Annotated in this window: 56 protein-coding genes, 1 tRNA gene and 1 pseudogene (2 of these 58 only partly in view); 23 read left to right on the forward strand and 35 right to left on the reverse strand. The window is 37.3% G+C overall.

The genetic code is table 11. The annotated features are described in order from the left end of the window. Positions 1-297, reverse strand: the beginning of a protein-coding gene (locus J0M15_06190) for an LON peptidase substrate-binding domain-containing protein (GenBank protein MBN8536624.1). The gene continues 321 nt to the left of window position 1, outside the view; 297 of the gene's 618 nt are visible here — the first part of the coding sequence; the start codon lies at positions 295-297; its stop codon lies beyond the left edge, outside the window. A gap of 121 nt (positions 298-418) precedes the next feature. Here J0M15_06190 and J0M15_06195 point away from each other — a divergent pair, with 121 nt between their 5' ends. Both J0M15_06195 and J0M15_06200 read left to right on the forward strand, forming a co-directional pair. Next, the gene (locus tag J0M15_06195; protein ID MBN8536625.1) at positions 419-1,159 is read left to right on the forward strand and encodes a DUF1275 domain-containing protein; all 741 of its coding nucleotides are present in this window, start codon (positions 419-421) and stop codon (positions 1,157-1,159) included. A gap of 9 nt (positions 1,160-1,168) precedes the next feature. Beyond that, a pseudogene (locus J0M15_06200) lies at positions 1,169-1,313 on the forward strand (DMT family protein). A 5-nt stretch (positions 1,314-1,318) separates the two neighbouring features. On the opposite strand, the gene J0M15_06205 reads toward J0M15_06200, so the two are convergent. From J0M15_06205 to J0M15_06245, 9 genes are all read right to left on the reverse strand, one after another. After that, positions 1,319-1,885 carry a DUF366 family protein gene (locus tag J0M15_06205; protein ID MBN8536626.1) on the reverse strand — a complete coding sequence of 189 codons (567 nt, stop codon included), beginning with the start codon at positions 1,883-1,885 and terminating at the stop codon, positions 1,319-1,321. 18 nt (positions 1,886-1,903) lie between these two features. Further along, positions 1,904-2,593 (reverse strand): 7-cyano-7-deazaguanine synthase QueC, encoded by a 690-nt coding sequence (gene queC / locus J0M15_06210; protein ID MBN8536627.1) that lies wholly within the window; start codon positions 2,591-2,593, stop codon positions 1,904-1,906. Between the two features lie 10 nt (positions 2,594-2,603). Continuing rightward, positions 2,604-4,373 (reverse strand): single-stranded-DNA-specific exonuclease RecJ, encoded by a 1,770-nt coding sequence (recJ, locus tag J0M15_06215; GenBank protein MBN8536628.1) that lies wholly within the window; start codon positions 4,371-4,373, stop codon positions 2,604-2,606. After that, positions 4,373-5,320, reverse strand: coding sequence for a protein translocase subunit SecF (gene secF, locus J0M15_06220; protein MBN8536629.1), 948 nt, complete (start codon positions 5,318-5,320; stop codon positions 4,373-4,375). The genes recJ and secF overlap by 1 nt, the downstream gene beginning before the upstream one ends. A gap of 15 nt (positions 5,321-5,335) precedes the next feature. Then, positions 5,336-7,057 carry a protein translocase subunit SecD gene (secD, locus tag J0M15_06225; protein ID MBN8536630.1) on the reverse strand — a complete coding sequence of 574 codons (1,722 nt, stop codon included), beginning with the start codon at positions 7,055-7,057 and terminating at the stop codon, positions 5,336-5,338. 120 nt (positions 7,058-7,177) lie between these two features. Beyond that, positions 7,178-7,552, reverse strand: coding sequence for a preprotein translocase subunit YajC (yajC, locus tag J0M15_06230; GenBank protein ID MBN8536631.1), 375 nt, complete (start codon positions 7,550-7,552; stop codon positions 7,178-7,180). A 136-nt stretch (positions 7,553-7,688) separates the two neighbouring features. Next, positions 7,689-8,801, reverse strand: coding sequence for a tRNA guanosine(34) transglycosylase Tgt (gene tgt / locus J0M15_06235; protein ID MBN8536632.1), 1,113 nt, complete (start codon positions 8,799-8,801; stop codon positions 7,689-7,691). After that, positions 8,785-9,909, reverse strand: coding sequence for a tRNA preQ1(34) S-adenosylmethionine ribosyltransferase-isomerase QueA (gene queA, locus J0M15_06240; protein ID MBN8536633.1), 1,125 nt, complete (start codon positions 9,907-9,909; stop codon positions 8,785-8,787). Before queA ends, tgt begins: the two co-directional genes overlap by 17 nt. Then, positions 9,906-10,970, reverse strand: coding sequence for a mechanosensitive ion channel (locus J0M15_06245; GenBank protein MBN8536634.1), 1,065 nt, complete (start codon positions 10,968-10,970; stop codon positions 9,906-9,908). Before J0M15_06245 ends, queA begins: the two co-directional genes overlap by 4 nt. Positions 10,971-11,465: 495 nt before the next feature. Here J0M15_06245 and J0M15_06250 point away from each other — a divergent pair, with 495 nt between their 5' ends. After that, positions 11,466-11,957: a hypothetical protein gene (locus tag J0M15_06250; protein MBN8536635.1), complete on the forward strand. Its 492-nt coding sequence runs from the start codon at positions 11,466-11,468 to the stop codon at positions 11,955-11,957. 61 nt (positions 11,958-12,018) lie between these two features. On the opposite strand, the gene J0M15_06255 is transcribed toward J0M15_06250, so the two are convergent. From J0M15_06255 to J0M15_06275, 5 genes are all read right to left on the reverse strand, one after another. Next, complete coding sequence (locus tag J0M15_06255; GenBank protein MBN8536636.1) at positions 12,019-12,696, reverse strand: hemolysin III family protein; 678 nt, start codon at positions 12,694-12,696, stop codon at positions 12,019-12,021. A 40-nt stretch (positions 12,697-12,736) separates the two neighbouring features. After that, positions 12,737-12,952 carry a hypothetical protein gene (locus J0M15_06260; protein MBN8536637.1) on the reverse strand — a complete coding sequence of 72 codons (216 nt, stop codon included), beginning with the start codon at positions 12,950-12,952 and terminating at the stop codon, positions 12,737-12,739. 73 nt (positions 12,953-13,025) lie between these two features. Further along, positions 13,026-13,652 (reverse strand): isochorismatase family protein, encoded by a 627-nt coding sequence (locus J0M15_06265; protein MBN8536638.1) that lies wholly within the window; start codon positions 13,650-13,652, stop codon positions 13,026-13,028. A gap of 50 nt (positions 13,653-13,702) precedes the next feature. Next, a complete protein-coding gene (gene nadE, locus J0M15_06270) occupies positions 13,703-15,706 on the reverse strand; it encodes an NAD(+) synthase (GenBank protein MBN8536639.1) in 2,004 nt (667 codons plus the stop codon). A 60-nt stretch (positions 15,707-15,766) separates the two neighbouring features. Further along, positions 15,767-16,348: a hypothetical protein gene (locus J0M15_06275; protein MBN8536640.1), complete on the reverse strand. Its 582-nt coding sequence runs from the start codon at positions 16,346-16,348 to the stop codon at positions 15,767-15,769. Between the two features lie 92 nt (positions 16,349-16,440). Here J0M15_06275 and J0M15_06280 point away from each other — a divergent pair, with 92 nt between their 5' ends. The 4 genes from J0M15_06280 (at position 16,441) to J0M15_06295 (ending at position 20,059) form a co-directional block, all read left to right on the forward strand. Then, positions 16,441-16,992 (forward strand): hypothetical protein, encoded by a 552-nt coding sequence (locus J0M15_06280; GenBank protein MBN8536641.1) that lies wholly within the window; start codon positions 16,441-16,443, stop codon positions 16,990-16,992. Next, a complete protein-coding gene (locus J0M15_06285; protein ID MBN8536642.1) occupies positions 16,989-17,990 on the forward strand; it encodes a formimidoylglutamase in 1,002 nt (333 codons plus the stop codon). The genes J0M15_06280 and J0M15_06285 overlap by 4 nt, the downstream gene beginning before the upstream one ends. Further along, on the forward strand, positions 17,977-19,032 hold the full coding sequence (locus J0M15_06290; GenBank protein ID MBN8536643.1) for a low specificity L-threonine aldolase: 1,056 nt from the start codon (positions 17,977-17,979) through the stop codon (positions 19,030-19,032). The genes J0M15_06285 and J0M15_06290 overlap by 14 nt, the downstream gene beginning before the upstream one ends. A 715-nt stretch (positions 19,033-19,747) precedes the next feature. Beyond that, complete coding sequence (locus tag J0M15_06295; GenBank protein ID MBN8536644.1) at positions 19,748-20,059, forward strand: helix-turn-helix domain-containing protein; 312 nt, start codon at positions 19,748-19,750, stop codon at positions 20,057-20,059. A 121-nt stretch (positions 20,060-20,180) separates the two neighbouring features. On the opposite strand, the gene J0M15_06300 is transcribed toward J0M15_06295, so the two are convergent. From J0M15_06300 to J0M15_06355, 12 genes are read right to left on the reverse strand one after another with little or no spacing between them, the layout of a single operon-like run. Beyond that, a complete protein-coding gene (locus J0M15_06300; protein MBN8536645.1) occupies positions 20,181-21,275 on the reverse strand; it encodes a DUF3419 family protein in 1,095 nt (364 codons plus the stop codon). 39 nt (positions 21,276-21,314) lie between these two features. Then, the gene (locus tag J0M15_06305) at positions 21,315-22,397 is read right to left on the reverse strand and encodes a hypothetical protein (GenBank protein ID MBN8536646.1); all 1,083 of its coding nucleotides are present in this window, start codon (positions 22,395-22,397) and stop codon (positions 21,315-21,317) included. A gap of 1 nt (position 22,398) precedes the next feature. Further along, positions 22,399-23,112, reverse strand: a complete 714-nt coding sequence (locus J0M15_06310) for an outer membrane lipoprotein-sorting protein (GenBank protein ID MBN8536647.1) — start codon at positions 23,110-23,112, stop codon at positions 22,399-22,401. Positions 23,113-23,157: 45 nt separating this feature from the next. Then, positions 23,158-24,366 carry an ABC transporter permease gene (locus J0M15_06315; GenBank protein ID MBN8536648.1) on the reverse strand — a complete coding sequence of 403 codons (1,209 nt, stop codon included), beginning with the start codon at positions 24,364-24,366 and terminating at the stop codon, positions 23,158-23,160. Beyond that, a complete protein-coding gene (locus J0M15_06320) occupies positions 24,363-25,052 on the reverse strand; it encodes an ABC transporter ATP-binding protein (GenBank protein MBN8536649.1) in 690 nt (229 codons plus the stop codon). The genes J0M15_06315 and J0M15_06320 overlap by 4 nt, the downstream gene beginning before the upstream one ends. A 37-nt stretch (positions 25,053-25,089) precedes the next feature. Continuing rightward, positions 25,090-27,225, reverse strand: coding sequence for a dehydrogenase (locus J0M15_06325; GenBank protein MBN8536650.1), 2,136 nt, complete (start codon positions 27,223-27,225; stop codon positions 25,090-25,092). Continuing rightward, on the reverse strand, positions 27,200-28,261 hold the full coding sequence (locus J0M15_06330; protein MBN8536651.1) for an SDR family oxidoreductase: 1,062 nt from the start codon (positions 28,259-28,261) through the stop codon (positions 27,200-27,202). Before J0M15_06330 ends, J0M15_06325 begins: the two co-directional genes overlap by 26 nt. Before the next feature lie 4 nt (positions 28,262-28,265). Further along, positions 28,266-29,258: a kinase gene (locus tag J0M15_06335; protein MBN8536652.1), complete on the reverse strand. Its 993-nt coding sequence runs from the start codon at positions 29,256-29,258 to the stop codon at positions 28,266-28,268. Beyond that, positions 29,243-31,954: a phosphoenolpyruvate synthase gene (locus J0M15_06340; GenBank protein MBN8536653.1), complete on the reverse strand. Its 2,712-nt coding sequence runs from the start codon at positions 31,952-31,954 to the stop codon at positions 29,243-29,245. The genes J0M15_06335 and J0M15_06340 overlap by 16 nt, the downstream gene beginning before the upstream one ends. Positions 31,955-31,957: 3 nt before the next feature. Further along, a complete protein-coding gene (locus tag J0M15_06345; GenBank protein MBN8536654.1) occupies positions 31,958-32,830 on the reverse strand; it encodes a manganese transporter permease in 873 nt (290 codons plus the stop codon). Beyond that, the gene (locus J0M15_06350) at positions 32,823-35,240 is read right to left on the reverse strand and encodes an AMP-binding protein (protein ID MBN8536655.1); all 2,418 of its coding nucleotides are present in this window, start codon (positions 35,238-35,240) and stop codon (positions 32,823-32,825) included. Before J0M15_06350 ends, J0M15_06345 begins: the two co-directional genes overlap by 8 nt. Beyond that, positions 35,237-35,977, reverse strand: a complete 741-nt coding sequence (locus J0M15_06355) for a hypothetical protein (protein ID MBN8536656.1) — start codon at positions 35,975-35,977, stop codon at positions 35,237-35,239. The genes J0M15_06350 and J0M15_06355 overlap by 4 nt, the downstream gene beginning before the upstream one ends. Before the next feature lie 125 nt (positions 35,978-36,102). Here J0M15_06355 and J0M15_06360 point away from each other — a divergent pair, with 125 nt between their 5' ends. Next, a complete protein-coding gene (locus J0M15_06360; protein ID MBN8536657.1) occupies positions 36,103-39,024 on the forward strand; it encodes a hypothetical protein in 2,922 nt (973 codons plus the stop codon). Positions 39,025-39,026: 2 nt separating this feature from the next. Here J0M15_06360 and J0M15_06365 read toward each other — a convergent pair whose 3' ends face one another. Then, positions 39,027-40,664: a class I SAM-dependent methyltransferase gene (locus tag J0M15_06365; protein ID MBN8536658.1), complete on the reverse strand. Its 1,638-nt coding sequence runs from the start codon at positions 40,662-40,664 to the stop codon at positions 39,027-39,029. 165 nt (positions 40,665-40,829) lie between these two features. Here J0M15_06365 and J0M15_06370 point away from each other — a divergent pair. Next, positions 40,830-40,906 (forward strand) — tRNA-Arg (locus tag J0M15_06370). 273 nt (positions 40,907-41,179) lie between these two features. Next, on the forward strand, positions 41,180-41,470 hold the full coding sequence (locus tag J0M15_06375; GenBank protein ID MBN8536659.1) for a helix-turn-helix transcriptional regulator: 291 nt from the start codon (positions 41,180-41,182) through the stop codon (positions 41,468-41,470). A gap of 511 nt (positions 41,471-41,981) precedes the next feature. Here J0M15_06375 and J0M15_06380 read toward each other — a convergent pair. Next, on the reverse strand, positions 41,982-42,332 hold the full coding sequence (locus J0M15_06380; protein ID MBN8536660.1) for a hypothetical protein: 351 nt from the start codon (positions 42,330-42,332) through the stop codon (positions 41,982-41,984). Between the two features lie 127 nt (positions 42,333-42,459). Here J0M15_06380 and J0M15_06385 point away from each other — a divergent pair, with 127 nt between their 5' ends. Then, complete coding sequence (locus J0M15_06385; GenBank protein MBN8536661.1) at positions 42,460-43,047, forward strand: TetR/AcrR family transcriptional regulator; 588 nt, start codon at positions 42,460-42,462, stop codon at positions 43,045-43,047. Here the strand turns inward: J0M15_06385 and J0M15_06390 are convergent, their stop codons facing one another. The 3 genes from J0M15_06390 to J0M15_06400 form a co-directional block, all read right to left on the reverse strand. Further along, positions 43,048-43,968, reverse strand: a complete 921-nt coding sequence (locus J0M15_06390; protein MBN8536662.1) for a hypothetical protein — start codon at positions 43,966-43,968, stop codon at positions 43,048-43,050. Between the two features lie 124 nt (positions 43,969-44,092). Next, a complete protein-coding gene (locus J0M15_06395) occupies positions 44,093-44,263 on the reverse strand; it encodes a hypothetical protein (GenBank protein MBN8536663.1) in 171 nt (56 codons plus the stop codon). Positions 44,264-44,277: 14 nt separating this feature from the next. Beyond that, positions 44,278-44,859 carry a recombinase family protein gene (locus J0M15_06400; GenBank protein ID MBN8536664.1) on the reverse strand — a complete coding sequence of 194 codons (582 nt, stop codon included), beginning with the start codon at positions 44,857-44,859 and terminating at the stop codon, positions 44,278-44,280. Between J0M15_06400 and J0M15_06405 the strand changes: the two genes are divergently transcribed. Then, positions 44,845-45,297, forward strand: a complete 453-nt coding sequence (locus tag J0M15_06405; GenBank protein ID MBN8536665.1) for a hypothetical protein — start codon at positions 44,845-44,847, stop codon at positions 45,295-45,297. The two genes, J0M15_06400 and J0M15_06405, sit on opposite strands and share 15 nt — an antisense overlap. A gap of 318 nt (positions 45,298-45,615) precedes the next feature. Further along, positions 45,616-45,837, forward strand: a complete 222-nt coding sequence (locus J0M15_06410; GenBank protein MBN8536666.1) for a hypothetical protein — start codon at positions 45,616-45,618, stop codon at positions 45,835-45,837. A gap of 2 nt (positions 45,838-45,839) precedes the next feature. Here the strand turns inward: J0M15_06410 and J0M15_06415 are convergent, their stop codons facing one another. After that, positions 45,840-47,171: an OmpA family protein gene (locus J0M15_06415; protein MBN8536667.1), complete on the reverse strand. Its 1,332-nt coding sequence runs from the start codon at positions 47,169-47,171 to the stop codon at positions 45,840-45,842. Positions 47,172-47,338: 167 nt separating this feature from the next. On the opposite strand from J0M15_06415, the gene J0M15_06420 reads away from it, so the two are divergent. Then, positions 47,339-48,541: a hypothetical protein gene (locus J0M15_06420; protein ID MBN8536668.1), complete on the forward strand. Its 1,203-nt coding sequence runs from the start codon at positions 47,339-47,341 to the stop codon at positions 48,539-48,541. A 25-nt stretch (positions 48,542-48,566) separates the two neighbouring features. Here the strand turns inward: J0M15_06420 and J0M15_06425 are convergent, their stop codons facing one another. Then, entirely contained in the window at positions 48,567-49,877 is a 1,311-nt protein-coding gene (locus J0M15_06425) for a hypothetical protein (GenBank protein ID MBN8536669.1), read from the reverse strand. A gap of 172 nt (positions 49,878-50,049) precedes the next feature. Next, positions 50,050-50,865 (reverse strand): helix-turn-helix transcriptional regulator, encoded by an 816-nt coding sequence (locus J0M15_06430; GenBank protein MBN8536670.1) that lies wholly within the window; start codon positions 50,863-50,865, stop codon positions 50,050-50,052. Positions 50,866-51,261: 396 nt separating this feature from the next. On the opposite strand from J0M15_06430, the gene J0M15_06435 reads away from it, so the two are divergent. The 9 genes from J0M15_06435 to J0M15_06475 all read left to right on the forward strand — a co-directional run. After that, a complete protein-coding gene (locus tag J0M15_06435) occupies positions 51,262-52,512 on the forward strand; it encodes a hypothetical protein (protein ID MBN8536671.1) in 1,251 nt (416 codons plus the stop codon). A 200-nt stretch (positions 52,513-52,712) separates the two neighbouring features. Beyond that, positions 52,713-52,928, forward strand: a complete 216-nt coding sequence (locus J0M15_06440) for a hypothetical protein (GenBank protein ID MBN8536672.1) — start codon at positions 52,713-52,715, stop codon at positions 52,926-52,928. Then, a complete protein-coding gene (locus tag J0M15_06445) occupies positions 52,925-53,068 on the forward strand; it encodes a hypothetical protein (GenBank protein MBN8536673.1) in 144 nt (47 codons plus the stop codon). The genes J0M15_06440 and J0M15_06445 overlap by 4 nt, the downstream gene beginning before the upstream one ends. Next, on the forward strand, positions 53,061-53,411 hold the full coding sequence (locus J0M15_06450) for a DUF192 domain-containing protein (GenBank protein MBN8536674.1): 351 nt from the start codon (positions 53,061-53,063) through the stop codon (positions 53,409-53,411). The genes J0M15_06445 and J0M15_06450 overlap by 8 nt, the downstream gene beginning before the upstream one ends. Before the next feature lie 171 nt (positions 53,412-53,582). Continuing rightward, on the forward strand, positions 53,583-53,948 hold the full coding sequence (locus J0M15_06455; GenBank protein MBN8536675.1) for a hypothetical protein: 366 nt from the start codon (positions 53,583-53,585) through the stop codon (positions 53,946-53,948). Between the two features lie 85 nt (positions 53,949-54,033). After that, positions 54,034-55,149, forward strand: coding sequence for a hypothetical protein (locus tag J0M15_06460; GenBank protein MBN8536676.1), 1,116 nt, complete (start codon positions 54,034-54,036; stop codon positions 55,147-55,149). 8 nt (positions 55,150-55,157) lie between these two features. Next, positions 55,158-56,048 (forward strand): zinc ABC transporter substrate-binding protein, encoded by an 891-nt coding sequence (locus J0M15_06465; GenBank protein ID MBN8536677.1) that lies wholly within the window; start codon positions 55,158-55,160, stop codon positions 56,046-56,048. Continuing rightward, positions 56,048-56,866: a metal ABC transporter permease gene (locus J0M15_06470; GenBank protein MBN8536678.1), complete on the forward strand. Its 819-nt coding sequence runs from the start codon at positions 56,048-56,050 to the stop codon at positions 56,864-56,866. Before J0M15_06465 ends, J0M15_06470 begins: the two co-directional genes overlap by 1 nt. A gap of 185 nt (positions 56,867-57,051) precedes the next feature. Continuing rightward, positions 57,052-57,671, forward strand: the 5' portion of a protein-coding gene (locus tag J0M15_06475; GenBank protein MBN8536679.1) for a hypothetical protein. It continues 568 nt past the right edge of the window; only the first 620 of its 1,188 coding nucleotides appear in the window; its start codon is at positions 57,052-57,054; its stop codon lies off the right edge, out of view.

Consider the following 57,671-nt stretch of genomic DNA (forward strand, 5'->3'; position numbering starts at 1 on the left):
TTTGCCAATCTTCGCTTTCCCAACTCCATTTAAAAAAACCAACAAAAATCCATTTGCTCTCTCTTCAACTATTTGCACTTTTCCATATCCAACTACAGGGCTAATAAAATGGAGGTACTCACCTGGTGATGTGGGAACAATCAAGGATGGATCTTGAATATGACCTACAGCAATCATTTGGTTGTTCTTAATAGCATCTTTCACCATTTGAACATAACGTGGTTCGAAAATATTTAAGGGTTTCGTCGTTTTTGGAAAGAGGGTCACATTGACCAAAGGGAAAACAAGTAACTCCATTGTCTAAGTCTACCTTTCTTAAATATTTAGGCAAGAAGGAATATTTCTGGATGATGGTCGAGTGAATCTGGAAGTTGATTAAAAGATATATTTTTAAATGAAATCTTTATAAAATCAAAACATGTTCACGACCCTTATTCATGAAGATAGTTATTCTGGCAAAAAATTTTTAATTTGGACTGCTTTTTCCTTCCAAGCTGGTTGCATCAATGTGGGAGGCTTTTTAGCCTGCCATCGATTCGTCACACATACGACCGGTTTTGCCACTCTATTTGGAGCAGAAATGGCAGAAGGAAACGTTAAAAATGCCCTTGGCTACTTAGCCGTGCCATTTTTATTTTTATTAGGAGCCATGTTTTCAGCTTTTTTTACCGATAGAAGAAGCCTTCACCAACACAAACCAAATTATATCATTGTCTTCGCTGGAATGTGGATATGTTTTTTACTAGTATCCATTCTGGGGATTTCAAATTACTTTGGCGATTTCGGCAATGAATTAAATCTTTCAAGGGATTTTTTACTATTGGCTTTATTAAGCCTCGCCTCTGGAATTCAAAATGCGATGATTACTTCCGTATCAAAGGCGGTGGTGCGAACAACCCATTTGACTGGGCTAACGACAGATCTGGGCATTGGCTTAATCCGTATTTTTTCTTCTCCCCTTAACCAGCATCAACAGATGGAATTTTTAGCGACATTGATGCGATTGGGAATTATCGTCTCTTTTATTTTGGGAAGCTGGCTTGCCGCCAGTATTTTTAATAAACATCACTATCTTGGTTTTTTTATTCCCTTAATGATGACGAGCATTTTTCTCGGGATGAGTATTAATAATCGTTTTCAAAAAAATAGAGAAAATTAGGATGAACACATGTTTTTAACCATTTTTTTATTAACGCTATCTAATATTTTCATGACCTTTGCATGGTACGGTCATCTTAAAACCCTTAAAAATGGATTTTTTATACGCAGGTCTATGCCTTTGTGAGGCGGTGTATTTTATTTTTAGATCTTAGGGCCCTTAGAGGCTTCGAACCTTCATTGTTGCTTCCATAATGGTGTCAAACTCAGTTTGGAATTTCTTCAAAACCTTTTTAGCCAAAACTTCAGGCTCAATTTTAAGATCTTCGAGACAAAGAGTTTTAACTGGTGTTCCCTCATTGGTCACATTCACTGCAAAATGAATTTGTGTTGATAAGACGCTTTGTGAAGCAATGCTTATGGATAACTTTCTATCCAGGCTATAAATATCATCTCCATCTCGAAATAATTTATATTTGCTTTTCTTAACAGCTAACATTTCCATTATTTCATCTTTAACAATGGACGCGAATAGTCTTTGTAAAATGACGCCAGAAAAAAGATTCTGATGAAAAATTTCAACAATGAAGTGCAACATAAAACCACCACGAATAGGACTAACCGCAAGTACATCCTCAAGATCTTTCATGTTTGAAAAAGGAATTTCACATGGCCCAAGCCAGGCAAGCACGGAGTTACCTAAAATATTAAAATTTTCATACGCAAACAATGGCCTCAACTGAGACCCATCATATTTAATAATTTTATTTATCCATTTTGTTTTCATTTAGAAAATTCTTTCAGCTTAAATTCTAAAATAAGAATGTAGATCTAATTTATTTGCAATTAATGCCCGTTTGAATCGCTTACAAGACTCACACTCCCCACACCATTTCTCCGCAGTTAAGTAACAGGGCCATAATTCTTTAAATGGCAGTTGTAACTGCATCCCCATGCTTACAATTTCAGTTTTGTTTAAATTCACAGTAAAACAAAATGTTTCTACTTTGTTTTGGGTCGAAAAACTAAAACTATGATCTAAAGCCTTCATAAACTCTAGGGAATTATCAGGAAAAGTGGTGGCTTCTTCCAAATTAAAACCGGGTATTAAATATTTAACTCCCAGGGATTCAGCAAAACCTGCACCGATATTTAAGAAAATTCCATTTCTGTTTGGAACCCACACGGACTTAGCAGTTTGCAAGGAAGTATTGTGATCATCGATACTAACTTCAGACTTTGGAATAGCCAAAGAATTATCAATCAATGAAGACTTTCCAAAGAGCTTCATCCATTGAAGGTCAATAACTTGATGTTTAATTCCCAAATTTTGTGTCAACTTCTGCGAAGCTTGAATCTCTTTCTCAAAAGCCCTCTGCCCGTAATTAAAGGTCAATGCCAGTTCCACCTTCGTTTGTTGAGCAGCTAAATATAAATTAACCGAAGAATCTAATCCCCCGGAAAGGATCACCACTGTTTTATCTGATTTTTTAATATCAGGTTTGTTAATTTTTAAAAGACTCATGTCTGCAAACATCCTCAATAAGTAATTGTATTTTGTTCTGGTTTCTAAACTTATCTCTTTTAATTTTAACAACCACGTCCAAATTATCAAGGCCTTCCGTGATCAGTCTTCTTTGAAAGGAATTAGGATTAAACAGAAGAAAATCATTTTTTTCATTATGACTGGAATCAATGGCCACGAGCTTAAAATGTTTATTTTTTAAAAGAGTGAGTTGAATAAAGGAGACATTTTTAATTAAAAACCGAGGTTCTTCAAAGCCCACTCCAAATGGCTCCATAAACTCAAGCCAAAGATAATTTTTAAAATGCAAGTCCTTCCAGTTGATCTCGGCATCAAATTTTAGTTGATGCTCTGGATGCGGCTTTTCAATAACAATGTCTAACTGATTGTCTAACTGATTCTTCAAGAAATAATGAGTTGCGAGTTTATGAATCCGACTCGCTTCGTCCAAATGAAACTCAAATCCTATGGCACAAGAATGACCTCCGCCATCACAGGTTTCAGATTTAATACTAGAAATAAATTCCACCAGACTCCCAGGGGAATCCTCTGGTTTTCGTCCCGAAGAAATCACCGTTCCTGTTTCTGGATTCACGCTTCCAATAAGGCAAGCGACACCCAATTCCGTCATGAAGTGATTAGCAATAAGTCCTGTGACTCCTGGATGAATTTTATCAGAAAAAAAATAAAGAAAATGATCTCTCTTGATACTCTCTTCTAAATTATTTTCCAAAATATGCTGTTCTACGATATTCACACCCTTATCCTGAAAGGCTCTTCGCTTGGTATTCAAGTCAAGCAACTCTTCGACATAGGCATTTGCCTGTATTTCATTTTCAAGAAAAAGTAATTCCATGGGTTGCTTGTCTTTTTCAAGTCTGCCGAGGGCGTTTATTTTGGGGGCTAACTTTATCCCAATATCCTCAACATCCAATTTCTTGCCCTTTAAATCCAATTTGGATAAAAGAGCCGTGAGTCCCTTATTTTCTACTTTTTTAAAAGATTCAAAGGCAAACTTTAATAACAATCTATTGTCCTTTATCAACGGGACCATATCAGTGATGGTAGCGATGGCGTAATAAGGCAGAAGTTCTTTGATATCAAAGGATGTAGAATACCCTAGATCTAGCATTTTTTTTCTTAAGGCACGAATAAGATATAACGCCACTCCCGCACCACAAAGATAATTCAATCCAGATTTGTCGCCTTCTTGATTGGGATTCACAATACAAAATGCCGATGGCAACCGATCCTGTGGCAAATGATGATCGGTCACAATCACATCCACGCCTAAGTCCTTAGCCTTATCGCAAGCCTCATTAGCTGTGATTCCGACATCCACAGTAAGAATCAAATGACAGCCTCTTGATTTTATTTCCTCCACATAATGGGAGTGAAGGCCATAGCCATCACGATGACGTAAGGGCTGAAAGGGAATAATGAATTTAAATCCTAATTTTTCTAACCCTTCTTTGAGTAAAATAAGCCCAAAGGTACCGTCTAAATCATAGTCCCCATAAATCGCAATTTTTTCTTGACTGTCCAAAGCGAGAAGCAATCTCTGAACTGCCTTATCCATATTTAAGACTAAAAAAGGATCACTTAATGTCGAAATTTTAGGATAAAGAAACTCCTTTATTTCTTGAGAGGATTTGAAACCTCTGGCGATCAGGAATTTTAATAAAAAATCAGGAATCTTTAAAGATTCCTGACTTAAAAGAGGATTTACTTCCATTGTTGTTATGGCCACTAAGCCTTTGCCAGATACTTTAATTTTTCAAAAACAATAATAAATGGAGCCGCCACATAAATTGAAGAATAGGTTCCAAAGAAAATACCAATACAAAGCGCAAAAGCGATATCACCCACCGTGCCGCCAGCAAAAGCGTACAAACTTAAAGCTGAAATGAAAACAGTGCCTGAGGTGATTATGGTTCTGCTCAACATATCATTTATGGCCTTGTTAATAAGAAATGAAATGGGTTTATTTTTATAAGCTTCTTCTGTTTCACGAATTCTATCAAATACCACAATGGTATCATTTAAAGAAAATCCGATTAGAGTCAGAATAGCTGCCAGAATGGGCACATTGACTTCCTTACCAACTAAAACAAATATTCCCAGAGTAATGACGGCATCATGAAACAAACAAATGACCGCACCCGGAGCGTACTTATAATCAAAGCGTAGAGAAATATAAATTAATATCACTAGTAAACAATAAAACACAGAAAGAAAACCGTTCTTTTTTAGCTCCGCTCCCACCTGTGGCCCAACGGAATCAACTCTTCGGATATCTGGCTTTTGCGCACCAAACTCGACCTCGATCATGGTCTTTACTTTAGCAATCGACTGGTTCAGAATATCATTTGTTTCTTTATCCGTAGCTCCAATTTTTCCCTGAAAGCGAATGACAAACTCATTGGTATCACCAAAACTCTGAATTCCAATATCACCAATACCTAATTTTTCTGAGCTGTTTCTTAAACTATCAATGGATACTGGATTTACAAACTTCACTTGAATTTCTGTTCCGCCTCGGAAATCAATTCCATAATTTATTCCACGAATGGCTAAATAAATTAATGAAACAATAACCAAGACCAATGAAATTCCTCCGAAGAGACCAATATTTTTAACAAAATCAAAGCGACCAAAATCATCTTCTTTAACTTTTACATTATTTGTTGTTTTCATTTTTTTCCTACGTCCTTAATTGGGTTTAACAGGCAAACCGATGGATATTTGTTTATAGTTCCACTTAAAAATCAAAGTATCTACAATGAGTTTTGAGACAAACACATTTGCAAAAAGTGTTGTTACAATTCCAATAAGTAAAGTCACTGCAAATCCTTTTACGGGTCCCGTTCCAAAATAAAGCAGGATTCCTCCGGTAGCAGCAACTGTCACATTCGAATCTAGAATGGCTGACATGGCTCGATGATACCCTTCTTTAATGGCCAACTTCCAACTTGCCCCCTTCAAAAGCTCTTCTTTAATCCGTTCTTGAATAAGAACATTCGCATCGACGGCAAATCCCACAGTTAACGCAATCCCTGCTATACCAGGTAAGGTGAGGGTAGCTCCCAAGGCAGTTAGTAATCCAAATACAGAGAGAATATTCACGGCCATGGACACTGTCGCCACAACACCCATTCCACGATAATAAAAAAGCATGAAGAGAATGACCAGAAGACTTCCTACAAAGGCTCCCAATTCGGCCTTCCTAATAGAATCTCCTCCCAGACTGGGCCCAACTCTTCTTTCTTCTAGCTGTTCTAAACTTGCTGGTAAGGACCCAGCTCGTAATGCGGTGGAAATCATTTTTGCTTCAGCTAAGGATTCATCTCGATTCCTTACGGAACCCAAAGTGATCCTCGCATGCCCATCTCCAATCTTGGTTTGTATATTTGGTGCCGATTTAACGACTTTATCTAAAACAATGGCCATTTGTTGACCTACGTTAGCCCCAGTAATATCCGCAAACTTAGCCGCACCCACCGGGTTAAACACCAAGGTCACTTCAGGCTCACCAAATTGTCCAAAGGCAATGGAAGCATCTTCCAAACTAGAACCACCTAAGTCCGTGTCAGATTTCAACAGGTAAGGTCGAGCTCCAGCATTTATATTTGTAGCATTTTCGGTTTTACCAAAATAGACCACTGTTTTTTCTGGGATCTTTCCCTTAAGGTCTAAATTAATTTTATTTGTATATTCGGAATACTTCATTGTCTGAATCGAATAATTTCCTGCTTTTTCAGCTTCCTGAATCCACTTTTGTAAATCAGCAGGACTGACATCTCGATTGACAATCATAAAATCCAATTTAGCCGTTGTGTTGATAAGTTTTTTGGCATTTTCCGCATCGGTCATGCCTGGCAATTGCACCAGGATTCTATCCAAACCCTGCTGAGAAATACTGGGTTCGGCAACTCCAAATTCATCAATCCTATTACGGATAGTTTCGATGGACTGAGCTATCACTTTGGACTTTGTTTCTGCCAATTGATTTTCAAGATATCTTAAAACCAAAATTCTATCTGTTTTTGCAAATTCTTGAAGTAAAACCCCGTGTTTTTCCATAATTTGCTTTGATGCTTTGTCTACATCCAAAGCCGTTGGCAATTCAAATGTGATTTCACCTTTTTCACCATTGGTTATTTTAAAATCAGTGATCGCAACAGGCTCTTTACTCGTGCTTAATTCTTTTTTGATTGAATTTGCTAGACGGGTTGCCGTTTCCGTCATCACCCCATTAACATCCACACCCATAACCAAGTGCAGACCACCTTGAATATCTAATCCGTAATTTAATTTTTTTTGAGCTGGCCACCAAGAAATTTTACCCGTATTAAATACATTGGGTGTTAACAAAATAACGGCTGTGAAAACTCCTAAAAGAGTGGCCGTTAAACGCCATCGATAATTTTCCATACAACTTCCTTATGAATAACTTTTAATGAAATAAAACCCAAATCCTTTCATCAGAACAAGAAAGGATTTAGCTTCGAAATGTAATTTGAATATCCAAGTACTTAAAAGTCAAAAAGAAAATTAGTTTTTGCTGCTTTCTTTTTGCGCAGACTGAATTGCTAGTTGGGCACTTCCTGCTATTTGAGATCTTAACATTTTAATTCTGACACTGTCAGCTATTTCTAAGGTCACAAATTGATCGGTTAATCCTTCAATTTTTCCTAATATTCCAGAATGAGTGATCACCTCATCGCCTCTTTTTAATGAAGAGACAAAGGTCTGTTGTTGTTTTTGTTTTTTCATTTGGGGACGCAATAGCATGAAGTACAAAATCACAAACATGACAATAAACGGAAACACAGCTTCGAGCATTGAAGGCTGTTGTCCAGCCGCAGGAGCTGGCGTCGTCGCCGTCTGAGCCAACACAAAGTTTGAAAACAAAATAAATTTCAACATAAAAACTCCTTATAACAAAAGTGATAATCTACAACTTATAACTAGATAAAAACCAGATTTTAAAAAAACTGAATATCAGGTTATTAAGGGCCCGTCTAGAACTTAGTCAAAGCTCCTTAATGACTTGGAGCAAGAATTATTTAATAAAACGCTGCCGGCAATTAAAATAAAATTCTTCCCAAGTTCCCTCTTCAATGGCGGCTCGAGCTCGCTCCATGAGTTTCATATAAAAATAAATATTGTGAATGGTGTTCAAGCGAGACCCCAAGATTTCCCCACTCATAAATAAATGCCTCAAATAGGATTTCGTATAGTTTTTACAAGTATAGCAATCACATTCAGGATCCAAAGGAGAAGGGTCCTCTTTGTATTCATTTCTTTTGATAGAAACCTTTCCTTGCCAGGTATACAAAGTTCCATTCCTAGCCACTCGGGTTGGCATCACGCAATCAAACATATCGATACCGGAATCAATGGCAATAAGTAAATCCAAAGGTGTGCCGACGCCCATTAAATAGCGAGGTTTATCTGCAGGCATTTGTGGAGCCACATGGGGAAGCAACTCATGCATTAGGTGTATCGGCTCACCCACGCTAAAGCCACCCAAAGCATAACCGGGAAGATCTACAGAGGTGATTTGTTCTAGTGATTTCAGACGGTGTTTTAGATCAAGCCCTCCTTGAACAATACCAAAAAGCTGAGATTCTTTTCGTGTCATTGCGGCTTTCGATCTTAATAACCAGCGATAGGTTAAATCCATGGATTTTTGAATTTGGTCTTCCGTTGCGGGATACTGTAAGCATTCATCGAAGGCCATAATAATATCTGAACCTAAATCCATTTGAATTTCCATGCTCTTTTCTGGAGAAATAAAGCACTTTGCCCCATCCAAATGGGATCTGAACTCGACCCCTTCTTCTGTCAAGGTACGAAGTCCACTCAGAGAAAAAACCTGAAAACCTCCAGAATCAGTCAAAATCGGTTTTTTCCAATTCATAAAGGAATGCAAGCCTCCCATTTTTTTTATAAGCTTCTCTCCTGGTCGCAAGTGCAAGTGATAGGTATTTCCCAAAATAATTTGAGTCCCACACTCTAGCAATTCCTCATTGGTCATGGCCTTCACCGTCGCCTTTGTCCCTACCGCCATAAATACGGGAGTTTCTATGGATCCATGGGGCGTTTGCAAACGTCCACGGCGCGCTTGATGATGAGTTTTCAAAACTTTAAACTGATTATTTTGTCCAGACACTTAAATCTCCATAACTAAAAAGTCTCATTTTTTTTTCAATAGCCAGAGCATAGACCCTTTTCACATTCTCCAAACCCGCAAAGGCCGCTACCAAGGATAACAGCGTGCTTTCAGGCTGATGAAAGTTCGTTAATAACCTATCTACAACTTTAAAATCAAAACCTGGCTGAATTAATAAGTCTGTTAAACCCACAAAAGCCGGTCCTGTTTTATTTGAAGATCCTCGTTCCAGATCGACTTTTTTAAAATAACCTAGGGCCTGACTCTCCAAAGATCTCGTCACCGTTGTCCCCAGCGACCAGATGGTATGCCCCTGCCTCTTTGCTAATTGAATTTTAGACCACACTTCTAAAGGAATTTCTACATATTCTGAATGCATCGGGTGCTGATCTAAATCATCAACCGTCACCGGCATAAAGGTACCGAGCCCTACATGTAAGGTCATCTTCAGAATTTGCACCCCCTTGGATTCTAATTTTTCAAGATCCGAGGTCTTAAAATGAAGGCTTGCTGTCGGCGCGGCCAAACTCCCTGGTTTTTCAGCCCAAGAAGTCTGATAGTCCTTATTGTCGGCAAGAAAATTATGCCGTTGAAGCCTTGCCTTCTGAATATATGGAGGTAAAGGCAACTCTCCATACTGATTGAAATAACTCTCATCAATCCCTTGACTGAGCTTCAAAAGCTGAGGCCGTCCTTTTCTTACAAGCTCTGCCTGTATACCCCGAGGAAGAGCTAAGCGCGCCCCTAAGGATTGTTTTTTCGAAGGAAACAAGACCTCCCAATGAATAGCTTCCTTATCCGTCGGATTAAGAAATAAAATTTCATCCTCTTCTTCAGAAAAAAGTCTTCTGCGAAGAACCTGAGTGTCGTTGATAACTAGAACATCGCCTTGTTGAAATTGATCTAGCAAGCCTTGCCAAGAAAGCTCTTCTATTTTTTGTAAAGTGGCCTGTGAGGCAGTTTGAGATAAGGCGTGTGGGGCGGCAGGTGAAGCAGTCTGTTGGTTAGCTTGTTTGTTAGATTGAAATGACAGCACTCGCGGAGGGTACTCTGGCTCTTTACCGATAAGCTCTTCGGGATATGAAAAAACCAAATCACTCCGTTTCATTCAGGAATCCGTGCAAAAGAAATTTTATTCATAGCCAGGGGCACTCCAGAGTTCTGCAAGGTGCTCATGATGTCTTGAATGACCTCATCACCGATAGAGTATTTACGAGAAAAGTCTTCTATCGAATAAAAAACTTTAACTGTCAGCCAGGACTCCGTTGTCTCAATAATCAGTACCCTTGGAGCTGGGTCTTTCACCACATCTGGATTTTTTAACATTGATTCCAAAAGCAAAGCTTTAATCTTGCGAATGTCTGCGGAAAAATCAATTCGAAAAGTATGAGAATGTCTAACTTGTTTCACATTATTTGAATAAATTAAAATCTGACTCTGAGCCATGATTTTGTTTGGAATCATGATCCACTCATTTGAAAAAGTATTGATAAAGGTGGCTCGCCAAGTAATTTCTTGAACTTGCCCTGTCCATTTATTACCTGCATTTTGAATTTCAACCCAATCCCCAATGGTAAAGGGATTCCCAATTTGCAAGGCCACTCCTGAAAATAAATTTCCTAAGGTATCCTGCAAGGCCAAGCCCAGAACAATCGAGAAAACGGCTGATGTTGCGAGCATGGCTGTTAAATTTATAGAAAAAACTTCAGACATTAAATAAATAAAAACAATGAGTGAAAATATAAATGTAAATAAATTTGCCAACAACCTAGGGATACCAACACTTTTATTTTTAAAAAATAAATACAGATAGGCCAAGATCTGGGCCACTTTAACAAAGGTCACCGCCGACAAGCTGATGGTTAGATATAAAAAAACCGTGTAAATCCTTTGTATCCATCCACTTTGACCCATCTCTAGGCTGAGATAAAATCTATTGGCCAAAGAAAATAGGAAACTCACAAGCAAGAGATAAAAAGTAGACCGGAATCGAGCTTGAAGATTCTTGTGTCTCTTTTCAGTAATTTGAGTTAAATGAAACTTGTAAAACCCTAATCCAAAAAATAAAACTATAGTTAAAATAATGTAGTACTCTAAATGAATAAAGGCTTGAATTTTATCGCTAGCTGAAGGAAAGGACGTCATCACTTTTTCCTTGATGAAAAACATTTAGATTCATTCGGTTGGCAAATTCCTTAATCGCCAGGCTGACTCGGTAGCCAGCATTTAATATGAATCTTTGTTAATGTAAATAGGAGAGTTTGATTTGTCGAGAGGCGCACTGAATAAAAAAAAGCGGAAGGCTTTAAACCTTCCGCAGGAGATTATACCCACCAGGGGAACCACCAAACCCTGATGGAGTAAATTCTCCAAAACAAATTTAAATTTCCACTTTCCACCTTCCACCTTAGGAAGACTAAACCATCCTAGTTTAGAAGTCTCTTCCTTAGGGTGGAATAAGAACCCAGGCACCTCATCCTTGATATGCCTTTCATAAGCTAAGACTGACGAACCGAGTTCCACGGTTAAAAAAAACTCATCTTTTAAATTTTTGAGAGTGTTGACAGTCTAGGAACTCCTCTATATTAATTATATTAATGTAATCGATAACAATAAACTCATTAAGAATTCCAAAAATTCATTAATTAACTAAAGGAGATCCCTATGAAAGCATTATTTTTAAACACCCTACTTGGAATGATAGCTCTCAGTTTTATGAGCGCTTGTTCCTCCACTCCAAAAACAACAGCCGCAGCTGAAACGAAGGCAACAACCCCTGCTCCCGAAGTAACTGCAAAAACAGAAACTAAAGCTCCAGAAAAGATGGCGGCCCCCACAGCCAGCGCTCCTTCCAAAAAATCAAGCAAATCTAAAGCAAAAGTAGCCAAGGCTTCAGCTGCACCAACCGCTCCAGCCACTCCTTCTGAAAAAACAACAGCAGGTAGCGAAGGCCAAGGAAAAGTAACATGCAAATCAGGTTCTGAAGTGCGAACTCTTGAAGTGAAAGCTGGAGGACAAAAGGCTTGTGAAGTTTTGTACACTAAGTCTGGAGAATCAAAGTCCATCGCAAGTGCCATCTCTGATACTGCTTTTTGCAATAACGTGACTCAAAAAGTTTCTAAAAATTTGCAAGCTGCCGGCTATAAATGTGAGTAACTAAATTGCAATTAATTAAAATTAGCTAAAGGGTGCCATTTTCAAGAATCCCGAATTGAATTTAGTAAATTAATCTTGCAATCACAATAAAATGTAAAATAGCTGCCACGATGGTTAAAATATGAAAGATCTCGTGGTAGCCAAAAATCAAAGGCCAAGGATTTGGCCTTTTTAGAGCATAGACAAGAGCTCCTATCGAGTAAATTACCCCGCCAATAACTATCAGGGAAACACTTAAATTTCCAAGCGCCACTTTCAATTCTGAAATATAAGGAGCTGCCAACCATCCCATTGCCAAATACAAAATGGCCGACAAGTATTTTGGGGCTTTGATCCAAAAAAGTGTTTGCATGACACCTAGAAAAGCCGCCCCCCAAATCAAGACTAAAAGAGTCTTACCCCCAGTTTCTGAAATGGCCAATAAACAAAGGGGAGTCCCCGTACCTGCAATCATTATAAAAATAGCCGCATGGTCCAAACGCCTCATCCATTGACGGTTCTGTGGGCTCCATTGCCGCCGATGATATAGAGAACTGACTCCAAAAAGAGTCACCACTCCGAAAGAATAAATAAATACAGAAATAAGAGAATTAAAATTTTTTGCCAGGGATAGCAACATACCACAAGCACCCAGGCTGAAAAAAAAAGCCGCTTGGTGAAAAAAACCCCTCAACTTAGGCTTAACCAAAGAGAAATCATTTTTTTCCGTAGAAGAAAAAGATAGCTGAATTGAGGACATTTATAACTTACCTTGCTTTTTAGATCCTACTTTTCAAATCCTAAGGTTTTTTATCTTCTACTTTTTTGTCTTCGGTTTTCTTCACTTCTGGAGCTTGATTCATTTTGCAACCGTCTTTATCTGCATCCATCATTTTACATCCACCCTCTTTACATTTACTTGCGCAACAGCCTCTTTTATGAGCACATGATGACAAACCTAAACTTAAAGCCACAAAACCTACTAAAGCCAAATTTTTTAAAAATAATGTTTTCAAATAAACTCCTCTTTTTTAATTTTAAAAAAGCACCAGACTTCTTTTGTGTATTTTATATCCTGAGGTTTTTAAATCAAGGATTAGTTTCATATTCTTTTTGGCTTAAAAGAATAACGCCTTCTGTTTTTAAAATGAACAATCGTTCTTTTATCTTATCCTTTGGAATCTTGTAAGCTGGACTTAAGTCTTCAATGATCTGGACTCTGTACCCTAACTCTCTGGCATCCAAAGCTGTTTGCGTGATTCCCAAATCCAAAGCTAGTCCGGCAAGGACAATTTCATTTACTTGTTTATACTGCAAGTAATCATGAAGTTGGGTTTTTTCAAGCCTGCTCTTATCAAAAAAGGCCGAAGAGGAATCAAACATCGGGTTCATACCTTTTCTGACCACAAAATGAATACATTGAATCTCTAAGGCGGGATGAAAGCTCGCTCCCGGAGTGTTCTGCACGCAGTGGTCAGGCCACAACACTTGCCTTTGACTGTGCAATTCTATTTTTTCTTCTAACTTTTTACCCGGATTATTCGAAGCAAAAGAATGGTGATGAGGTAAATGATAGTCTTGGCTTAAAACATTAAGATCATTTTTTTTTCCACTATAACTAAGAAGTTGATTTATCCTATCCATATAGTTAGCGGGCTTTGGAACATTCATCGTTCCATTTTGAAAAAAATCATTTTGCAAATCATGAAGCAACAAACATCTCACCAAATCATTATGAGTTAACTCTTTTCACTGAGCAAAAATTTTTAATTAGGATATGTTTTTTCTAGACCTCTGATCTCTTCCTCAAACTGAGATGTCAAAATGGGATAGCGACACCAAGTCTTAGGATCCAAAGACTCGTCGTCCAGATGAAAAGCAGGAGCATATCTTTCTCTCTTCCATTGATTCCTAGACCATAACTTCAAAAATTTAATTACAAAGAGCGACAATTCTCTTGGCTGAAAATGGGGGAACTCCGAATGCAAACATTCGACAATATCTTGAGGGCTTTTTCTGTCTCGAATAAACTCCTTTTCAATTCTATCAAGAATAGGATAGGGCATCAGATCTTTTTCATCTTCTTGCGCATAACTAGATGGCCTAAGCTCTGCTGTCGGCGGCATCTTGAAAACGTCTTTAAGACTAGAAATAGGCCCCACACCACGAGGACCACTTACGGCACACCATCTTACCCATTGATTTAAGAAATCTTTGGAAACTCCTGCGATGGGGCTCAGCCCTCCAGAAGTGTCTCCATCCATGGTCGCATACCCAACAGCGGCTTCTGATCGATTGCTAGTTGATAGCAATAAGGAATTTTTAAGATTTGCAAGTAACCATATCCCTGGCGAACGACTTCTGGCTTGAATGTTTTGCAAAGAAAGGTCATCGGTCTCCCAAGTTAATTTTCTCTGCAAAACATCTTCGACTGTCTGAATATAAGCTTTTAAAATGGGATCAATATCCCATTCATAAAATGAAATATTTAACTCTTGAGCTAACCCTTTCGCCGCCAGGTTAGTGCCTTGCGATGACTGGGCGGTAGCTTGGTAAGCCACATGGATAAAACTTTTAATCCAATCCTTATTTTTTAGTAAGTTTGGAGTTTCTTTAATATAAGCCAATTTTATTGCTAATTTTTCATCGCCTAAATTTTTCTGAGCTTCTAACAACGAGTAAGTCGCTAGAAGAGTGACAACGGATGAATCCACCCCACCACTCAGTGAAATAACGAACCCATGGGATCTACTTTTCCTTAAATAATCAAATAAACCCAAAGTGACTGCATGGAAAAATTCTTCATATTTTAAATCCTTGTTTTGAGGATAAGTAGATTCCAAAAACGACGCCTGGGGTTTTAAAAAATTCCATTGAAAATCAACTTCAATCTGATCAATTTCTGATTGACCAAATTCTGGTTTATGGTGAGCACTTTGTTGCCTTTTTATTTTATTTCCATCGATATCTACGACACAGTCATTGATTTCAAAGTCTGCGAAAGAAAATCTTTGATTTTCTAAAAGAATTTTCCCATCTGTGGCGACTAAACAAGCCCCATCAAAAATAATTCTTCCCGATTCGTTTCCCAAAAGATTTGACAAAATATAGGCCACACCAAAGGCCCTTGACCCTTCAGCAACGAAACGTTTTCTGATTTCTTGCTTTCCGAAGGAAAAATGAGAGGCGCTTGGATTCAAAATAACGTCCACTCCTTTTTGCGAAAGTGTCGCACCTACTCTTTTGGCAACCCAGGCTTCCTCACAAATTTCTAATCCAAATTTAATTCCTCCGATATTAAAGTAAAAATCACCAATTGGAATTTCTAATTTTTTTTTATTTACAGGATTCTGAATTTCTATCGTTTCGCGAACGCCTGAATCCCAGGCCTTAAACCATCTGTTTTCATAATAAACACCGTCCCCCGCTAATATTTTCTTAGGAACAAAAGCGATGAGCTCCTTGTCAACTATCAGCGCTATCACGTTAAAAAGTGATCCTTTAAATAAAAGTGGCAGACCAAGGGCGACAACTTGATTCGCAGTAAAAGGCAATAAATTAAACAACAGACGTAACGAATTTTCAACGACAAAGGGCGAATAAAAAGCATCTTCGCAGCCATAACCTGAAAGGCATAACTCTGGGAAACAAAGGACCTGAACTTTTTTTTCTTCAGATTCCTTTAATGCTGAAAAAATTCTCTCTTCATTCCCCTTCCAATCCAATGGGGTTTGATTGATGGCCACAGCAGCTATTTTAATATTTCTCATGAATATTTCCTCATCTTACAGGAGTTACGCTTAGGACTCAACTTAAGACCATTTCGGATTTTAAAAAGCATAACCTATTTTAACCTGAGGAAAAGTCTCACTTACTTTTCTTTTATTCTCAATAAAGTCTTGCCCATCAAAGTATTTCTTATAATCGACAGCTCTGTATACCCACTGAAATCCCCAAAACACTCCCAAATTTCCTAAACTTAAAAAACATAAACTAACTTGATATCCAGAACCTTCTTTCCATTTTTGGGAAGCGCTGGAATTAGGACTGTATTCCATTTGACTTAATGCGGTTCCTTCTAAGACCCAAGATCCAAATAAATATCCCAATGAGGGCCCGTAACCAGTTACTTTTTCAATTTGAGTCCCACTATCTGTTGAATCACTAATCGAATTCACACCTAAAATAAATCTCGAACTAGTGAGATAACTTATATTAAGACTTAAAAATGACTGCGTCGAATCTGTTACCGTGTCATCACTATGAATGATATTTTTATTGTAATAAAATCCATTTAAGCTGGTGAGAATGGCACCAGCTTGAGAAGACAAACTAGAGTTCACTAAAAAAGCGATCAAAATAAGAGAAATTGATTTTCTAGATCTCAAATTAAGTTCTTTATTTTTTTTCATTAGCTCTCATTACATCAAAATATATCAAAGGCGTCATTATTTTTTTTTTGACTTCAGACAGTTGTTTGTGATTCATCATAATGAGAGGACCTATGAAGCATCTATTCTTTTTCTCTTGCTTAATCTATTTCTTGGACACACTGGCCTTTGAATCTTTTTCTGGTTATATTATAAATCAAAACCAACAAAAATTTATTAAAACAACTTCTGGAGAGTTTAGTCTTTTAGCAGAAGACAGCATCCTTAAAGCTCAAATTTTAAAATTAAATACTAACGATTTTATTTCAGCGGTTGGAACTAAAAAATCACCTAATTGCTTTGTTATTGAAAGTATAGATTATATAGGCCTAAATAGATTCCTTGGGTTGTGGATGTCCTCATTGGGTCTTTTACAGGTTAATGATTTTAGCCATTTGCATATTTACAATTCTCAAGGAAACCCTCCCAGCAAATCCTCTGCCTCAAATCTCAACTACTCTATCACTCCTGGCCAAGGTGATAGTTGGGTTTTATTTTTATCTGATGACAGTCAAATTTATTATTCAGATCTCTACATGGCAGAAAACAAAGCCCTCATTCGATTCTACAGCACAACCACTGGCGCTTTTATCAACGAAGTGACCATGAACAAATTGGTTCCATGAATTCTGGAAAAAATCTTGCTAACTTTAAAGAAAAAATTCAACCCACATCTACTGATTTGTTTTTTTCTAAAAAAGACCCCTTAGATCCAAGGCTGGGTGATTTGTTTAAACCCTTCATCGTTTCTGACAACTATCCTAACCATTCTTTGGTCGTACTTGGATATCAAGATGATCGAGGAATTAAAAACAATGGAGGAAGAGCTGGAGCTCATCTGGGCCCTTCTGGCATTCGTAATTTATTTTATCGATTAACTTCTAATTCTTGCGAAAAAAATGTTTTTATAGATTTAGGAAATTGGGAAACCTCATTTCTACCTTCATTAGAAGAAACCCAAAATGGTCTAAAAAAAGAAATCGAGCACCTTCACGATCAAAAGAATTTTATTATCAGCCTTGGTGGAGGACACGACTATGGATATCCAGATGCCCATGGATTTATCTCTTCTTGTTTAAAAAAAAATCCATCGGTAAAACCATTAATTCTAAATTTTGATGCTCATTTGGATGTCAGATCTGACAACTCTGGAATTAACTCAGGAACTCCCTTCTATAAAATCTTAAAAGAATTTTCTCAAAAAATTGATTTTTATGAAGTGGGGATTCAAGAGCATTGCAATTCAAGTTATCATGCCCATTTTGTTAAAAATCATCTAGGAAAAGTGATCAGCATTGAAGACATTCATACTCACTCTCTTTCTTATTTTTTAAATCTGATATTTAAATCCCATGGGGATCAACCTCTTTTTGTGAGCTTAGATATTGACGTCTTAAGCTCTCAAGAAGCACCTGGCTGTTCGCAATCTTGGCCTATCGGATTACAAGTCCGAGATTTATTGTCAGGTCTTTCTATTTTGAGCCACTTTAAAAATTGGCAACATCTGGGCATTTACGAAGTATCTCCCCCCTTAGACCTTAATTCTAACACCCAAAGAGCCGCTGCCCTTTTTATGAATCAATATTTTAAATATTTTAAGGAGAACCATTATGAGTCTTGTTAGAGGTTTTGGAAGCGACAATCATGCCGAAGTTCATCCTGATATCTTCAATTCAATGCTCCAGGCAAATCAGGGCCATGCGCACAGTTATGGATTCGATGAAAATACCGAAGCTGTTGAAAAGAAAATAAAAGACTTATTTGGTCTATCCCATTCAAATAATCTGGCCTCTACATCTTCTTATTTTGTTTATAATGGAACTGCCGCTAATATTTTGGCACTCAAGGCTTGCCTTGAGTCCTTCAACTCTGTCATTTGTAGTGATATTGCCCATATCAATGTCGACGAATGCGGGGGACCTGAGGTCTATGGAGGATTTAAATTAATTCCGGTGAAATCAAAAAATGGAAAAATTTCTTTAGAAGATATCAAAGCTCAGTTTGTTCGTAAAGGTGACCAACATTTCTCACAAGTCAAAGTGATCAGCTTAACCCAACCAACAGAACTTGGTACCTGTTACAGCTTAAAAGAAATAAAAGAAATTTGTGATTGGGCCCACCAGAATAAGCTCTACGTTCATGTTGATGGAGCTCGATTTGCAAATGCCTGTGTTTACCTAAAGAGTAGTTTTTCTGAAATGACCACTCATTTAGGAGTTGATGTTATTTCCTTTGGGGGAACAAAAAATGGGCTCTTGGCTGGTGAAATTGTGATTTTTATAAATCCCCATTTAGGAAATAACTTTAAATACTTTCGAAAACAATTTGGACAACTTCCTTCTAAATCCAGATTTATTGCAGCTCAATTTCAAGCTTATTTTGATAATAACCTATGGCATCAGATTGCAAGCCACTCTTTAAAAATGGCCAAATACTTAGAGGAAAAATTATCAAACTTTTCAGAAATTAAAATCATTTATCCTGTGGAATCAAACTCAGTATTTGTTTTATTTCCTAAGATCCATATAAAAGAACTAAAAAATTCAAAGTTTTTTTATATCTGGGACGAACTCACTTTCTCAGCAAGACTCATGCTTTCATGGGATTCCAAACCCTCTGATGTCGATGAATTTATCGAGAAAATGAATTCTCTTGGAATAAAATAGTTTTATTAATTAATAAAATCTGAGTATTGTTTTATTCCATCCGTGTAAAAAGTGCTTATTTTTACTCTTGACGTATTAGTAATTTTATTTAGTTCAGAATTTTTTGATTTATCAACACTTAAAATTAAAGTGTTATTATTTAAATTTAAATAGGTATCACTGAGCAAATTATTAACAAAATATTGAAAAATCTTCTTTTGTTCCTAAAAACTATTTTCAATTTGTACTGCAAAAAATACATGAACAGACCTGCCTTTTCGAATCGAAATTAACTATCTAAAGGCAATGAATATTTTTGAAGTTTTATGGTTAGTTTTCTCTGTTACCGTGCAGTGTTCTAGGGTGAACTGAGGCGTTTACTTTGGACAAAGATGTCTCTCAATGACATAAATAATTGTTGACTTTCGTGTCTAAATAGGAGAAGCTGTTCGTCGACAGGTGGAGATTTTTGGAAGATGAAAGTAAAGTTCGACGGTGAAATTTATCAAGTTGTTTTTACAGATCACGCCAGGGAAAGAATGACATTACGGCTTGTTTCAGAGGATCTTGTTTATTTTGTTTTGACAAAGGGTCAGAAAATCCGGAAAGAAAAACCTAATCAATTCTGGATTTTTAAAAGTATCCCCAAAAGACAAGACAACTTTATTTGCCTTTCTGTCTCTCTTGAAAACCCATTTTTAATTGTCATAACAACTCTTGTAAACTGGAGGCCTTTGTGAAAATTTCATATGATAAAAGCTCAGATGCTTTATCCATAGTTTTTAAGAAGGAACGTATTTCGAAAGATATTCAATTATCACCGAATGTTTTTGCTGGACTTACCCGCTCTGGCGATTTAGTTGAAATTCAAATTTTAGAGGTCTCACGCACAGAGTCCCCTTGGTTTACGTTGGAGGCTGCTGCGAAATACCTTGGAAAATCAGAACGAACCCTTTTGCGCTGGATTAAGTCTGGACAACTCAAATCTAAGAAAATTGGCAAAGAGTATCGAATTTTACCAGAGGACTTAGATAAACTTGCCTCTTAATTCTAAAACTAAAAGGGTTAAATAAACAATGAATGAGTTGTCACTTTATCCTATGAATTCACTAGATGAATATCTTAACTTTTTTAAGGAAGTTAACTTTTAAAGATTACCGTGGCTTATTTTAAAGTTGAAAAATATGAAACTCATAAATTCCTGTGCCGTCTAAATGATGGGCCTGTTTTTCTTTTTCTTTATTTTGAGTCCAATGAGCCAAGTTTAGACTTTTTGGTTTTCTCATAAAGGAGCGGATCACGACCTGAGATCCTGCAGCCGTTTCAGGATGCAGTTTTTGGAGGATCTCGCAAGCTTCAGATTCAGGAAGATAGGAAATTGTATCTGACAAAGAAATAAAATCATATGGGTTTCGTGGTAATAATTCTAACAAATTTCCTACATGATATTTTACTTGAGTGCTCGATGCTTTCACTTGCTGAATGATGCGCGAATGAGCCTCCAAAGGAAGTCCTTCTTGATAACGGATTTCTCCTAAAAAAAGAATTTGCATAAAATAATTTTTTCTTACTAATTGAGTTCGAAAAACTCTTTCAAATTCTTCCATGATAAATTGATGAGGAGGGCGGTTCTCTGTACGATGATCTTGGGTACCACTAAAGTGTCCCTTATATAAGTATTTGTTAAATACATATTCACTGGCAAGGACCCTCATAAATGATTTCCAACGTAGATGAGGCCACTTGGCTTCATATATCTGAATTTGTTCACTAAGACTTTGTGCCTTGAAAATCTCTGAAAAGTCACACTTCAGATAATCTCTAAATATTTTTCCAAGTTTTTGAAAGTGAGACTCCCAACGACCTAAAAGAATAAACCCTTTACTTAACCAAGCTTCTTTTCTTTCACTCCAAAAACTCTTAGCGCTTTGGCTGATTTTAATCTTTAAAAATAAACTCCATCGGTCATCACCGGCTTGATTACCAGCCTGCAGGCCTCCACGGTATCCCATAAAATACAGCCATTCATCCTCTGACAACTGCTTCATGGCCTCAATTCTCAACTCACATAAATAAATTTGCTCTTGGCTCATATCAATAATATCAAGTACCTCAGGATTTTGCGCGATGAGGGGTAGGCATCTAGCACCCGATCCAGCGATGCTAAAAACTCTGCTAACTTTTTGAGGAAGGAGCGCATGCTCGATAAAAGTATCCTCATTGGCCAAGGTGTAATTTAAACTTGAAAAATATTCTGCGGACATAAGTTTTTTCTCCTAATGCTAAAATTGATGAGAGCTTGTTTATAAAAGGCTTGCAAAGTATTGAAATTTTAATCCAATAAATTCTCCACCCGTTTTTTCTTCTACCAGCCCCGTAAAACTTCCATTGCCCCCTTTATATTCTTGATAAAATAGGGCCATCGACAATTTTTGTTTAAGAGTGATAGCATACTGAAAGCTCCAGAATAAATCTTTATAATAAGTATTGGCATACTCCTGAAGTTGGAGTTCATGTATACCTTTCGTATAAAGAACAGAAATATAATGCAGACCTTGAGTTACATGGTCCACATCCGAATCCTCTGTGAATAAAATATATTGAGGGGTCAAAGTGAATTTTCCAATAAAGATGTCAGCCCCAAGACTTGCAAACTCAGAATTTTTATACTTTAAAAAAACATTTTTTTGCTCATTTTCACGATAACCCATCTCTATTTTAGGCACCCATTTTTCAAAAGCATAATTAACCCCATAGCCAACCTGATTCTTCTTTAAAGATCGAGCTAAAACAAAAGAATTCTGGAATCCAAGCAAATCATATTTAAACCTGGCTCCTGGATTTAAACTTTCTTTTTCAAATGGAGTTTGCCATAAAAAAGCCGGATAGGTATCCTCCGCGGCGTCGAAAAAACCAACCAAATCCAATTGCCATTTCTCTTTAGAAAAACTAAGACTAACCCCCGAAGAGTGGGTTAATTGAAAGGCCAAGGGATCTAAATAGAGTCTTTCATATTTCCTTGCCGTCCAAATATCTAAGGACGGCAGAACCCAGGAATCACTCCACCGTGTGGCTTGTTTACCTACCTTCGCAAAAAAAATGTCACTTGAATACTCCACATAAAGTTCTTGTAAGTAGGCCTTGGATTGGGCGGTCCTCCAGGAGTAATCCTCAGTCGAATTTAAATTAGATTCCCCAAAAAAATCTAAGTAGTATTTTAATTTCTCAGTTTGAAAATCTGCCTGAGCCGATAAAATAAGTCGATTCACTCCTATTTTTTGAGAGTTAAAAAAATCATAACTCGGATTGATGCGAACTCCCCCAAAAAGAACGTCGCTAAAACCAAAAATAATTACTAAAAAAAAAGAAATGACTTTTAATTTCACTTTACTTTAAGGACTCCATTTTTTTAAGAGAAAAAAAAGCATCGCTGTATTCTTTTTTTTCCATGGACTTAATTCGAATAAAAGAGGTTTTATTTGCTTTATCTTCAATGCGGATAAGTGAAGGCCTTTGGGCCCCTGCTAGGTTTTTGTAATTTTCAAAATAAGCATTTTTTAAAACGGTCTTTCCATTTAACCCTAAGTACTCAGCACGTAAAGGGTGTCCTGATTTTTTTTCAACCCACAGACGAATCCACGCATAAGTAAGGTTATCTTTTTTTCCTTCAAGAAGAAGTTGAACCTCGCTCGTATTTTCAGTTTCAATTTTAGCCACATAATCACCATACCACCGGGTTCTTGAAATATCTCCGTTGGAAACTTGGCCTGATAACTTTTGCGATAAGGATAGTCTTATCGATCTTTTTAAGTTCGGAACATAGGCCTGAAAATCTCTGTCTAGCATCAACATATTTCTACCCATATCTTTGCTCGGAGCTTTCGTCACAACGATGGTTCGATCTTGACCCTTGAGAAAAACTTGAAATTCTGAAGTCTCTTCCTCTGCTTGGACTTCAATCATCATCTCATAGGACTCGGCGGGATTTCTAATTTCATCTGCTTTTTTTATTATATCATTGGCTCGATCAGCCCACACCCTTCCTGAAAAGAATACGAAGAGGGAAGTAAGTGCTAAAAATTTAATTGTTTTTTGATTCATAAATTTTCCTTAGGTTTTATATTTATAATACATCCTCATGATGAATCATGTAGCTCGTAATAGATCTGGAATTGATTTTTTTAAAATTTTAAAAATAGGCCAAATACCGGCTAACCCGGCTGTTACCGCTGGTAACAGCAACGCATTCACAAAATGTATCGGCTGGATTTCTAAAAATATAAGAAAGCTTCTGGTAATTCCAGGACCTGGAGGCATGGGAATACCTGAAGAGAGAAAGGTTTTCTCAATTAAGAGAGCGATAAGAATTCCAACAACCCCTCCAATAGTTCCTAAAATTAAATTTTCAATAAATAAAATAGTAAATAATCTTTTACGACTCTCACCATTAGCCCTTAAAGCCCCAATCTCTCCAGATCTTTCAAGTAAGGAAACGGCTATCGTATTAAAAATTCCTAAAGCCACAATAATTAAGATAATGGTACGAATAAAACCAAATTGAGCTTCCAGGAAATCAACTGAGTTTTGATAATATGCCTTATCCAAAATATCAAAAGAGATGGGGTCTAATTTTAGATCTAAGGCTTTAACTTGTTTTTCAACCAGAGGCCAATCTTTTACAGAGGTAATGGACAGGGAAAACTTTTCGATTCTATCGGTATTCAGGAGTTTTTGTGCTTCAGCCAAGGGAATTCTAAAAAAAATATCATCTATACTTTTTTGTCCCATATGAAAAATTCCGGCCACGATAAAATCGGCTCCATTCAATTGTCCCGTTAAGGTTTGGGACAAAACAGTTACCGTATCCCCTACCTTAGCCCCTAGGGAATGAGCCAGCCCCTTGCCTAAAATAATTTCATTGGCTGATTTAATTTCATTTCCTTCTATAAAATTCATCTGGTTAAAAAATAAACCTTCTCTTCCAGGATGAATTCCCTCTCCCCGTCCTCCTAAATTGATATCGCCCTTCACTAAAAAAGCATAAAAACTAATTCTTGGAAAGACCTCAAGAATTTGTGGGATTTTCTTTAATTTAATTTCCAGTTGATCTTGATTTTCAAGCCAAAGTTTCCAGGGTTTTTCGTGAACTTTGTTGTAATACCCTTCCGCATAGACTTCACCATGCCCATAGTAACCATGAATTGTATTTTCACGGTATTGATTCATAATTCCCGCATTAAATCCCTGGTAAATCAATAAACCAGAGGCTCCTAAGGCTACAGTGAATAAACTAGCCAGTGTACGTCGCACATTTCTAAAAAGATTTCGCCAAGCTAAAGTTACCAGGATTTTCATAACTCTTCTCTTTTCAAGATGGTGCCATCTTTTAAATAAAAAATTTCTCTAGCGTAGGTCATTAAATGTTGGTCATGTGTTGAAAAAATAAAACTCGTATTTTCTTGGCTTTGTAACTCTTTAAACGCCTTGATTATTTTTTCTGAAGTCTCTGAGTCTAAATTAGCCGTTGGCTCATCAGCGAGTATCACCTTGGGCTTTTTAGCTAAAGCCCTGGCAATAGCCACCCTCTGGCGTTGCCCTCCAGATAACTCTAGGGGTTTTTTATTTAAATGATCTTTAAGCCCTACGAGATCTAAAATTTGTTTGCCTTGTTTGAGAGATTCTTCAGGTGACAGACCCAGCAGGGGAAGAAAGTAGGTTGTGTTTTCTAAAACAGTCAAGGTGGGAATTAAATAAAATGATTGAAAAATAAATCCAATTTTTTTTAATCTCATTTTTTCTTTTTCAGATTCACTTTTATGAGTTACCTCTTCATCACAAAAAAATATTTGGCCCTTACTTGGATGATCAATCAATCCAAGAATATTGAGCAATGTGGTTTTACCAGTTCCACTCGGGCCAACAAAACAAGTAAAGCAGCCATTTTTCAAATCAAAATTAAGTTGATTTAACACCGGTACACTTTGTTGATTCCATTGATAGGCGTAGTGTAAATTTTTAATCTGATACAAGTGTTTTTCCATCGTCTCAACCTATATTTCTTTTTAAACAGTGTAAAGTTTAATTGTTTTTCCTTTTAGACATCGCTATTTCCCTTACTAGCGAAATTTCCTTATCAGAAATTCTTCCCATATGACCTTGAATATGGGCCAACTTGACTCCATGTTTTTGTGATAATTTATAAATCTCTTTCACCTTGGTCCATTCAATATCTCGACCTAAAGTGAAACTTTCATACCGCTCTTCCATGGCTAGAACGGCCGTCTCTGCTAGGCAGGCATAGACCATATTTTTTGGCAATCCAATATCACAAGTCATATTGTATTTTCCAGGAAGAATCAGTTCTCCTGACTCGATAATAAGTACATCGGGTCGTCTTTGTGCCTCTTCTTTCGAAAAATCCAAGGGCCTTGAGCAATCACAAACAACACATCCTGGTTTAAGTTCCATCACATCCACAATTTTCTGGTCAAAGGCCGAAGTGGCTGTCACCAGAACATCAGCAAAGGAAGCAAAATCATTAGCACTCGTGGTAATCACGACCTCACAACGAGGATTCAATTTCTTTAACTCAGTTTTTAACTCAAAAAGTCTTTCCATTCTTGGAGAGACTAAGATCAACTTGTCAAAAACTAAGCTCAATAGTTTGGCTGAAACCTTTCCAATGGACCCGGTAGCACCGATCACCATGGCTGTCCCCTGCACCAAACCTGATTGCGGATTGTGTTTGAGCAATTTCATTTTCAGAACCACCTCGTACAATGCCCACAAGGTGGCAGAGGCGCTTAAGCTATTTCCTGTCGTCACAGGAAGTGGAGAGTTTTTATTGATAGTCACTCCTGAATCACCGACGACTTTAGTGTAGGCTCCTAAGCCTATAATTTTGGCACCTCGTTCAGCGGCATCGACACAACATTGATGAATTTGATTGTAAACAAACTCAGGATCACTATTTTTCAAAACTTTTGGTGTAGAAAAAAGTGCATAAATAATCCCATTAACCTCTCGACCAGTGGATTGTGAAACAACTTGCGTGATCCTCCCATAGGAAATAGGTGGAAGTTTAGCCACTTGACGATCAAAAGTGTCGTTCAATTGACTTGGCAAAGACCGAATAAGAGATCCTACAACAGGAAGTCTTTGAAAGTCCCGATGGGACAAAGCATGCACGACAAAAGCGAAATCTGGGGCTTTTTGTTTTAGAACTTTATTTTTGAATCCATGATATTCTTTGTTGATTCTTGCTTGTAAAGACATATTTCTTTTTAATGAATATTTTCGAACTTCATGCATCACCTCATTCGGCGTTACTAAAAGTTGCTGCCACTCTTCAAAATTTAAACTTGAATTTCTTTCATTTAACAAACGAAAGACCGCTTCTAATAAACTATAGTCCGTATATTTTCCTAAATCAGACGTTTCAGGAATCAAATGATGAACCTTGGTAAAGCCATAGGTTGAAATCACTTTTTCCAATTGAGGATGCTTTGACCAAGTGATGAGTTCCTTGCCTTTAAAAATATCGGTTTCTCGATGATAGAATGAAATGATTGGTAAATCGCCGACAACGTACTGACAATCTTTAATTTGGTTAACCAAAAGATTTTTCCCTTTTTCTTGCCATGAACTCTCTAAAGAAACGGATTGACCCTTCATCGATTTTATCGTTGCAAGATGAAGAGACGATTGAGCCATCGTCATTAAACCAAAAAATGGTTTAATGACCAAAGGCATACCAGTTAAAGCATACAAATCGCCAAAATAAACTCGACTCCCCTCTAGATGACGAAGGTATTCCTCAATGTCTGGAGCTATCAATGTCAACGGAAAATAAAAACCCGCTTGAGGGTTAATCGCTTTATTCTTAATTAATTCCATTAAGGTTTGTAGGGTTTGAATTTCTCTGATACCCGTTCCATCACACAAGGGGACTGAACAAGGAGTATCCATAATTTCAAAATACTGACGATGGATAAAACTTTTATTTCTAAGACACAGTGAAGGGGGAAGCGATGTTAAGGCAAAGGCATCGACTTCTGGTCCCAAATTTTTAATTAAGGTTTTCAACGCCGAAACTGAAAAATTAGCACCAAATCGCTGAACTTCAAATTCAGCTGAATGAAATTTGAAATGATGGCTATAGTCCCAGTGAGAATAGCCAAAACTAATTTCAGCGATCCGAAATGAATTTTTCATAACCTCTCCAAAATGATTGTTCATATTCTGAAAATTCAGGACACCAGTTTAAACCTAACATTTTTTCGGTGTCCTCCGTATTAAAAGAGGGCAGATCCAAAGCATATCTTAATTGTTCTTTAGGAAACTCTAACAGGCTATGCGCCAAACTCGCTGTCATCTCTGTTGGTAAATCTTTTACCAACTTAAAATCAAAATTAGAAATTCCTAAATGGGACATTACCGATGTATAAAACTTCCTGATTTCTACACCCTGTCGCGGAGCTAAATAATAACTTTGATAGTCTCGAGAAATTGAATGTCCATCTTGAAGAGAGAGTAAAGATTTAAATAATATATCAAGAACTCCTTGAGCCGCTATATCTACTGGAACAAAAGGAAGCCGTACCTTTTCATTTCCTGGAAGAAAATAAACTCCTGACCATTTACCAAGAAAGGTTTTCAGTTTTCGAAAACCCTTTACGGCTTCATAGGGCCCATCAACTCTATCAATTTTACCAGTTTTAGAATGACCCACCAAAATTCCCAAACGTAAATTTAATTTGGAAAAATTCGCCGAACTCCAATTCAGAATTTGGGTTTCTGTTAAGGCTTTGCCTTCTGAGTAAGCATCCGGAAAATGTTCTTTGAGATTTAAATCATAGGCAGAAACAGTACCAAGACAATTTGAAACAGCAGCGATAGAGCTAGCATTTACAAACAAAGGAACCTGTAATTCCTGTGCCAATTTTAATGCCATATTCGTTCCAAAAACATTATTCACAATGACCTCTTGATAAGAGGCATTCAAGTCGTACAAACTGGCCAAATGAAGAAAGACATCGAATTTAGTTTTCTTAAGCTCCGTGAGATTTAATCCTGCATTAAAAAGCGTTAAATTCCCTTTCCAAGAAGAATGATAATTCATTAAAGCGGGGGGATTACGTGAGAGAACATGAACTTCAACATCTGGATTCAACTGTAATAAAGCAAGGACTTCCTTTCCGAGAAAGCCTGTACCTCCAGTCATAAAAATTCGGATGGGTTTACTTTTCATGAAGCTACACCAGCACCGTTAGTTTTTGATGGAGACATTTAAATTTCACTTCTTCAGCATTACGGAAAAGAATCTCACCATCACCAAAAAAAGTGAGCAATCTTTTATTATTTAAAGTTCTCACCGTAAAGCTTTTTTTCTCCTTCGTATTGACAACGGAACTTTCTCTTAATTTTCCTCTTAAAACTTTTAAGACGGACAGTATTTGTGTTGCCATATTATGGGATTCAATCATTGTTAAATTCATTTCGCCATCGGAATTATTAGTAAAGGGGGCAATAAGATATTTTCTACCTAGATAAGGCTGATTATTAATTAACAAAAAGGGCGATTGAGTTCTTTTTTTACTTCCATCATCAAATTCAATTTCTAAGTTCCAATTTTTTTGATCCCACTTTAAAAGAGATTGAGCCAAGAGCGCTGAGTACACTTCTGATCCTAATTTTTTTACCGCTCTGTGAGTTATCTTAGATAAACCTCTGAAAAATGGATTGACCTCTGAATTGATGGATTGCAGTTGCAAGAAAGATCTGAGTTGATTCGCTTTATCTGAAGTCATAGCAGGAATTCCGAAACCACCATTAGTAAGCATATACTTTTTTACGCCCTTGGATTCCACCTCAATGACATCTATCTTTCTTTCCTTCCCTTCAAGTATCACGCGAGCCGCAATATTTACCTTCTCGCTAATACCTAGTTCATGACTTAAATCATTTGCTGTTCCTGAACTAATCAAACTGATAGGGGGAATTTCACCTACATGATGAAGTGACATGATCATTTGCAAGGTCTCATTAATCGTGCCATCACCACCGCAAATAAGAAAGGCATCTGTATTATTTTGAATTTCATTTTTAACAAAACCCAAAGACTCCTCTCGAGTTTCAGCGATCAAAAAATGCAATCGACATCGAAATAATGCCTGAGATATTTTTTCTTGCAAAAGCCCGATATCCACGGCACCTGCTTTGGGGTTTATGACTACGGAGACGAGCATATAGATTCTCCCTCACTTAAAATTTTAATAGTACCAGCTTTACCATCTAACTTGACTTTCATTCCAGATTTTAATTTTTTTGTCAAACCAGGTATAGAAACAATTGTAGGTATTCCCATTTCTCTAGCTACAATAGCTGAATGAGATAACAGACTTCCTCTTTCCACCAAAAGTCCCTTAATACTCGGATAAAGAGGCACCCAACCGGGATCAGTTCGGTCAGCAACTAATATTTCACCATTGAGTTCTAAATTATCTTGAGGTGAAGAAATATATTTGACGACACCTTCAATAATTCCCGGACAACAAGGCATTCCTTTTAAATCACAATCTTCTCCGTCGTAACTGGGTGCTTCTACTTCCTTGACAAATTGATTATGCCAATAAACAGCACCGCGCGTGAGGATGCGAACATCAGGAGTAGTTAACTCAAAACTTTTATAAGACTTTTTTCTTAACTCAATGAATGACTGTAAATCATAACTTGTTAAGGTTCCATTATAAATACCAAATATCTCTTCAATGTTGAGCCAAAAAATATCCCTGTCTTTTTCAATAATTCCGAGCTGAGCTAAATCTTGTCCCACATATTGAAATATATTTCTCGCAATTCCATAGACTCTGGTTCTTGCAAATCGGGTATTTTCTCTATTCTTTACGGCTTTTCTCGCATGCTTTAAAACCCAAAAATAAAAAACTTTTTGAAACCCCTTTAATGAGGTCTCGACCTTCGCTTCCGCCGTTTTTCTTAAAGCTGATTCTTCTTCAATCTGTATAAGTTCCAAGGAACTCGATTTCAGATAATTTTTAATGCAAACAAATAAATAAGTAGGATCTGTGTTTAAATCTATTTCTTCTAATTTCATCTCGCTCATACATCGAAAACCAAAACGATCCAGATAGCTCATTACCTCTGCATAAAATTCCTGATAAGTACTCTGCTTAAGAAACTCTAATAACTCAGAAGACTCATATTTAAGAAAATCATTTCTTAAACTTGGATTATTGAAAACAATCATCGTCAATTTTTTAAGTGCCTTCATGGGCTCGGCACTTTCTAGGCCACCTTCACCAGACAGCAAGTCGTTCTGAATCGTTGAATCGAACTGAGAGAGCCACTTTAAGGTTAACTTTCTAAGTAGTCCAAAGTGGACCATACACAAAAAATCATTTACAATGGGAGCTTTCCATCGACCCAACATATTCATTTCAAGCTCGGAATAAACTTGAATGAGCTGATCTCCTCGCAGTTTCTTCAGAGGCAAAGATCTATAATAGTCATAGTCCTTATGAAAGGTTTTCAAGAAATCAGTCACCATGGATTGAATGGTAAGATGATATTTAAAAAAACTAAGACCGGTAACCAACTTCCGTACCTTGCCTTCCAAGGTATTCCAAGAGGGATGAGGCTTTATTCTTTCAGTGATCTCATCTGTCAGTTTCTCAGAAACTCCCATCATGGTTTCCATAAACTCACGATTTTGTTTAAATCCTGGCAATATGCCTACAAGTTTGTACCAATTGAATAAATTATAATAAACTCTTCCATTAATATTTCCCAACATGTAACTAAGATAGCTATCCATTTCCTTAATTACCTGACGAGGAACATTAAGTACCTCACAAAATTGGACGTAAACATTTTTGTAATTTCGCAATGCAAATGAAAAACTCAAGGGCAAAGTTAATCCCCCATAGGATTCAACGATATTTGAATTGTCCCATAAGTTAGGATACCCAACTAAATCTTGTTCTAAGTGGGTGACGGGTCTAGTTTGCAATATGTATAATTTTTCACCTTGAATGGCCCATTCAATATCTTGTGGACGTTGAAAATAACCCTCTATGAATTTTCCCAATTTCCATATTTCTAGGAGCTGTTTCTCAGATAATGCGGGCCTGAGCCATTCTCTCTCTTCCATATCTATTAATACTGTTTCGCCCTGTTTTCCCTTCTTCATCGCCGTTTTTTTCTCAACAATATCCCGTTTTACCATTAAACCTGTTGAGTTCTCTAGCCAAAAAGTATCTGCTGGTAAGGCACCAGAAACAAGACCTTCACCAACTCCACGAACGGCGCTAATGACGTAATGATCTAACTTCTGCGAAACTGGGTCACAGGTAAACAAAACACCTGATTCATCAGGGTCTATCATTTTCTGCAGAACAACTGAAACTTGAATTTTATTAACAGAAATATTATTTTTTCTTCGATAAACAAGCCCTCTTTCTGTAAAACCTGAAGCCCAACATTTTCTCATGGCAAAAATAATTTCTTCAAAATCTGATAAATATAGAAAACTAGATAATTGCCCAGCAAATGAATGAGAAACCCCATCTTCATCCGCTGCAGAACTGCGAACTGAGAACATTAAAGTATCTTCGCTTGAAAAATGCCTCAAAGCTTTTTTCAACTCTTGAACCAAAAAATCTGGCGTGGGAGGATCTAAAAAAAGCTTAGAAAACTCATTTTCAGCTTGAGACGCAGATATTTTATTCCTATTTAATTCATCGATAATTTGATTCATTTTTTCAGTTAAAGAATAATAATCAACATAGCTTTGAAAATATCTTTTACCAAATACAACCCAATCAGGTACAGGCAAACCCTGCTCTGTCATTAGATACAAATTAAATCCCTTACCACCGGATTCTTTTTTTGCATAAGCATAAGTAGAATTTTTTGTAACTAACATATACTAACTCCAGTAACTCGCTGTTAACAGCATAAAATGACCCACTAAAAATAGCCCCGTTGAATTTCTAAATAACTTCGCTGAAAAAATGGACCCAGAAAAGACATACATAAGACTTACCAAAAAATAGATAAGGCTTAAAATAAGAAAATAATTAATATTTCTTATTTGTAAGTAGTTTAAAAAAATCAATCCTAGCAACACCTGAGACATTGCCAAGGCCCAGGCCCAGCGGATTCCAAAAATTCCCGAGTAACTAGCTACCATGGGCCGTTCCTCAACCTGAGAAAATATCTTTCTCGCAAACTCAAACAAATTAAAGTAAAACCACGGGGTCAGAAAGAAAAGAACCACATCAAGACTCACTTGATTCAAATCAATTCTGGAAAACATATAAGCTCCTGAAAAACCTGAAAAACAGCTCACAAATGTATGAACTATTCCGTAGGTAGTTAAATGTGGCCTTAGCAAAGAGCCTATAAAAAATTCTTCGAACATTAATAGGGAATAAAAAACGGCAACGAGATGAACAAAAAAATAAGACCTGCCTAGCGTTCCTGAAACAAGAAGTTCGAAGGCAATTAAAACTAACAAAGCCATTTTAGTCTGATCGATGGTCAACGCCCCCCGAGCCAGCGGACGGGTTGGATTGAATTTAGTATCAAAAGCATAGTCTTTGATTTCGTCAAAGAGTCGTAATCGAAAGAAAAAAGAAAGTTGAATTATGAAAGAAATTAAAAACTTTTCAAGGGAAAAAGAGTTTCCGCTTTTATCCAGTAGATAAAACCCCAAACCTAAATTAAAAAATAAAATCATTGGAAGGTAACTTCCTGGATTAAACCTTTCTTTAATCAAACAAATAAGACCTTTAATCAATTATCACCTCTGGAGAATCAGTAATCATTTTGCGTAAAACGGCATACTCAACTTTGGAATGGTGGCGAGGATCCATGGGAATCGCCGTTACGAACAATATTTCATCAGCAGGAATGTCATTCTTTTTAAAAACTCTTTGGATTTCATTTCGAGCCTTTGAAAAATCAAATGTTTTGGAATCAAATTCTTGTTTTAACTCAATCGCTACTACTGTCTGTGTCTCAGCATTGAGTTCCAAACCTAAATAAGCACACCGGTAGGTAAAGTCTAATCTTTTTAGCAAGACTTCCGCCTGAACAGGAAAATGATATCTTCCCTTACGTTGAATGGCATTATTAGTTCGTCCTACAATCCAAAGATTTTTTTTTGTATCCAAATAGCCTAAATCTCCCGTACGATGCCAAACTTTATTTTTATCATCTAAAATTTTTGCTGATTTAAATGCCTCTTTATTATTATAGTATTCACGGCAAACATGATCGCCTGTACATATAAATTCCCCAACCAGCAAGCTGGGATCTTTGACTTCAGAATATTTGATTTCAATATCACTCCAAGCACTTGCACCAAGAACGATGGGACCATCTACAATCTTAATAAATTTGTATTCAAGATCTTCACTGATGTGTCCTACATTGACTCCCAGTTCAACGATCTCTGGATCAGATGCCACTTCCTCTTTCAGCATCTCATGACCTTCGATATGGGCCATAGGTTCGGCCTCTGTGGATCCGTACAAAATCCAAAGTTCCGATTGGGGAGCTACATCATAGAAAGCTCTGACGTCGTCTTTACTTATAGGTGCTCCTCCCGTAACAACTCTCCGTAAATGGCTTAGAACTATTTTTTGTTCTTTGCAAAACCGAGAAAGACCCACAAGCATCGATGGCGCCAAGGTCGTACAAGACAGCTTTTCACCCATAATTTGAGTTGCCAAAATTGCGGAATCCCTATTCGAAGGTTGAGCTAAATTAATAGCTGGTAAGATAGTAGTTACGCCTGCAGCTAAAGAGTTGAGTGAAAAGATCGGAAATGCAGGCATATCTTTATCAAAAATAGTAAAAGGAATGACATGTGTTAAAGCATGATGTTGCGCTACTAAAAAGCGGTGGGATCTATTGGCACCTTTGGGTTTTCCAGTGCTCCCCGTTGTGAAGGTAATTAGAGCTGGGAATTCACTATCAACGGCAGTGATTTCAGAAAAGGAATGATTTAACAACTCATCAAATCGATGAGTCATTTTTTCTCCAGGACCATAAAGAACTCGAATTGGCATGGAGCTGAATTCAGGAACTTGATCCACTAATTGAAAGGCCAGTTCAAAACTGATCATGGCCTTAGGCTGAACACAATCTGCACTTGCGCCCAAATGATGACTTCGAGCCCAAGAATCTAAAAACACAGCAATAGCTCCTATCCTTTGGGTGGCAAACATCGCCACATACATCTCGAGACTCATCGGTAGAAAAATGATGACCCGATCCCCTTTTTCTATGCCAATGGATTTTAATCCTTGGGCAAATTTAGAAATCATTTCTTCGAATTTTTTAAAAGAAATTTCTTGATGAGGAAGACTGTCCGAGACAGCACCGGTCCATTTTTTTAGATCCTCTGTATTTACCCATTTCAAAGCAATTCCGTTTGGATTTTCATGTACATGTTTTTCTATAAAGCCTATGACATTGTTATTTATAGTCGATTCTGGAAAGTACCCTATCTTATCGATCATCGCATTTATATCCTCTGCAATTAGCTGGGCATCTGTCCACAAAGCACCATGCCCTGATTGCGATAACCATCGAGGCTTTAAATAACGAAATCTTTCAACTTCTATTTTTTGAATGTCCAGGTTCATGGCTCTATCCTGAAGTCCCATGTAATAATATCCAAGAACGTCTGATTTAAGATCTAGAGGCTTTTCTTGTTGAAGTTTTTTTCCTTCGATGGCTTGGAACCAAGTATTTGGATCCGACAAGAGATTTAGTTTATGGACATAATGTTTTTTGCCGTTTGAGGCATCAGACAATTCATCTGGGTAAATCATGTTTCTAAAATAATCTTCATAGTTTTTTTTGTGATTCATTTTGACAAGAATGTCGCTGACCACAGGCAAGGACAATAATCCCTTTGCGACGTTACTTAAAGCGGACTCATTTCTTAAATAAGGATTAATTAAAAATACTCTTTCTACTTTACTTTCAATCATATTCATTAAACTCATTAAACGATAACAACCCCAAGAATGAGCCACAACCATGACTCGACTTGAAGAATTTTGAATATCTAAAACCCATTTGTCGGAATAAGCATCTACGGCAATGAAATCAGCATTGGGAGATAAAAATGATTTTAATAAGTCACCATCAGAAGGATGTCCTGGATTTCCGTGAAGAAAATAAACGCGCATCATATTTTGATCCCTTTCACATTTAATTTTTGAAAATCTTTAATTTTTGGATTCTTGAAATAGATTGGGCTGTCCGATTTATTCTTGATAATCAAAACTTTATTTTCATTTTTATCAATTTCAGAAAGCAATTCCGAACACACGACAGCCTCTTGAATGGAGGCATTTAAAATAGCTTCCAAATAACTCTGATAATTGTGAGAAAAAGGATAGACCTTCAAAATATCACCATCATCAATTTTAGAAGTCATTCGATGAATTGAAAATCCAAAATTATCTCCTTCTAAATGGGCCCAAAAATCACACATCAGTCCCCTCTGTTTCGGCAATAGACCATGATGGATGTTCACACAACCCCACTTTGGAGCTTGCAATAGATTTCTTTTAAAAATTTCCCTAGTTCGAGCATTTACAATTAAATCAATCTCTTCGTCTTTAATAATTTGTAATACCTCTGGCAAATTAATAGTTGAAAAACTCCAAACTTTTTTTCCTAAGCTCAAATACTTATTTTTACGAACGGTATCTGATCTTGAAAAATAATTTTTTATCAATTGAGCACCCAATCTTGTACCCGCACCAGATAGAATTAAAACAAGGGCTTTTAATAAAATAGAAAAACTTTTATTTTTAATAATAATAAGACCAACAATATGAGTATCCTCAGCCATTTTTAGAACAAAACGGTTGTAATTGAAAGGGACAAAGGTCAGATCAGAAGTGACTAATAAAGTTTTCATTTGGAACGTAAGATTAGTATAAGCTCGTGCTGTTATCCACTGTAGACTTTTATACAGTCTAATAGTTCATTTCAAACAAGACCCAAGCCCTGTCATCTAATTAGAAATTATACCGATAGGATTAGGTGTTAAAAATTAGATACTTATTCTACTTATTTCCCTTCGTTTTAGGACTTGGACTGTACAAGTTTTATACAAATCATAAACCTAAACTATATGACGAAATAAAATTATTTTCTCAAGAGAAGTTGAATATCCAATTGGATTTCAAGGATATCTATGTAAATTCTATCTCTCCTTTAGGCATTGGATTTAGTGATATTTCTATAAAACAAAATACTCAACTCAGCCTGAAAGCCAAGGCTTTTGAAATAAAACTTATTGATTTAATTAAAACGATTATTTCTCATAACAAACAACTCATAGTTAAAATTAAGTTATCTGAGTTTAATATCTCCCTAAGTCCCTTAATTTCAGAAACGAAAAATGAAATGCCCTCTTCAAAAATACAATCATCAAGCAGTTCAGGTCAAAAAATTGAAAACCTACAACAATTCATTCCCAGAAATAATTTTATTTCTGATTTAAATTTACAACTGGAATTAGAAAACGGAACTATGATTTTACTTACTCCAAATGCCCCAGACATACAAACTAGGATTGAAAAATCGAATATCTATCTGTCAACTATTAAATCAGATATTTTATTCGACTTTAAGGGCAGCCTCCTCACAAGCGACAAGAATCTCAACATAGACTTTCCTCTCGCGGTTTCTTCTCACTTAGAATTAAACAAAGGTTGGCTCCGCTCAAAAGAAACAACTCTGAATTTTATGGGAATTGAAAGTCAGATTTTTATAAATTATCATTTAGACAAAAAGTATATCGATTTGAAAAGTTCTGTTGAAATTTTAAATTTAAATTCTATACCTTATTCTTTGATTAAAAATATGCCCGTAAAGAAACTCATAGGATCCTTGCAAACAGACATCAAAATTGTCGGATATCTTGAAAAGTCTCCATTAATTTCTGGAAATATTAATTTAAATATTATTTCCGGAAATTTAGAGTTTAAAAGAAATGACATTTCCACCTTAGGAACCTTCAAATTAATTTTAAAAACGAAATTTGAATACTTAAAAAATTTGAGTTTAAATGATTTTAATTGGGATATTGATTTGACCCCACTCTATTTTGAAAAATCAAAATTAATTAAAAAACCCACATCAACGGTTTTTTTATCTAAAGGCTCAGGAAGCTATAATGGAGATCTCTCTTTAAATCATTTCAATCTTCAATTTGACGACTTTTTAATTAAAGCTTCCGGTTTTTTAAGCCCTACAAAAAAATCAAATTTTACTTTCGAACTGCCAGAATTTAATTTGGCCGGAGTCGAAAAATTCCTGACCTTTTTGCCTCAATATCCAATTAATGGGACTGTTGAGGCCAAAGGAGAAGTTCAAGGCTATTTAAATGATCCAAAAAATTTGAGCCTAAAATTAGAACCTTTTAGAGTGAGTCATTTTTCGTATATCCTATACAAAACAATCAACGATGTTGTGATCGAGGGTCCAATTAAAGGAAATATCCTTGGAAACATTTCAATAAAAAATCAGGTAGCAGAAAAAGGGGATATCAAGGGCTCTCTCGACGCACAAAGCATGACAATTAGGAAAAATGGAGAATCTTTAAAAATCAAAGATGAACCATTAAAAATAGATTTTGCAACCATTGTAAAAGATAAAGTGATTCAAATTCCAAATTGCAATATCAAATCACTATTAGGTCATTTAAATATAAATGGCAGACCTCCACTTTCCCTTACTGATAATTTTGAACTTAATATCATTTTGAATAGCATGAATTGGGATAGAATTAGAAATTTTTTGCCTAAAAATGAATTACTAGCAAATATAAAAAACCTTACAGGAAATGGCAAAGTCAATGTAAAAGGAAGGCTAAATCCATCAGATCTGAAAAAATCTGAAGTTAAAATTGTGAGCCAAACCCAATTTAATATAGGCGAAGTGAAACTTCCCTGGGACTTAAAAATCAACACTGACAATATAAAAAAAGAATCTAAAAATAGCACTCCTGATATTGAGAGCAAACCCTTTTTAGAAAGCATCCCTTTTCTTAGGAACTTGACAATTAATAACACCCTTCACATCGATAAAATTATTTTTAAAGATAATCAAACAATCGAAGATCTGAACCTAAATACAACTCTCAAGTCCGAATCCTTAATATTCACTGGTGCCATCAACAAATTTTTTGCAGGCACTTTAAACATTCTCAATATGACGGTTCCTCTGACTACCGCAGATCCAAAGATGGATTTCAAAGTGCATTCAAAAAGTATCAACTTAGGGCAACTCATCACCTCCATTCTTCCTGAATATAAAGAGATTATCAAAGGGTCTTCCTCTCTCAATGCAGAGGGATCTTCGTATTTACCATCATCTCTTAAATTTAAAAAAGGACTTTTTGTAAAAGGTGACTTCAAATATGAGAATGGAAGAATTGAATCCTTTAACTTTATCAACTTAATAAAATCAAAATTAGTCAGCAATCCTGTAATTTCTACTCCGATAGCCTTGAAAGAAAACCCATTGGAAGGTATCATCGTCTCTTCTTTCATACTGAAAGATACCAATATAATCATTGAATCCTTTCTCGCGAAGACCAAAAGAAAAGAAGAAATAAGCATTAAAGGAACGTTGTCCAGTGAAATGAATGCCAATTTAACTGCGAATTTAAAATTAACAGACCTGCCCCTAAAAGGGGATTTTATCTCAGCAAATAAAGACTCTGAAGGCTTTATTCATTTTCCAATTGAAATCAAAGGAAATTTACAAAAACCAGAGTGGTCCTTTCTTGGAAACACCCTAGATAAAATGATACAAAACTATTTACAAAGCGAAAAATCAAAAGTCATTGCTTCAGCCAAATCTACGGCAACAAGAGTTATTCAGAGTGAAATAGAAAAGCAAAAAAAGAATCTCGAAGAGGACGCAAAGAAAAAACTTCAAGGTCTGTTTAAATAATTTCAATTTATATGAATAATCATACTTTTCATTAGTGAATTCTGATGAGGGTAATCAAAATCCAAACTTTGCGAGGGTGCTTTGAAAATTTCATAGTTAAATCCTTTTAAGTTTTTCTTAACATTGCTAATTAAATCAAAATAATTCCACTTTTCAAAATTCGTAGATAAGAGTATTTTCCCCCCCTCCGAAACAAGCAAAGAAACATTTGTAAGCAATTCATCAAAATTTTTTTCAATTTGGAATACGCCAAATTTACTCCGACCAAAAGTAGGAGGATCAAGGACAATCAAATCCCACTTCTTTCTCTTCTTGACTGCAATTTTTAAAAAAACAAGACAGTCCTGCACCCAAAATCTGAATTTCTTTTCAGAGTCACTCGTTACCAAATCATTAATTTCAAAATTTTTCTGACTCCATTGAATAAATTTTTGACTCACATCAACGGTATCAATGCCGCTAGCTCCGCCAACGGCTGCCATCAAGCTAAAACCTCCAGTATAAGAAAATAAGTTTAAAATATTCTTACCCTTGGAGTTTTCAAAGACCCATCTTCGATTTTCCCTTTGGTCTAAAAAAAGCCCTGGAGAAAGTCCTTGATGGGTTCTTAACTCATATTTCGATCCATTTTCATAAGCAATCCATGAAATGGGCTCTATCACTTTTTCTCTTTTTTGCTCTTGAAGTCGAAAAATCCACAAATTGTTTTCATTAGGATCATCTCCTCGATTTTTCATTTGACGAATAAATACTGATTTTTTGAAAAACTTAGAAATTAATTCTATTACCTCGCCAGAAAAAGAAGCCTCTGAACTGTAGTCATAAAGATATAAATACTCCCCAAACTGGTCTAATTTTAATACAGGAATTTCTTGATGGAGCCAACGAAAACAATCATTTGAATCCACTTGATAATTGAGTTTTCGTTTTTCAAATGCCTCTAAAGTTATTTGAAGTTCTCGCTTTAAATTTAAAAATTGACTCGCGAACTCTTCGGCCCACAAAGGCAAATCCGACTCATATGATTTTCCGAAAAAAGTTAATTTACCAGAATGTAAACAAAGTCTATAGAAGGAAGTTCCCTGGTAAAGACTGTCTCCTAGAATGGGCATTTGAAGATTTTGACAGTGCAGGCGTATTTGGTGGGTTTTACCCGTATGTAGACGAACCGACCACAAGTACGTCTCTCCCATTTTTCTGACAAACGAGAACTCAGATTCAGCATTTGTCTGAGAATTTAAATGACTCTTATAAATTTTATCCTTTTGAGTTATCTCTGTTTTGAATAAAAAATGAGGTTTTTCTTCTGAGTGATTTTTCAATAAAGAGAAATGACACTTATCAAGTTCATGAACCCTAGAAAGATTAAATGGCCTATCCGTTAACAAGAGATATTCTTTAATAATCTCTTTATCTGCCTCTAATTGGCTGATTTTTTGAACACTCGACGCTTTGGCAAACAAAATAATCCCAGAAGTCGCCTGATCAAGCCTTGAAACTGGATACAACTTCTGTTTCAATTTTTCCGAAAGAAATTCTACCAGTCCATCCTTGCCTGAATCAACCGCATGGGTGTTTAATCCAATGGGCTTATTAAAAATAATAAATTCATCCGTCTCTTCATAACATAACCGCACCATTCACAGGATAGTACTGCAAAAACAGAGCAATGGCCATTTGTTACAGTGACACTATATTAAATTCCTAAGAATAATTTTTAAAAATTCAAATTAATTTGAATTTTTCCATAAAAGATATTGTTTTTATTTCTATATTTCACTAAAATAGGCGCCAGTATCTTAAGTGCGCCCTTAGCTCAGCTGGATAGAGTAATCGGCTTCGAACCGATTGGTCGGGAGTTCGAATCTCTCAGGGCGCACCATCCTAAAATTCCTAATAGGTCAAACTGACTTCGTTGCCACTTCGGGGCTTGCTTGTGCGACGTGGCTCACGCCACGCCTCCGCGCAAACCCCTCGGGCGCCTCGCATTTTGACCTATTAGGAATTTTAGGTGTGCTTGTCTCGTGGTTTTTTTTTAGAGGGGCTAAGGCAAAATCACTTAGTGAGCAGTGCCGAGTTATTTACGTCATTAAAGGTGGCGCCGTGAAGATTTTGGTTTTAAAAATTACGCCTCATGATTATAGGAGAAAATAATATGCCTTTAGGAAAAAAAGAACGTGAGTTTCTGGATAGTGAATTTGTAGTTGCAAAAAAGTATGGAAAATTGACCCCCGGTAAAGCACTAAAAATTTATCGTGAATTGCAAGGTTACACGCAGGCAGAGCTTGCGCAGAAATCTGGGCTTAAGCAGGCAACGATTTCTTCTTTGGAGCATGATCGTATCGTGATGGGCATTGACCGGGCTAAAATGCTTGGGCGGGCTCTTAAAGTCCACCCGGCGGTTCTTGCTTTTGCTGACTGGGATATGGATGCTGAGGCGGCCTAAAAGACATTAGGTGCATAGGCTTTGATTTTTGGTGTAAACGTCGGAATTAATTCAGCAAAAGTCTATTCAAGAAGGTTCCTGAAAACGGGAGCCTATAACGCCTAGTAAGTAGTTGTTTATCTACAGCCTCAAAATTTCATTTACCGGCCTGAAATTACTGCTGGAACAGCAGAGTCACCGGCTTGATCTAGTAAAAACATCCTGTGATGGCCATCGCCGATATGGTATGTTCCGTCAGGAAGAAAAGTAACTTTAACGGGATTATTTCGAGTATTAAAATTAAGCCGATTGCTTTTTTGACCGGAGCGGTACTAAGCAAATAAAAGGGCCCCAGATTATGGAGCCCTATTGATTTAGATTTTCTTAAAACCGAGGGTTAACAAATAGAATTCATGAGATCGACTAATTTCTGACAACCTTCACAGGCAATTCTATTATCAATATTTACAACTTCTCTATATCTATTTGCCCTATTCTTTTTATATCTATTGAGGCAGATCGGAGCGTTACTCTATCGTTGTTTTACGATCGATACACCGTTTTTACCTAAAACTTCCACTGATGTGAAATCAAAAATCATATAACTTTCCTGACCACCAGATAAAGTATATACCTGAGTTTTGTTCCCAGGGGTGCCATAGACAGGTTTAACTGGAACTAACTTTTCGCATTTAGGACCCCGTCCTTGTTGCAACATAAATAGAACAATCCTTGTGTGCTCGCTGCCGGAAAAAATAGTTTTCTGAGTTAAAATCCTGTGCATAATCGCGTAGTCCGCGGGTGCGCAATTTACTGGCTTTACAGTCAATTCAGCCGATGCATAACTTGCAGTAACAAAAAGCATTGAAAAGAATAGTTTCATAATGATCTCCTTTGTTGGGTAAATTTAAGGTCTAATATAACGGGTTCGAGACTAGTTTTAACGCATTGCATTTTAAAAGTCAATAAAAAGTTAAGTTTTATAACAAATTAGTTATTATTAGTAATATATGAAAATAACTAAAGGCCTGAAAACAAAAGAAAAAATCATCGAAATAGCTACTAAACATTTTTTTCAATTTGGCCTTTATGAGGTAACTTACCAAGGGATTGCTACCGAGGCTGGGCTCACACAACCAGCGATCTATAGACACTTTCAAAGCATGGATGATTTATTTTTAGCGGCCTGTCAGCACTGGGACGCTAAGGCAAGAGAAGTAGTGTACGAAGATTCTCGTAGTTTGGCACCAGCTACAACACAGCTCAAAAATTACGTAGAAAGGCATTTTACGTACACGGCGAAAAATCGTTCTCACGATAGCTTGGTTTTTGGACTTTACTATTATTCGATTCGTTCAAAAAAAATGTTTGCTTACTATAGTGAGCTACGTTCTTCGGCCGTCAAGAACTTGGAAGTGATATTAAAGTTTGGGAACATTGATGGTAGCTGGAAGGTTCGTGATACTGCATCAGTTGCGGAAACAACGCATAGCCTAATTGCCGGAGAAATTTTCAAATTTCTAATACAGCCAATGGAAGAAAGCGTGACTAAACGATCGGCCCGGGTCTTATCGGCGATAAAAAAAATAATACGTTAGTTATTTTGATTTTTTTATTATGCGCTCTACTTTTGCGCGCATAGTTTTTATATCCGATATTAAAATATAGTTGGGCTCTTCGAGCCGCGGAATAAACAGCTCGGGTGCCAGCACTTGAGCACCGAAATTCTTTATCGTAGAATCGCGACGGTCTTCATTAAAAACGTCGAAAACAAAAATGATTTTGGAGGCTCCTTGGAGTATCCCCTCGTCTAAGAAATATTTGTAAAACCACTTCCAAAGCTCAACCTTCGCCGCTGCGTAGTCGCGAGGACTCAGGTCGCCGTCGATAAAGTATTTTCCAACCTCAAATATGCGATATCCTTGGCGACGGAATTCATCCAGTATGGGAGTTTGAACTCCTCGATAGTCTAATATATGCTCGGCGGGCACAAAGTAGTCCGGGGTCGAGTTCCCTTTGTTTTGGCTTAGACCATTTCCCGAACCGTCAATCACGCGCAAGTGGGCGCGACGAAGCCCGTTTGGGGTACGAATGTTCAGCAGCGCGTAGGACATTCGACCTTCTACGGAATATTTCTCCATCCATTTTTCATCAAGTTTTTTGGTAATTTCCAATTCTCGCGAGTCGGCCGCATCGCCATAACCTTTATGGGTTGCGTTTTGGCCACTTCTCGGACCCACATATTTAAAATCTAAACCCATTGAATTTGCGAGCATGCGCGAAAAACCGTCGCCAGACTCGTCCGCAAGCATAACTCGAGATTCGTTCGTAACATCACCGATTTCAATTATTCTTGCAGACTTAGAAAGGGCGACGCTGGCTTTAATGTTAATCGTCGAAACAGGTGAGTAAAACTCAATACACCAATTAATGGTGCCGGCTGCCCAAACATTTGACAGCGGCAAGGCCAACAGGAAAGCTAAATTAAAACTTGTGAGAACCTTCAGTAGACCCTTCATTCAGGGTAAATTCAGCAAACTACAGGCCATTTTAGAGGAACAATACGGCGGGTTTGAAACGCGTCTCAAAATGATACAAAACCAAAGGTATTTTTCTAACAGGTTGTAATACTTGATTTGCATATTACTTGCTGGCTTTCTTTGTTAGTTGTCGCGCAAAGGGAGCAAGATTCGGAAGTCCCTCTGCCGATTTTTCTAATGCGGCCTTCCGAACTGAAGCATAGATTCTATCGGCGGCAACGGTTCCACCAAATAATGTCGCGATTAAAATAGCAGTGCTAATCAGATCATTCATAGAGTAATCCTTTGTTAAAGTTTGTCTTTCCATCGTTTAAAAATATTAAAAATCGTTTTACTGTCCCATTTCACTTTCCCGGTGCGAGTTTTTAATCCACGTCGGACAAGCTCTCTGGCGACTTCACTGTGATTGCGACCTTCACGCTGGATCAATTCAATGACGAGACGGCAAATTTTCATTTCCATTCGGTTGGGAAGTAGTTTCCCATCCCGAACCTGGAAACCATAGGGTGGGGTAGTGTAGCGGTAGTTTTCAGGATTTGTTGAGACAGGCTTTACGGCGTCAATATCAATCCCAAGGTCGCGAAGTCGAGACCTGATGGCAAATCTTGAAACCTTAAATTTGGATGCGATTTGATTGAGGGAAAGCTTCTCTTCTAGGTAAAGTCTGCCAATTTCTTCTGAATTCAGAAGCTTGGCGGAGAGACAAACCTGAATGAAATCAACGAAGTACGCATAGTTCGTACCGTATTCGGGTTGGTGCACCAATCTTGATACGGGACGAACTCCCGACAGGTTGCTTCGAGCTATTGAATTTACCCATTGACGAAATCTGGCACTATCAAAGATGATGAATTCATGACCAGTAGACATAACTTACTCACATATAGTCTATTTATTATAAAATCAGTTAGCGCAGCCACGGTTGTTATGTTTTCGTGTATGGCAATGGGCGAGCTCTTTTTTGATAAAAATTTATTCAGCGGTTTTCTGCAAAGACCCTCTTTGTGGCCATTAATTTTCATTGAGACTTGTGTAGCTGCGGTGCCTATGACAGTGTTAGGGGCTCTTTTTCTGTACCGTTTTCGCCTAGCAATTAAAGAAAAATTTGTAATGGTGTCTGTCACAACTTGGCTTTCGCTGAGTGCCCTTCTGGTTGGTTTATACGCCCATTTCTATTGGACTCGGGAATGGCATCTGACTTCTATGGCTCCTGGGCTCTTTTTCGGCTGGATTTTACCTGGAAGTCTAACGTTAATTTGCTTTGTTAAATTCTCATTGAATCTTCGACAAGAACCAAGCGCTTTATAGGCACTACTTTCCCGATCAAAACCCTAACTTAAATGCATTGAATAGCTCTGCTATCACGATAGACTTATAGTCGAATACACCCTCATTTTCGAAAGGTCCAATTCCTGTAATTTAAAAGTCTTACGTCACCTATGCCCGATCCGCACGTTACAGGGTAAAAATCGGCCTTGGGGATCAGGCAAGTGCGCCTGAAGATACTCAATGATTTGTCCTTCAGGACTCTTTAGTATGAGTCGTTACTAATGAATAAAGCCTATCGACTTATTTATCATGTGATCCAATACCGGTTTCACATTGAATAACTGGAGGTTCATAAACATGATTACGAAATCTTATTTTGAAAAATTAGAAAAAATGTACGGCCCTTTAACCTTTGGTGGACTTTTTAAAGCATGGAGAGAAGGCGAAGAACTTACTCAAACTGCCTTTGCCAAAAAACTTGGACTGCCTGAAATTGGATTAATTCAATTAGCCCTTCGAGACTCTCTGGTTAAAGAGGGTTTTCACTACGAAGTTAAGTTGGAATCAGCCTTAGTGTAGCACTATTGACTTGCTGGTTGTAAATGCTTGACTTTGATGATCACTCGACGATTAGCGGCTCGGCCTTGAAAATTAGTATTCGGTGCCACGGGTTGCGATTCTCCAAATCCTTTGGCTTCGATCGGATAATATTTCTTTTGTTTTGCCAAATAATCCCCCAGCCTTTTCTTCAGGTATTCGGCTCGATCTTGACTGAGCTTCATGTTGTAATTATCATCCCCCAAACTATCAGTGTGGCCCTCGATCGTAATATTTTGTACCGAAGTCATTTCGGCGACTTGTTGGCTCACTTCATCCAGTATCACTTCAGAACTTTGAGTTAAAGAAGTAGAATCAAATTCGAAAGACATATTAGCTAAGTTAAAGCTTTTTTGGTTGTCCTGATTGAGCTCTATTTTTTGCGGGGAAGTAACACCAAAAGAATAATTAATTCCCACATAAACTCTCAGGTCAGGTGTGCCGAAACCTTTTAAAACCTCACGCCCCAAACCTGTGTGCAAGGCTATTTTATGTGTCCATTGATGCTTGATGCCGATCAAGACCTCGAGGGCTTTATCCTTGCGGTCTTGAAATTCTATCTGATCAGGAAAGGACTGGGATGCTTGGCTTCCAAAAAGCTCTGCAATTAAATTGGAGTCCCAATTTTCTTTGAAGTAGCTTAATCCAAAAGAATAAATATACTGATTGGGGACCCGACTGACAAAAGAATTACTCGCAGTCGCCGTACCTATTTGGCGCCAACGATGACCAAAGTTAAAGGCAAAATTAAATTTTCCAAGGGATCGGTCAAAGAAAAATTCTAAATTAGTAGTCGGTCCACTTCCTTGTCCAGCATAGGGATTGTTTTCAATGCGATTCATATTAAACGAAAGCATCCAAGCAAATCCCCACTCGGCCCATTGATAATTTCCATTTTTAATTCCAAGTCGAGTTTCAGTAAAACCAGGGTCTTTAAAAAACACACACGATTGACAACCTTGATTTTCCTTACTCAATAAGTAAGGTGAATGAAGGTCCAATTCCCATCCAGAGCCAATTCCCATACCCGCATTCAAATCCAAAGAATAAATTCGATCACGGCTATTAAATAGTGTTTGCGATTGGGCCTCTTGCAAATACGATAAAGTATTAGAAGCTCCGTTAGCAAAGAGACCCAAATTAATAGTTTGCGGGCTTAATACTTGGCTCGATTGCACTGTAACAAATGATAACCCGTTAGCAGAAGGATTAAAAGTTTGAGCATCAGTGCCCAACACATTGGCCTTTACTTGAATCAAATATAAAAATAATACCACAGGTAAAATCAAACCCAGCCTGACGTTCAGATACTTCATACCGCATTCCTTGCTTTTTTTCATATTATTCTTTAATAATTCAAAAGGGACAACAAATTTGATTTCCCTTTAGCAATTAATAGATTCAACTTATAGTTTCAATTATAGTTTTAATTATAGATTTAACTAAATATGATTAGGATGTAATTACATAATTAGGAGATTTTATGAATATAAAGTGGATAAGTATCCTTTACATTTCCTTAATGGCTTGTTTTGGATTGCTTTCTTGCCGAAGCAATTCTAAGAATTCTAACCAACAAGTTCAAATGCTCGTTAGTGATAAATCCACTATTCAATCGCCAATGGTGCAAATGAAAATTTTTTCTGAACTAATGGGTGAGCTTATCCCCTACTATGGTGCAGATGTGGATATAAGCCCAACTAAAACGTCCCATTTGCAAGCCACCTTGGGCCGTTTCAAAACAACTTCCTTTCACGCCAATCAAGGAATTGGCAGACTAGGACCTTTATATGAAAGTGCCACTAAATATTTGGTCAAAGAAACAAACCAAGCGCTTTGGTATTTAGAGCAAAATCGTCCTAAGCTGGCCATTGAGATCAGCAAAAAAATGGTCGGAGCCTGCATCACTTGCCACACACAATCATCCTCATACAGTCGTCAATGGCCAGATCCATGGAACCTTAATAACAAAATCTCTAATAAAGATAAGGCTAATTATTATCTGGCAACTCGCCAATATGACAATGCCTTGGATTCCTATAATACCGTTTTAACAGAACATCGCAAAGGCGAACTACCAGTGGCTCAGTGGTACGAATCCACCACCCGTTCTTTGGCTGTTGCCATCAGAGTAAAAAAAAATCCAAGTCTGGCCTTAGAAGTGGTTTCTTCATTGTTTGATGCCAAAAGTGTTCCTGACCATTTAGCCCAGGGCTGCAGGCTGTGGCAAAGATCACTAAAAAAATGGCGAACAGAAATAAAACAGCATAAAGATTTGAAAACAAAAAATCCAAAGATTCTTATAAATGAAATCGAGCAGTGGTTAGCTCGAATGGAGAGCGAAAACAAGGCTAAACAATATTATCTAATCGATCGTTTAAGAATTTCAGAAGCGCTCAATAATTTGATGTTGCAGTCGGATATACAAAATAAACATTTGGCTCAAGCTTATTTATTAGCTGGAATAAATTCAAAATATCTAGAGGACGTAGATCTTACAAGCCCTTCACTGTTTTATTATCAGGCTTGTATTCGTACCCTGCCAAAAAGTGACCTAGCCGCACGTTGTTTTGAAAATTATGAAAAAACAGTCCAGCTTTTACAAGCTGAACTGCCAAAAAATCAAGGCACCGTAAAAAGCGAAACCTTATCAGAACAAGACGAATTGCGTGGACTAGCATTATAGGATTACCAACGATAGATCACTGAGTCTAAAACAACGGCGCTCCAGTTATATCATCTACCCCATCCTCATTAGCATCAACGGCGCCAGGTGGTAACTGAAGATCTGGATTGAATTCCGAGGCTGGTGATAATTCTGGTTGTTTGGTCACCATGGTGGGTTGCGTTAGCTTTTGTAACTGAATTGGAATTTCACAATAATTAGCAATGATTCGCGAACCTGGGCCCCCCAGTTGTTCAATCAACTGAATACCACCATCTATGTATTCTGCTTTGACCAAATTGCCATCAATGAAAACACGCAAGGACGCGGCATCAATTGAATGAATATGAGATAGCGCAAATCGATTTTGTAACTGCAAGCGTTTGTGGGTCAATTCTCCAATTTTTTTAAGCCCCTCGTGAAAGCTCTGTTGTGCTAAATCGACCTTGATGCCGTGATTAAGATCAATGATGTCTAAATAGCCATAACCCAATTCATTTTCGCCATTTTTTATTATGGTCTTAAGATCGGTATAGATGACTCCACTGACAAGTAAGGGACGATCCTCTTGAATGGCTAACAACTGTGAATAAACTGAAGAAGGTGTAATATTAGAGCAGTCGCGAGTAAAGGCGGGACCTTCAACTTTATCAGGATCTGGAACTCTGACAAGGCCTTCAGGGTAGCGGTAACAAATGTCATTTTCATCAGATACAAACAATACTGCCAGTGCTGCATCGGCTCTGAAAAAACCCTGCTGACGAGCCAAAGCCATTGCATTACTTGATAGTCCTTGGCTCAAAGAAAAAAGACCTTCTTCACCGCCATCTGAATAAGAATCCCCTTTCATATTTAGAAAACTTTTTCCCAGGGAAGTGCTGATTTGCTCGACACTCATCTTATTTGAAGAGAGCACTAAGGGTTCACCTTGTAAGCTCCATAATTTTCCCGAAAAAGAACTGCGACTGCCATGGGCAGGCATAATGGCTATTTGATAATCCACCGCACTTGGTATTTCTTGAACTAGGGCCTTTATTTCAGCAGCAATTTTAGCTCGTTCCTCACTTAAGGATCCCGAAGTGTCGGCTACGATTAAAATATCAGTTTTTTTTGAAATCAATTCAGAAGCTTGGTTAAAACTGTCCGTATAACAAGTTTTGTAAAAACTAGGATCAGGATTATTATCCCCTTCACCCAAGTTTGCATTTCCCTGATCATTACCCTGGTCTATAATGGTTGAAGAGCTATCTTTTAGAGGAGGTTCGATGTCCATTTTAGCATTTTGGCAATTTTGAAAAACAATTATGAGGAAATAACTCAACAGTAGAACCCCCATTACTCTTATTTGTTTTAGCATAATTTCCCCTTCTAATACGGCATTGTGAATATTAGAATATTATAACCATTCTTGTTGAATTTTTTTAAAATTCATTGAACCTATATTAAATTGAGACAATTGACTCATTTTGCGACGACTGTTTTTTTAAACGAATCCGATTTATCAAGACAATTTGAAAAATAGTCTGCATTTACTTGGTTGGAACAACTGATTTAAATTGACTTGGAATGGCTCTCATTTTTTCTTTAAACTGTTTGTTAAAGCGTGAAAGATCTTGAAATCCAACCTCATGAGCGGCCTCGGTAACTGTCTCACCTTTTAATAATTTTAAACTGGCATCAAAGACTCTTAATTGATTACGATAAAACAGGGGTGAAATATCATAGGTAATTTTAAAGGCGCGACTGATGGGCGATGCTGTACTATTAATATTTTTGGCAATATCCCCTATGGAAATGGAGCTATTGAAGTTTAAATCAATCGCCCTTTTGACTTTAAGACTTAAAGGGATAAGCTTTTCTTCCTTATCGACTCGTTGGCCACTTTTCTTTATCTGATCAAAAATTTCACTATTAATTCCTGATTTGGTAAAGGGCAATTCGTAATTTAGTGGAAAAAGCGTCGCAAACTTTGGGGCTGTTTCTGGTGGCTCTGAAAACATCAATACTGATTTCCATTCAAACTGCCCGATGTTAAGACGCCAATCCAATATAGAAAAAGGGGGAATAAACAATCCCATATTGCCGATGACAGGCAGTGGCTGCCCATGACGAAATAGGGACAATAGGCCTTGTGGAAGATCCAGTGCATAGGCAAGACACCAAAAATTTGCAAGAGCATCAACTATCCGTGATGGTACAAATGTTTTTTGCGTATTTTCTAAATACAAATTACCATCTAAAAAACCAAAATACTTACTATCCATATAAGGTGTTTCGATTCTTTTGATCATAGGGGAGTAGTACTGTAAGTTATTCGGCGACTTATTCTTTGAGCTATTCTTCACATTTATCCCTGATTTGCGAGTTCTATAATCGTCTCACTGCTATAAATTCTTTCAGTAAAATATTAATCTGTCCAAAGTAATATCAAAAAACGCCTAGGTTTTCTGAAAACTAGGTCTTGACTAGCTAAATTTCTCTTTTTCAATTTTTTGATTCTCGATTAAGGACGCTAACTTGATAAACATAATAACAATTTTAAAAATTATTTGGGCAAAAAACCTCTTTTAGTCAGCAAAAACAATTGAATTTAAAAAAAGTGAATAAACTTTTATCATTTTCATTAAATTTAATTGAAAAAGACATTTCAAACTTAAGAAATTTTTGCTTCTCTAAAATACGCCGGGCTGATTGGTTCCTAAAGTGCAAAAATAAATCTAAAAAAAAGGAATAACAAAGCCATGAGCCTAAAACTAATAAAAAAATTAATTAAACTTTCCCACATTTTACCAAAACACACCCGACACTCGCTGCTGCGTGAATCTTTATCACTGCCCTGGGATCTAGACATTGGAATTCAATTTAAATTTATCACCGACCAAGGCGAATTTATGGAAGCGATTCGTATTCTGCATAGCGCTTATGTTGAAAAGTCCTACATGGATCCAGATCCACTGAAAATTCGCTTAACCCCTTATCATCTAATGCCAAGCACCCTGATGGCTATCGCCAAAATTGACGGCAAGGTAGCGGCAACCATGTCTTTGATTCGTGATAATCCCCTTGGCCTACCTATGGAAAAAATCTTTGATCTTTCACACCTGCGAACACGGGGCGAAGTGCTTTGTGAATTTTCCGCTTTAGCTATAGCACCAGAATATCGAGGCCAAGGCGGCTACCTTTTACATTCTTTTTTCCGTTTTTTCTATCGTTATATAAAAACCTGGTGCGGAGTCGATTACTTTGTAGCCGCTGTTAATCCATCAATGGCCGACCTTTATGAAGCTTTTTATCTGTTTGAACCCTGCGCCTTTTCGACCCCTATTGATTCGTATCAGTTTGTTAAAGGTGCTCCTGCAGTGCCTCTCACCCTGCCATTGAATGGATTCGAAACAAAGCTAAAGACTGTTTATCTGAAAAAAAATATAAAAAAAAATCTATTCCGTTTTCTGCAATCCTCCCATGCAAATTCCGATTTCTATCCAAATCATGAATATTTTCAAATCAAGAGCACCTTTATATCTCCAGAGTTCATTGTAAACCTAAGAACAGAAATACCTGATATAGAAACTCGATTCAGTGACAATGATAAATTACGAATTGCACAAAGCCTTGGATCAAGTTCCTTCGCTGATATTGGCCGCAATAGAACGCACGAAGCCCCAAGGATCCAAATAAATACGTCGACCCTAATATACCTGGAAAACACAACGAAACCTTCCCTGGCAAGAGTTTGTGATGTTTCTCTTGGAGGGATAAAACTCTATGTTGGAGCCAAGCAAAAAATAATAAAAGGCAATCAACAAATTCGCATTAAACTTGGACCTAATGTTTTTAGCAACGTCAAGTTTGAGCCTGTATGGCAAAATGAGCAAGGCTATGCCGGAGTTAAGCTCATCGAAACTGATCACGAATGGACCCGATTTGTTAACAAATTCAACGCTCAAGGGAACTCAACAGAAAATAATGAAACTGCAAAGATGGCGTCTTAATCTGAACCTTGCCAGGATTTTATCTAGAACCCCTTGGCCACAGAAAAAACTGGATTTGTTGAATAAAACTTTGTTCATTTATACGATCGAGTTGTTTATTTTGTTTTTTAAAATCCTCTAAAATTTAAAGACTTAGATAAATAAAGTCTTGACATCTACTTGCTCCTTGTTTTTCAAAGGTTTTTCATGGATAATAAAGTATGGAGAAACAATCCACTCTTTCTACTAGTGTAGATTCTGATCTTAAAAAGACACTTGCGGCTTTTTGTAAAAAGCGAGGGCTTAAAATTCAAAGCTTCGTTGAAAATGCCATTCGCGAGCAGCCTGAAGATGAAATCGATCTTGCTAGTTATGACGAACGAAAAAAAGAAGAAGAAATTTCCCTGTCTGCGGAACTTAAGAAAATTAAAAAATGAGTTCAAAGGCATACGAAATCGTTTTCAAAAAGAGTGCTCTTAAAGAACTCCAAGGATTTCCCCAAAACGTCCAACAGAAAATGTTAGATGCTGTTCAGCTTCTTTCTTTAAAACCCTACACTGAAGAACTCTATGAGTAGACGAAGCGTACAGATCAAGTTTCGAGAAAAAATAATCGTAGCAGCAGCTCTGGTCGCAGATAATTTTTGGTTGAGATTATCGGGCTATATGTTTAGAAAAAAACCTCACGTTTCTGGAATTTTGTTCGAATCATGTGGGAGTATTCAAACGAGCTTTATGAATTTTGACCTCGATATCGTTTTTCTGACGAAAACAAACTCTGTAAGTAAAATTCAAAGAAATGTGAAGCCATGGAGATTTGTTTTTTCCACGTTAAACTCAAAGAAGGTGCTAGAACTTCCCGCTGGAGGTCTCCCCTCTGATTTAAAGATCGGCGATGTTCTAGGAATTACTCCAGTATAAAGTATAAATCGCAAGCGCTTTGATACTCCTCAAACAGGAACGTATTCAAAAAAGAGAATGAATATATTAATGCTCCCTGTAGATACTGGAGGGTTATCTCTATTTATTTTTTAATGCAGCTAGCATTAATTTGAGTTTGACCATTCAACTTTTTTTGGTGCAGAGTGTGGCGTGCGAAATAGAAAGCGCTTCATTGCGATTTTGATGCTCATCATTTTGGGAGTAATCTCCCTCAAAGTTTTGCTTCCCAATATAGGAATATATGTGGATTGCAATGAGTTTGCTCATATTCATTTTCATGCTTTTCAAAAAAATGAACTAGATAAAAGTAATCTTCAAACAAACTCAGCCCCAACTGAGAGTGATGATGGTTGTCATGAAGGAAAATCTGTTCTGAGTTACTCACTTTTTCCTGCCGCCGTTTTTAATTTAGAACTTCCAAATCATGATATTATTTTCAATTTGGTTTTTATTCTTGATAGTCATTTCAAAAGCCCTCATCTTGAGCCCCATCGAAAACCTCCAAAAGTTTCCTAACTAATCTCTCAAAAAAAATTCATGCGCAAATACCCAATCGGTGTTTTTGCTTTTTTCTTAGGATTTTAACCAAAGGATATTTACTATGCATTTTAGAATCATTTGTTTATTTTTATTTGTAGTTACTTCGATTTTCAGCTTCGAAGGGCTCTGTCTGACCGCACCTAACATCAGTGCCAACGCCTTATTCCTTTATAGAAATTCAAATTTTCATAGGGATGATGTCAATGTAATAACACCAGACCAGACACCCAATGGCCTGAATGTGCCTGAAACCGAAATTCAGTTTTATTCCGATGTTGATCCTTACACGAGGCTGAGTTTGCTTCTTTCCATTGCTCCCAAATACACCACGGATGGAACAAAAGTTTCAGAGGAGTGGGGGCTAGAACCAGAGGAGGCATTTGCTGAGAGCAACCTAATTCCTGACCTTACCTTTAAAATGGGAAAATTTAAAGCGGCCATGGGTAAGCATAATGTTCTTCACACCCACGCTTTTCCAATGATTGAAGCACCTTTAGCGAACTCCAAATTGTTAGGAGATGAGGGGCTTACCGATGTCGGAATTTCTGCTGCTATTTTGATTCCTTCGCCATGGTTCAATGAACTGACCCTTCAGTTTATTCGGGGAAAGGGTGAAAATGAAGAATTCAGTTCACCTTCGCCTGGGGGTGGCGTCGGAATTGCTCACTGGAAAAATCTTATGGACCTGTCTGATGACCTCACATTGGAATTAGGTGCTTCGTTGGCGCAAGGAGGGAACTCTTTTGGACAAACAACTTCGGTTACTGGAGCCGATCTTACTTTCAAGTGGCGCCCATCTGTAGGTGGAAAATACCAATCTGTATTTTGGACCACTGAATATTTATCAAGAAATCAGTCGCAGGCGACAATTCCTGATGAAAAAGGCACTGGCTTAGCTACATGGATTCAGTATCAGTTTGCTGAAAAATGGGCTGGAGTTTACCGTTACGATAACCTGAATATCAAAAATACTTTTGATGAAACGAATCTGCCTAATGATACTTGGGAGCGGCACTCCTTTGGCTTTGTCTATTCCCCATCAGAGTTTTCATCATATAGACTTGAGTACGATCAAAGAGTTGGTGGCACGCCAAATAATAACAATGAAACCACAGAGAAAACTATTTTTATTCAAGCCAATTTCACCATCGGTGCTCACCCAACACACTCTTATTAAGGATGAATATGAAAAAAACAATATTGTTAATTTTAAGCATTCCCTTTTTTTCATTTGCTAGAATCCAAGTGGCAACGACAACCACAGATCTTGCAGCCATTGTCAGAAAAGTAGGTCAAAACCAAGTGGATGTCTTCTCGATTGCCAAGGGCACCCAAGATCCTCACCAAATTGAGGCCAAGCCCTCATTTATGGTTAAACTAAGATCTACAGATATCGTCATCGCTCAAGGTCTTGAACTTGAATCGGCCTGGATCATTCCTCTCATTAAAGGGACTAGAAATCCAAAATTGATTGCAAAAAATGGACTTTTTGAATTGGCACCTAAACTTGATCCCATCGAAATTCCCAAGGGAGATGTCTCTCGCGCCGATGGTGATGTACATCCGGGGGGAAATCCACACTTTCAACTGGATCCCCAAAGACTCGGCAAAGCAGCTCTTTTGATAGCCACGAGATTTGGAGAAATAGATCCGACACAAAAGGAATTTTTTCTTAAAAATGCCAATTCCTTTCAAAAAGAAATGACGGATAAAACTAAGGAATGGCAATTGCGAATCAAAAATAGTGGCATCACTGAAATGGTGACTTATCATAAAACACTTGCCTACTTTTGTGATAGATTCGAAATCAAATGTGAAGTGCAGTTAGAACCAAAGCCTGGAATTCCACCTACAGCAAGTCATATTCTTTCCGTAATTGATCAAATGAAAAAACGAAAAATCAATTTGGTGCTTATCGAAAATCTTTATGAAGACACCATTGGAAAAAAAATAAAAATTGATATTCCAAACGCCGTTGTAAAACGAGTCCCTGTAGCCGTGGAAGGAGATACTGGATTACCAACAAACGAGCACCTTATTGAGCGATTGGTTGTAACGATTGAAGGAACTCACTAATGCAGGCTATTGAGTTTCTAGCCGCCCCCTTCGCATTGGCAATCCTTTTGGTTGGCATTCACGCTTACTTGGGATTGCATGTGCTCAAGCGTGATGTGATCTTTGTCGACATTAGTCTTTCGCAAGTGGCCGCCCTGGGAAGCGCTGTGAGTTTGTTTTTTGTTCACGAGGGAGATGGCGCCGCTTTGGCGCTGACTCTCTCCCTCACTTTTTGTCTGGCAACATCCTTTGCATTGGCACTTTTGCGACACCATGAAAAATCGGTGTCACAAGAGGCCTTGATCGGAATGACCTATGCCTTAGCAAGTGGAGCGTTAATTTTAGTTGCCGACAAACTTCCCCACGGTTCAGAACATTTAAAGGAAGCGCTTATTGGGAATATTCTTTTTGTAACTTGGCCACAAGTACTTCAGACATTTTCGATCTATTCAGTGATTGGAGTTATTCATTGGATTTTTCGTAAGCAATTTTGGCAGGCCACTTATGGCAAAGAAGGAATGTTTTGGTGGGATTTTCTTTTCTATTTTCTGTTCGGAATTGTAATCACCTTTTCGACCAGGCATGCGGGCGTCCTCGTTGTGTTCTCAATTTTAGTGGCTCCAGCATCTCTTGCCATGAGATTTTTTCCGGGAAATAATGGAAAATTGGCATCACGGCTTAGTCTTTCTTGGATTTTTGGAACGATCGGACTCGGTTTGGCTTTCCTCCTCAGTTACAATTTGGATCTTCCTTCGGGAGCAAGCATTGTCTGCACTCTGACGAGCCTTTTTTTCCTGGCCCTTTTGATCAGAAGGAAACGGTTTGATGGAGATTCCTGATATTTGATATTTGTGGCTCCATATCATCGATGGTCCTGCCAATGTTTAAGATTTATACAATCATGAAAATTTTACTTAAATGAGCATAACATTTTCTGCTGAAATCGATAACAATTGAAAACATTGAAAGCTACATATACATCTTTGTAGCCAGTAAAAAAATTAATTTAATAAGGAGTCTCCCTATGTTTAAACAAGTTATATATGCTGCCATTTTAATTTTATCGGTAGCCTTACAAGCACAAGAAGTCTATTGGAAAAAGCAAAGTGTTAATTTAACTGTAAATAGTTCAGATAACAATAAAAGCTCTTACAATCAAGTTTTTCAAAGAGTTGTTTTACAACACAATTATTATGAGTGTGGATATTATACGGATCCAGTTGTTCAAGTAGTTACTGGAACTTGTTATGAAACCACTTGTACTGGTTCCGCGGGAAAAAGTGCCGCTTGGGATGCTTTTTATTCAGCCAAAAAAGAAGATAAAGCAAATCGATTAGCTGCTGCGATTAAGGGAGTTGGAAAGTCTTCTGCTGAAAGCCTTTTAGCTCAAGGGTTTTTTCATTCAAAACCAAGATCTTGGAATGAATTTAAAACTGAAATTAATAGAGCCGCTTCACAAGGCGCCATTACCGCTCAGGTTGCGACTCTTGTCCTAAGCACCTACCGTTCAGATAATATGGCTAATTTAGGCTACTCGGGAGGTTGCACATCAACGCCCTATGCGTGTGATGAAGTTCGGGTAATTAGAGAAGGTTATTACGTTCCGCAAACTTGTGATAATGCTATGGAACAAGTAATTGACAC

This window comes from Deltaproteobacteria bacterium (genome assembly GCA_017302835.1).
Taxonomy (GTDB): domain Bacteria; phylum Bdellovibrionota; class Bdellovibrionia; order Bdellovibrionales; family Bdellovibrionaceae; genus UBA2316.

Bases quoted from the DNA above. Each gene is read 5' to 3' on its own strand.
- J0M15_06195 (MBN8536625.1), top strand. From the start codon at position 419: ATGTTCACGACCCTTATTCATGAAGATAGTTATTCTGGCAAAAAATTT.
- J0M15_06205 (MBN8536626.1), bottom strand. From the start codon at position 1,885: ATGAAAACAAAATGGATAAATAAAATTATTAAATATGATGGGTCTCAG.
- secF (MBN8536629.1), bottom strand. From the start codon at position 5,320: ATGAAAACAACAAATAATGTAAAAGTTAAAGAAGATGATTTTGGTCGC.
- secD (MBN8536630.1), bottom strand. From the start codon at position 7,057: ATGGAAAATTATCGATGGCGTTTAACGGCCACTCTTTTAGGAGTTTTC.
- yajC (MBN8536631.1), bottom strand. From the start codon at position 7,552: ATGTTGAAATTTATTTTGTTTTCAAACTTTGTGTTGGCTCAGACGGCG.
- queA (MBN8536633.1), bottom strand. From the start codon at position 9,909: ATGAAACGGAGTGATTTGGTTTTTTCATATCCCGAAGAGCTTATCGGT.
- J0M15_06245 (MBN8536634.1), bottom strand. From the start codon at position 10,970: ATGTTTTTCATCAAGGAAAAAGTGATGACGTCCTTTCCTTCAGCTAGC.
- J0M15_06250 (MBN8536635.1), top strand. From the start codon at position 11,466: ATGAAAGCATTATTTTTAAACACCCTACTTGGAATGATAGCTCTCAGT.
- J0M15_06255 (MBN8536636.1), bottom strand. From the start codon at position 12,696: ATGTCCTCAATTCAGCTATCTTTTTCTTCTACGGAAAAAAATGATTTC.
- nadE (MBN8536639.1), bottom strand. From the start codon at position 15,706: ATGAGAAATATTAAAATAGCTGCTGTGGCCATCAATCAAACCCCATTG.
- J0M15_06275 (MBN8536640.1), bottom strand. From the start codon at position 16,348: ATGAAAAAAAATAAAGAACTTAATTTGAGATCTAGAAAATCAATTTCT.
- J0M15_06280 (MBN8536641.1), top strand. From the start codon at position 16,441: ATGAAGCATCTATTCTTTTTCTCTTGCTTAATCTATTTCTTGGACACA.
- J0M15_06285 (MBN8536642.1), top strand. From the start codon at position 16,989: ATGAATTCTGGAAAAAATCTTGCTAACTTTAAAGAAAAAATTCAACCC.
- J0M15_06290 (MBN8536643.1), top strand. From the start codon at position 17,977: ATGAGTCTTGTTAGAGGTTTTGGAAGCGACAATCATGCCGAAGTTCAT.
- J0M15_06300 (MBN8536645.1), bottom strand. From the start codon at position 21,275: ATGTCCGCAGAATATTTTTCAAGTTTAAATTACACCTTGGCCAATGAG.
- J0M15_06310 (MBN8536647.1), bottom strand. From the start codon at position 23,112: ATGAATCAAAAAACAATTAAATTTTTAGCACTTACTTCCCTCTTCGTA.
- J0M15_06315 (MBN8536648.1), bottom strand. From the start codon at position 24,366: ATGAAAATCCTGGTAACTTTAGCTTGGCGAAATCTTTTTAGAAATGTG.
- J0M15_06320 (MBN8536649.1), bottom strand. From the start codon at position 25,052: ATGGAAAAACACTTGTATCAGATTAAAAATTTACACTACGCCTATCAA.
- J0M15_06325 (MBN8536650.1), bottom strand. From the start codon at position 27,225: ATGAAAAATTCATTTCGGATCGCTGAAATTAGTTTTGGCTATTCTCAC.
- J0M15_06330 (MBN8536651.1), bottom strand. From the start codon at position 28,261: ATGAAAAGTAAACCCATCCGAATTTTTATGACTGGAGGTACAGGCTTT.
- J0M15_06335 (MBN8536652.1), bottom strand. From the start codon at position 29,258: ATGCTCGTCTCCGTAGTCATAAACCCCAAAGCAGGTGCCGTGGATATC.
- J0M15_06340 (MBN8536653.1), bottom strand. From the start codon at position 31,954: ATGTTAGTTACAAAAAATTCTACTTATGCTTATGCAAAAAAAGAATCC.
- J0M15_06350 (MBN8536655.1), bottom strand. From the start codon at position 35,240: ATGATGCGCGTTTATTTTCTTCACGGAAATCCAGGACATCCTTCTGAT.
- J0M15_06355 (MBN8536656.1), bottom strand. From the start codon at position 35,977: ATGAAAACTTTATTAGTCACTTCTGATCTGACCTTTGTCCCTTTCAAT.
- J0M15_06365 (MBN8536658.1), bottom strand. From the start codon at position 40,664: ATGGTGCGGTTATGTTATGAAGAGACGGATGAATTTATTATTTTTAAT.
- J0M15_06375 (MBN8536659.1), top strand. From the start codon at position 41,180: ATGCCTTTAGGAAAAAAAGAACGTGAGTTTCTGGATAGTGAATTTGTA.
- J0M15_06380 (MBN8536660.1), bottom strand. From the start codon at position 42,332: ATGAAACTATTCTTTTCAATGCTTTTTGTTACTGCAAGTTATGCATCG.
- J0M15_06385 (MBN8536661.1), top strand. From the start codon at position 42,460: ATGAAAATAACTAAAGGCCTGAAAACAAAAGAAAAAATCATCGAAATA.
- J0M15_06390 (MBN8536662.1), bottom strand. From the start codon at position 43,968: ATGAAGGGTCTACTGAAGGTTCTCACAAGTTTTAATTTAGCTTTCCTG.
- J0M15_06395 (MBN8536663.1), bottom strand. From the start codon at position 44,263: ATGAATGATCTGATTAGCACTGCTATTTTAATCGCGACATTATTTGGT.
- J0M15_06405 (MBN8536665.1), top strand. From the start codon at position 44,845: ATGACCAGTAGACATAACTTACTCACATATAGTCTATTTATTATAAAA.
- J0M15_06400 (MBN8536664.1), bottom strand. From the start codon at position 44,859: ATGTCTACTGGTCATGAATTCATCATCTTTGATAGTGCCAGATTTCGT.
- J0M15_06410 (MBN8536666.1), top strand. From the start codon at position 45,616: ATGATTACGAAATCTTATTTTGAAAAATTAGAAAAAATGTACGGCCCT.
- J0M15_06415 (MBN8536667.1), bottom strand. From the start codon at position 47,171: ATGAAGTATCTGAACGTCAGGCTGGGTTTGATTTTACCTGTGGTATTA.
- J0M15_06420 (MBN8536668.1), top strand. From the start codon at position 47,339: ATGAATATAAAGTGGATAAGTATCCTTTACATTTCCTTAATGGCTTGT.
- J0M15_06425 (MBN8536669.1), bottom strand. From the start codon at position 49,877: ATGCTAAAACAAATAAGAGTAATGGGGGTTCTACTGTTGAGTTATTTC.
- J0M15_06435 (MBN8536671.1), top strand. From the start codon at position 51,262: ATGAGCCTAAAACTAATAAAAAAATTAATTAAACTTTCCCACATTTTA.
- J0M15_06440 (MBN8536672.1), top strand. From the start codon at position 52,713: ATGGAGAAACAATCCACTCTTTCTACTAGTGTAGATTCTGATCTTAAA.
- J0M15_06445 (MBN8536673.1), top strand. From the start codon at position 52,925: ATGAGTTCAAAGGCATACGAAATCGTTTTCAAAAAGAGTGCTCTTAAA.
- J0M15_06450 (MBN8536674.1), top strand. From the start codon at position 53,061: ATGAGTAGACGAAGCGTACAGATCAAGTTTCGAGAAAAAATAATCGTA.
- J0M15_06460 (MBN8536676.1), top strand. From the start codon at position 54,034: ATGCATTTTAGAATCATTTGTTTATTTTTATTTGTAGTTACTTCGATT.
- J0M15_06465 (MBN8536677.1), top strand. From the start codon at position 55,158: ATGAAAAAAACAATATTGTTAATTTTAAGCATTCCCTTTTTTTCATTT.
- J0M15_06470 (MBN8536678.1), top strand. From the start codon at position 56,048: ATGCAGGCTATTGAGTTTCTAGCCGCCCCCTTCGCATTGGCAATCCTT.